A 43,330-nucleotide genomic window follows, 5' to 3' on the forward strand; every position below is an offset into this window, starting at 1 on the left:
CACCAGGCGGTGACCGCCGCCGCAGCCGAACACGCCACCTTCATCGAGATCAGCCCACACCCGGTGCTGACCTACGCGCTGACCGAAACCCTGACCGACACCCTCGGATCGGACGCGACCGTGCTCGCGACCCTGCTGCGCGACGAACCGGAGAGCCTGACCTTCCACGCCCACAGGGCGAGAGCGGGGGCCGCCGCCGAGACCGCCGCCGAGCCCGCCGGCCGGATCATCGACCTCCCGCCGACGCCGTGGCTGCACACCGACTACTGGGTCGACGCCCCCGTGGCCACGCCGTCCGGCGAGCATCCGCTGCTCGGGGCGCACGTCGAGATGCCCTCCGGGCACGCCTGGCAAGCCGATGTGGGCACCGCGTCCCTGGGCTGGATGGCCGACCACCGCGTCCACGGACAGCCGGTGCTCCCGGCCGCCGCCTTCGCCGAGATGGCGCTCGCCGCCGGACGTGCCGCACTGGGCGATCCCGGGCCGGGGCTGGCCCACCTGGAAGTCGAGCAGATGCTGGCGCTCGGCGAGCACACCTGGGTGACAACCCAATTGAGCCTAGAGGACAACCGGGTGCAGATCGCATCCCGCAGCGCCGAAGGCACCTGGACCCGGCACGCGGTGGCCCACCTCGACACCGAGAGCGCGCTCCCCGGGCCACCGGCCGGCGACGACTCCGCCACCGCCGACGGCATCGCTGTGACACCAGCGGACTTCTACAGCGCTCTGCGCCGCACCGGCGCCTATCACGGGCCGGCGTTCGCTGCGCTCACCCGGATCGTGCGGCGCGGCGACGGTCGCGCCGACACCGAGATCGTGCTGCCCGAGGAGGCGACCCCCCACCGCGGCTACCGGCTGCACCCGGTGTTGCTCGACGCGGTCCTGCAGAGCGTGGCCGCCGCGGTCACCGAACCCTCCGCCGGCGAGGCCGACACCACCTACCTGCCGGTCTCGGTGGAATCGCTGCGGGTGTTCACCGCAACGATCGGTCGCCGTGCCCGCTGCCACGCCGAGTTGACCGACCTCGACACCGACGGCAAGCTCGGCCGCGCTCTGCTCACCGACGACACCGGCGCCCCACTCGCCGAACTCACCGGCATCTACCTGCGGCGTGTTCAACGCCGGGCGGTGCCGCTGCCGTTGAGCCAGAAGCTGTTCCACGCAATCTGGGAGCAGGCCGATGTGCCGCCACCGGCCGACGACGCCGTCGCGGGCGGCTGGCTGGTCCTGTCGGCGCAGACCGGCGCGGACACCGGCATCGCCGGGGAATTCACCGACCGGTTCGCTGCCGCGCACCGTCGCGTGCACCGGGCGCCGCTGGGTGATGAACCCGCGGTGCGCGAAGCGTTCGCCGCCCTCGCCGGAGACCCCGACCACCCGCCGGCCGGGGTGATCGTCGTCGTCGACGCCGCTGGCTTCGACACCAATCGCTTCGACACCGCTGGCTTCGACACCGCTGGCGTCGACACCGGAACCGACGGCGTGGAGGACACCGTCGGCCAAGCCCGGGATCTGATCTGGGATCTCGCGACCACCGTGCGGGCCGTCGTCAACGGCTGGCACGGCGCGGCGCCGCGGCTCTGGTTGGTCAGCAACGGCGGTCTGGGGGCCGGTGGAGGGGAACACAATCCGACGATCGGCGCACTGAGGGGTCTGATCCGGGTGCTCGGCTACGAGCACCCGGATCTGCGCGCCACCATGATCGACGTGGATGACGTCGCTGATCCGGTCGCCACCGTGATCAGCGAGGTGCAGACCGGCGGCACCGACGACGTCATCGCCTGGCACGGAGCCGACCGTTACGTGGAGCGCCTCGCGCGGGCCCGCCTCGACGCCGACCGTCGGGGCGCGCCCATCCGCGATGACGGTGCCTACCTGATCACCGGTGGGCTGGGGGGCCTGGGGTTGGTGATCGCCGGGTGGCTCGCCGAACGGGGGGCCGGGCGGATCGTGCTCAACAGCCGGTCCGCGCCGGCAGGCGAACAGGCCACCGCGCTGTCGGAGCTGCAGGAACGCGCCGACGTCACGGTGGTCACCGGCGACATCGCCGAACCCGGTGTCGCCGACCGGTTGGTGGCCGCCGCCGAGCAGACCGGTCTGGCGCTGCGCGGGGTCATCCACGCAGCGGCGGTCATCGACGACCGCATCGTGGCCACCCTGGACGAGGAGAGTCTGCAGAGGGTGTGGCGCCCCAAGGCAGTCGGCGCGCTGCGACTGCATCACGCCACCGCCGGGCGTGAGATGGACTGGTGGGTGGGATTCTCCTCGATGGCCGCATTGCTGGGCTCGCCCGGCCAGGGCGCCTACGCCGCCGCCAACGCCTGGCTGGACACCTTGATCGGGTGGCGTCGCGCGGCCGGGCTGCCCGGCACGGCGATCGACTGGGGCCAGTGGGCCGACGTCGGGGCGGCCCGCGCCCTCACACTCGGTGTGCTCGATCCGCTGGACCCCACAGAGGGGCTCGCCGCGTTGGACGCGGTGCTCGCGGCCCAGCCCGAACGGATCGGTGTCGCGCGGCTACGCCTGGACCGGGCCGCCGCGGCCTTCCCGGAGTTGGCCCACCGCGGTTACTTCTCCGATCTCGCCGGTGAACTCGACTTCGACTCCGCCGACGACGACTGGTCCGGGCCCGACGCGTTGCGAGACCTGGAGCCCGACGCCGTCACCGCCGCGGTGCGCGCCCGGCTGCGTTCCCGGATCACCGCGATCATGGGATTTTCGACTCCGGATGCCCTCGAGGACAGCGCACCGCTGACCACCCTCGGTATGGATTCGCTGATGGCGGTGCGAATCCGGAACACCGTGCGCGGTGACTTCGGAGTCGAACCCCCGGTGGCGCTGCTGCTGCAGGGGGCGACCCTGCCGGACCTGGCCACCGATCTGATCCGTCAACTCGACCTCACCGGCCCCGCCGATCCGGGTGGGGCGACCGGCGCCGCCACCCCCACCGGCGGGGTGGCCGGGCGCGCCCAACAGCGAGCCGCGGCACGTCGACGCGCCGCCGCCCGCAGGAAGGTAGGACACCGCGCGTGAGTACTCCCACTGACACCGAACTACCCACCACCGCAATCGCCGTGATCGGCATGGCCGGCCGGTTCCCCGGTGCGGACTCGCTTGCCACGTTCTGGGCGAACCTGCGCGGCGGCGTCGAATCGATCGTCGACCTCAGTGCCGATGAGCTGCGGGCCGCCGGGATCGCCGAGGCCACCCTGGACAACCACTCCTACGTGCGCCGCGCCGCTCTGCTCGACGGCATCGAGGAATTCGACGCGGAATTCTTCGGGTTCACCCCGCACACCGCGGCCACCCTGGACCCGCAACATCGACTGTTTCTGCAGACCGCCTGGCATGCCTTCGAAGACGCCGGGGTCAACCCGGCGACCCTGCAGGCCTCGGTCGGGGTGTTCGGAACCAGCTCGGCCAGCGGTTACCTGCTGCACAACTTGATGTCACACCACCGGCCGAGCACCGTGATCGGCGAAGGCGCCACCTTCGAGATGGTCAACCTGTCGTTGCACAACGACAAAGACCACCTGGCCACCCGCGTCGCCCACCAGTTCAACCTGCGCGGCCCCGCCCTGTCGGTACAGACCGCGTGCTCGTCGTCGCTGGTGGCGGTGCACCTGGCGTGCCAGGCGCTGCTCAACGGGGAATGCGAGATGGCCCTGGCCGGCGGCTCCTCGATCCGGGTGCCGCACCGCGTGGGCTACTGGCATGAGGCCGGATCGATGGTGTCGGGCACCGGTCACTGCCGGCCGTTCGACGTCCGCAGCGACGGAACCATCTTCGGCAGCGGTGTCGGGGCGGTGCTGCTCAAACCACTGGCCGACGCCATCGCCGACGGGGACCGCGTTCACGCGGTCATCCGCGGCTCGGCGATCAACAACGACGGCGCAACCAAAATGAACTACGCCGCCCCCAACGCCGTCGGGCAGGCGGAGGTGATCGCCGAGGCGCACGCAGTGGCCGAGATCGACCCCGCCTCCGTCGGCTACATCGAGACCCACGGCACCGGAACGCCGTTGGGTGACCCGATCGAACTCGACGGGTTGCGCCAAGCGTTCGCGATCTCCGAGGAGGAACGCCCCGGCCCGTGCTACCTCGGATCGGTCAAATCCAACATCGGCCACCTCGAGGTCGCCTCCGGGATCGCGGGGCTGATCAAAGCTATTCTCTGCCTAGAGCATCGCGAGATCCCGGCCACCTTGCACTACACCGCCCCCAACCCTGAGCTGCACCTGGACCGCGGCCCGTTCGAAGTGCGCGACCAGCACGGCGCGTGGGAATGGCCGGGGGTGCGCCGCGCCGGGGTGTCCTCCTTCGGGGTCGGCGGCACCAACGCCCACGTGGTCCTCGAGGAAGCGCCCGACCGCCCGGCTCCCTCGGAGAACACCAGCGGTGCACAGGTGTTGGTGATGTCGGCGCGCACACCGGAGAGCCTCCAGGATTACCGTGGGGCGCTGGCCGCCGAACTGTCCGCCGACGCACCGGATCTGGTCGATGTGGCAGCCACCCTTGCCGGCCGGCGCACCGAAAAGGTCCGCGGCGTCGTCGTCGCCCACGACCCGGTGCAGGCGGCGAGCGTGCTCGTTGCCGACGACCACGACAACGCCCTGGTCGCCGACGCGCCCGATCCCGGTGTCACCGGCCTCGACGAGCGGGTTGTGTTCATGTTCCCCGGCCAGGGTGCACAACACATCGGAATGGCACGCGGGCTCTACGACGCCGAACCGGTGTTCGCCGAACACTTCGACGCCTGCGCCGCCGCCTTCGGCGACGAACTCGACATCGACCTGCGCGCGGAGATCTTCGACGGCACCGCCCGCAGCCTGGAACGCACCGACCGGACACAGCCCGCACTGTTCACCGTGCAATACGCCCTGGCCCGGTTGCTCCAGTCCTACGGCGTGCAACCGGCGGCGATGGCGGGCCACAGCATCGGTGAATACACCGCCGCAACCCTCGCCGGGGTGTTCGACCTGTCCACCGCGGTACAGGCGGTGGCGATGCGGGCACGGCTGATGCACGCCGCGCCCCGCGGGGTGATGGTCGCCGTGCCCTGCAGCGCCGATCAGATCACCGAGGACCTCGCGGCCACCGCGGTGGACCTGGCGACCGTCAACGATCCGGGCAGCTGCGTGGTCGCCGGCACCGCGGAGACCATCGCGGCGTTCACCGAACGGCTCGCCGAACGGGGGATCACCGCACGGCGGGTTCGCACCTCCCACGGCTTCCACTCACGGCTGATGGACCCGGTGGTGCCGGAGTTCGCCACCTACCTCTCGCAACTCGCCCTGCACGAACCGCGGATCCCGTTGCTGTCCAACATCACCGGCACCTGGTTGACAGCCGACGCGGCGACCGATCCGCAGACCTGGGCCAAACAGATCCGCTCCACGGTTCGCTTCGCCGACGAGCTCGACGTGCTGCTCGGCCATCCGGGCCGGGTGCTGATCGAGGTCGGCCCGGGCGGAAGCCTCACCGGATCGGCAATGCGCCACCCCGCCTTCTCCGGTGACCACCGTGCGGTTCGGATGATGCGGCACCACGCCCAGAACCGCGACGACCACGACACCTTCCTGCTGGGTCTCGGTGCGCTGTGGGCCGCCGGCGTCGACGTCGACTGGCGGCCCCGTCACGGCGGTCGCACCCCGACCCGGGTGACCGTGCCGGGCTACCCGTTCGATCGTCAGCGGCATTGGATCGACTACGCCGGCGGCCACGGCCAGGCGCCGCTGCCCGTGGCCGCCCGTGCGGCGATGACCGCCGGCAACGGCTCGGGCGGCGACGTGGACCCGACCGCGCAGATGGAGGCCACGGTGCAACGCATCTGGGGTCAATGCCTGGGCATCAACGACATCGGGCGCGGCGCGAACTTCTTCGACATCGGCGGCGACTCGCTGATCGCGATCAGCGTGGCCATGACGGCCACCCATGAAGGCCTGGATCTGACACCACAGGACCTCTACGAACACCCGACGGTGAGCGCCCTGGCCCGTGCCCTGGTCGCGCGCTACAGCGAGGGCGGACTGGCGCGCGACCCCGGCACCGCCGCCGCCCCGCCGCTACCCCCCAACCTGGAGCGGTTCATCGACGCCGGGTTGGCCGACCGCGGCCGCTGGCGCATCCCACTGCTGCTGCGACTGCGCCCCGACGTCGACGCCGACGACATCCATGCGGCGCTGACCGCGGTCATCAACCATCACGAGGCGCTGCGGCTGCAACTGGTGCAGCGCGGCGGCACCTGGGTCCAAGAGATCGGCGAACCGCAGGAGTTCACCGACTTCACCACCCGGGAACTGCCCGACCACGGCGACGAACACCAGGCGGTTCTTACGCTGCTGGCCGAGCAGATCGGCGCGGAGGACCTGGCGCCGCTCACCGCGACCCACATACGGGGCCGCACCGGTGGGCCGTGCTACCTGGCGTTGAGCCTGCACGCCATGGTCGCCGACCCGGCCTCCCGCGACATCGTGCTCGCCGACGTGCTCACCGCGCTCGGTCAGCGCATCGGCGGCCAGGACATCACCCTGCCCACGGTGCCCGTGTCGTGGCGGCAGTGGGCGACGCGGTGCGCTGCGTTGAGCACACATCCGTCGGTGCTCGACACCGCCGACTACTGGCTGCGGGCCGGCACGTCGGCGACCCTGCAGATCGGTGAGCCCACGGTCGACACCGCCCCGCACGTCGGGGATTTGAACCGCCACTCGAGCGTGTTGAGCGTGGCCGATACCACCGAACTCGACGATGCGCGCCGCCGCTGCAAGGTGTCGGTCGACGACATCGTGCTGGCCGCGCTCGCCGAGACGATCGCAACCTGCAGCGGCGAGGGCACCCTCGCGGTCGACCTCGGCGGTCTGGGCCGCTCGGTGCTCAAACCCGACGTGGACCTCCACCGCACGGTCGGCTGGTTCACCACCGTGTACCCGGTGGTGCTGGAGTGCTCGGCCAACCCGGCGAGGAGCGCCGCAGAGCGCATCGACGCCGTTCACGAGACGGTATCGACGGTGCCGCACTACGGGATCGGCTACGGCCTGCTGCGGTATGTCTACGCCCCGACAGCACGCACATTGGCGGCTCAGCCCACCGCACAGATCTACCTGCACAACGCCGGCACGATCCCCGAGTTGCCGAGCCTGTCGACCGACGACGCGCCGGTGCAGTTCGATCCCGACACCGCGCTGCCGGTGCGCGACACGGTACCGGGGCTCGGGCACGCGATCGAACTACGGTTGTACCGCCTCGCCGGGCAGCTGCACCTGGACTGGTGGCACGACACCCGCCGCATCGACGCCGACGCCACGCAGCGGTTGGCCGTCACGCTCGCCGAGGCGGTGATGAGGTTGGCGCGCACGGTGATCGACGAAGATTCCGGCGATGCTTCCGACGATCGTTCCGACGGTGACGCCGATCTCGCCGACGGCGACCTGACACTGGTCGACCTGTCGTCGCAGACCTGACCGACCACCAGATCCCGGCACCCGTCCGAGATTGCGAACCCCGAGATTGCGAACAAGGAGAACCATGACCGACACACCCGCGGTTGTCGTCGACGGCATAGGCAAGACGTTCGGATCGGTGACGGCGTTGCGTGACATTAGTTTCGAGGTCCACCACGGTGAGGTGGTGGGACTGCTCGGGCCCAACGGTGCGGGCAAGACCACCACCGTCGACATCCTGTCGACCCTGACCCGCCCCGATCGTGGCCGAGCAGTCGTCGCCGGACACGATGTGCTCAGCGACCCGGCCGGGGTGCGGCGCTCGATCATGCTGACCGGGCAACAGGTGGCGCTCGACGACATCTTGACCGGGCGGGAGAACCTCGTCATGTTCGGCCGGCTGCAGGGACTGACCAAATCGCAGGCCCGCACCCGGGCCGCCGAGCTTGTGGCGCAATTCGACCTCGATCACGCCGCCGACCGGGCCGTGAGCACCTACTCCGGTGGGATGCGCCGGCGTATCGACATCGCCTGCGGCCTCGTTGTCCGCCCCGATGTGGTGTTTCTCGATGAGCCCACCACCGGTCTGGATCCGCGCAGCCGGCAAGCCATCTGGGACCTGGTGGCCGACTTCAAAGCCGCCGGGATCGCCACACTGTTGACCACCCAGTACCTCGAGGAGGCCGACGCGCTCTCCGACCGGATCGTGGTCGTCGACCACGGCGCGGTCATCGCCTCGGGCACCGCGGATGATCTCAAGCAACGCATCGGCTCCACGTACTGCGACATCGTGCCGCGCCACCGCGACGATCTGCCCATGATCGCCGGGGTACTCGGTGACCTCGCCGGCGAGCAGAATCACGCGGCGCTGAGTGCTGAGGCCGACCGGATCGCCATCGCCGCACCGGACGGTCCCGACACCCTTCTCGAGGCGGTACGCCGATTGGCCGCCGCCGAGATCGAATTGAGCGACATCGGATTGCGGCGCCCCTCCCTCGACGAGGTGTTCTTCGCGCTCACCGGCGATCCCACCGAGACCTCGGCACCCGACGACGCGGAGGTCCCTGCATGAGTGTGGCCGCCGTCGACCTGCGCGCGACACGCCCGCCGGTCTCGACCCGCCAGCAATGGTGGGTGTTGACGGTCCGCACCATCGCCCCGACGCTGCGCAACGGGGAGTTGGTCACCCAGGTGGCCGCCTCGATCATGTTCACCGTCGGCTTCTACATTCCGCTCAAACAGATGATGAGCGTGTTCGCCGCCGACATGAGCAGCTACGCCCAGTATCTGATGCCGCTGATCGGGTTGCAGGCGATCGCCTTCGCGTCGGTGTCGGCGGCGTTCCGTTCGGCGACCGACGCGGTGCAAGGCATCAACCGCCGGTTTCGGGCCATGCCGATCGCCCCGCTGACGCCGTTGGCGGCCCGCATGTCGGCCAGCATGTACCGCTGCGCGATCGCGCTGGCGGTTTCACTGGCCTGCGGCCACGTGATCGGATTCCGGTTCTACGGCGGCCTGGTTCACACCGTCGGGTTCTGTGCGCTGCTGCTGCTGATCGGGGTGGCCCTGTCGCTGCTGGGGGACTGGATCGGAACCGCCACCGAGAACCCCGAAGCCACCATGCCGATGATGCTGTTGCCGCAGCTGATCTTCGGGTTGCTGTCGGTCGGCATCCAGCCGGTCGAACGGTTCCCGGACTGGATTCGCGGGTTCGTGCGCAACCAGCCGATATCCCAGTTCGTCTACGCGTTGCGTGCTCTCGCCGGGGACAGCACCCCGGGCGCCGGAGTGGTCACCTGGTCGACGTTGGGGCCGACGCTGCTGTGGGTGGTTGCGGTGATCGTGGCACTGATCCCCCTGCACGTCGTCGTCTCGGGAAGGAGACGGTAGATGACACTGACCGCACCCGAACCCACCGCCACCGTGACCGGAGCGGCGCCGCCCCCGCCGCAGCGATCGGTACCCAGCCACCCGTTGAGCGTCGAGACCGCCGTCTTGACCACGCGGGTGCTGCGCCGTTGGCTGCGCGACCCCGGCACGCTGGCTGAGTCGCTGATCATGCCGGTCGTTTTGCTGGTCACCCTCAATATCGTGCTGGGCGACGGGATTACCCAAGTCGCCGGAGAGAACGCGCTTCACCGCAGCGTCCCGCTGATCGCGATGGTCGGCGCCATGTCGGGAGCGATGGTCGGCGGCATCGGAGTGATGCGCGAACGCGACAGCGGACTGCTCGCGCGACTGTGGGTGCTGCCGGTGCACCGCGGATCCGGATTGGTGTCGCGACTGGTCGCCGAGGTGGTCCGCATCGTGGTGACCACGCTGGCTATCCTGGCCGCCGGCCTGGTACTGGGATTCCGGTTCGAACAGGGTGTGGCCGCAGGGTTGGCCTGGGTTCTGGTGCCCACCGCGTTCGGTGTGGCGTTCTCCATGGCGGTGATCACCCTGGCGTTGTACTCGGCGAACACACTCATGGTCGAGGCAACGGAGATCGTCTGGGGACTGCTGATGTTCTTCTCCACCGGCTTCGTTCCCCTGGACCAGTACCCGGACTGGATTCAACCGGTGGTGCAGCACCAACCCGTCAGCTACGCCATCGAAGCCATGCACGGCCTGTCCGCGGGAGGCCCGATCGCCCAACCGCTCGCCGCATTGTTGGCCTGGTCGGTGGTGCTGGTCGCGCTCTGCGCGCTGCCGATGGCACTGGGCTTCCGGCGGGCCAGCATGCGCAACTGACGCTCCTCGCACCCGACCCCAACACGCGAAAGGACACCAGTGTTCACCTCCTCGGTAATCCGCAAGCTGTCGCGCAGCGAAGAGATGTTCGCCCAGACGCACAGTTTCGTGGGACTCGCAGCGGAGGTGCGTGGACCGATCGACATCGACGCGCTGTCCACCGCGTTCGACGCACTGATGGAGAACCGTCCCGTGCTCGGCGGTCACCTCGAATGCGACGACGCCGGCCGCTACCAAATCGCCGTCGACGACCTGGAACACCCCGGCGTCGACGTCATAGAACTCTCCGATCCCCACGCGGCCGACCCTCCGGTGCTGCTGGATCAACGGGAGTCGCTGATCGCGCTACGGGTCGTGATCCGCGACGGCCAACCGCAGCCGACCCTCTACATCCATCACAGCCTCGCCGACGGGCATCACGAATTCGCGTTGATCGAAGAACTCTTCTCCGCCTATACCGGGCTGGTCACCACCGGACGACTCACCCCCGGTGAGCCCGCCCCGGCCCCGGATTCGTTGGAGACCATCCTGGCCGAGCGCAACATCACCAAACAGCAGCGCTCCGGGCTGGAACGTTTCATGCCCGCCATGTACGCCTACGACCTGCCGCCGTCCCGGCGGACCGCCGGTGGCGAAGTGAGTACAGAGCGCACGCAACGGGTTCCGATGAGTTATTGCCGGCTCAGCGAGACGGAGACCCGGGGGGTGGTCAACTTCGGCCGTGCCCACAAGCTGAGCCTCAACGCGATGATGGCGTCGGTGATCCTGCTTGCCGAATGGGAGCTCCGCGGACGCACCAGTATTCCGGTGCCGTACCTCTACCCGGTCGACCTGCGCTACGTGCTCACCCCGCCGGTCTCGGCGACAGCCTGCACCAACCCGGTGGGCGTGGCCACCTATCTGGCCCACATCGACGAGTCCACCGGAGTGGTCGGCTTGGCCCGCGACATCGCCGCGACCTTCAAAGCGGACCTGGCCGAGGGGGTGATCCAACAGTCGCTGCTGCACTTCAGTCCGCAGTACGTCGGCAACCCGCCAGGTCTTCCCGATGTCGTGATGGTGACCGACAACGGCCCCGTTCCGCCGTTGCCGACACCCCCGGAGCTGGAGGTGGTCGCCACCCACGGCGAACTGTTCTTCGCCGTCAACGCCGGGATCGACATGTACTCCACGAAGATCTTCAACGATCAGCTCATGATCGAATACCACACCCACGCAGCCGATCCGCAGCGCGCCACAACGGCTATCGCCGCGCTGCTCCGCGGTCTCGCCGACCAACAGGGCACACCCGACGGACAGTAAAGGAGCGTCTATGGCCGTCATCAACACCCCGCAGTACCTGCTGGATCGCGCGCGTCGTCGGCTCACACCGACCCTCAACAACCTCCCCGGCATGGGAGCGCTGGAAAAGCGACTGCTGGCCCACCGGTGGAAGCCCAAGACCCTGGCCGACCCGCCGGACGGCAGTGGCCTGGCCCCGATCGTCGGCGACTCCGGTCTGCCGCTGATCGCACATATGGTGGAGTTGTTCCGCGGCGGGCCGGACTACCCGCTGCACCTGTACCGGACCCACGGCCCGTTGTTCTACAACGCGCCGGTGATCCTGCCCGGGGTGATCGCCGTCGGGACCGAAGCCACCCAGGCGGTGTTGGCCAACCGCAACAAGGACTTCTCCCAGAAGGGCTGGCACCCGATCATCGGGCCGTTCTTCAACCGCGGCCTGATGCTGCTCGACTTCGAAGATCACCTCGCGCACAAGCGGATCATGCAAGAGGCATTCACCCGCAGCCGGCTGGCCAGCTACGTCGAGCACATCGACCGAGTGGTCAGTGCGGTGGTGTCGGAATGGCCGGTCAACGACGCCCGCTTCCTGTGCTACCCGGCCACCAAGGAACTCACCCTCGATGTGGCCTCGCTGGTGTTCATGGGCCACGAGTTGGGAGCCGACCGCGCCCTGGTCACGCGGGTCAACCGCGCGTTCACCGCCACGACCCGCGCCGGCAGCGCCATGCTGCGGTTTCCCGCGCCCCCGTTCAAATGGTGGCGTGGCCTGCGCGGGCGCAAGCTCTTGGAAAAGTACTTCTACGAACGCGTCGCAGAACGCCGCCATGGCGACGGCACCGATCTGCTCACCGTGTTGTGCCACGCGGTCGACAGCGACGGCAACCGGTTCAGTGACGACGACATCGTCAGCCACATGATCTTTTTGATGATGGCGGCCCACGACACGTCCACTTCGGCGATCAGCACCATGATCTACCAACTGGCAGCGCACCCGGAGTGGCAGCAGCGCTGCCGCGACGAGTCCGCCCGCCTCGGGGACGGCCCCCTGGACATCGGCGGGCTGGAAAAGTTGGAGTCCTTGGACTTGGTGATGAAAGAGTCGCTGAGAATGGTGACGCCGCTGCACTTCGTGATGCGTCAGAGCGTGCGCGACACCGAGTTGCTGGGCCACTACCTGCCGGCCGGGACCAACGTGATGTTGTGGCCGTCGGCCAATCACCGCATACCGGAGCTGTGGACCGATCCGGAGACGTTCGACCCGGATCGGTTCGCCGAGCCGCGCTCCGAACACAAACGGCACCGCTACGCCTACGCACCGTTCGGTGGTGGTGCACACAAATGTATCGGGATGGTGTTCGCCCAGTTGGAAGTCAAGACCGTGCTGCACCGCCTGTTACAGCGCTATCAGTTGGAGTTGCCACGGCCCGGCTACCGCCCGCACTGGGACTACGCCGCCATGCCGGTCCCGATCGACGGCATGCCGATCGTGCTACGGCCCCGAGACGAAACCCGAAAGGAACGGACCATGCAGAACACCACCACCGTCAGCCGTCGCGAGGAGGAGACCCGCGGGAAGCGAATGAAACGCTGGGCCGGGGAGTGCGGTGCAGCCGCCCGTGTCCTCGCGTCGCGCTCCGAGGGGAAAACCGGCCGGATCTACGACATCATCGGAACCCAGAACCTGTTCGGCGAGGAGTCGCTGTTCATCAACTTCGGGTACTGGAAGAACGCCCCGTCGACATTGGACGAGGCCAGCCGGGACCTGGCGCGGCTGGTGGCGCGCGCCGCCGACTTCACCGGAACCGACACCGTCGTCGACTGCGGCCCCGGCTACGGCGATCAGGACATCCTGTGGTCCAACGAATTCGGCGTCTCCCAGATCACCGGCGTCAACGTCGCCACCGAACAGATCGCGATCGCCGAAAGCCGGGTCGCTGAGGCCGGTCTCGCCGACCGCATCGCCTACGTCAACGCCTCGGCCACCGCGTTGCCGTTCGACGATGAATCCTGCACCAAGGTGGTGGCGTTGGAGTCCGCGTTCCACTTCCCGTCCCGCGTCGACTTCTTCGCCGAGGCGATGCGGGTACTCAAGCCCGGTGGGCGCCTGGTCACCGCCGACATCGTTCCCAAACGGACCGTGCTCAACGCCCGCTTCCGGCGTCAGGTCGACCAACTCGGCTGGCGTGGCGCGTCGCCCAAGGCGGTACGCAAGGCCGCAAACGTGACCGCCTATCGCGATCTACTGGCGGACGCGGGCTTCAGCGAGGTCCACACGGAGTCGATCGCCCCCGACGTGTTCCGCCCGCTGGCCCGGTTCTTGTGGAAGCGGTTGTGGCAACCGGACATGAAGGCGGTCAACCCGGTGCTGCGGTGGACCGTACGTCCCGACAACTTCTGGATCCACGAAACCCACGTGGACTACATCCTGGCCGTCGGGGTGAAGGCGGGGTGATCGTCAGATGACCGGACCGAAGGCGTACCGGTGATATTGCAGCGCGTCGCGCACCGGCGGAACCGCCCGGGTCAGCCGCGCCAGTGTCCGTGGCCCCAGCGAGGCTCGACGCAGGGTCACCGCCCCGCTCAACGTGGTGGCGATCAACAGTCGCAGTTCCGGAACGGCACGCAGCACCGAGGCGGGGGAGTTGACCGCCCAGTGCAGCGTCGATCCCGTGGCACGCACCAACGCTTGGCGGCTCTGGCTTTTCACGCCCAGCCAGTTGTAGAAGTCGATCTGCACCTCGCCGGTGCCGAAACGGTCCACCACTGCGCGCAGCAACGCCGCGCCGTCCTCGGCGGTGAGGTACATGCTGATGCCCTCGGCGAGCAGCAACGTGGGACGACCGGTCGGGATCCGCTGCAGCCACGACAGATCGGTGGCCGCGGTGCCGAGCAGTTCATAACTCGGGCGGGCGGGGTAGACCCGCTCGCGCAACGCCACCACATCGGGGTAGTCGACGTCATACCAGTGCACGTGCGGTCCAGGGTTGAGGCGAAACACCCGGGCGTCCATGCCGCAGCCCAGATGGATGACGGTGCAGTCGGGGTGGGCGGCGAGGAACTGGCGGGCCCACACGTCATACAACGCGGTGCGAACCGTGATCAACGGTGCCCACGCGGCGCCCACACCGATCGTGGGGAAATCGTAGTCGAGGCGTTCCACCGCTTGCTTGGCGAACTGGTCGCCGAGCACCGGGTGGGAGAAGTCTGCGTCGAGCGCCTTCAGGTACAGGGTGGCCAGCATCGTCTGGGCAGCACCACTGAGATCCACGGCAACCTTGTCCGTCACGTCGCTAACACTAATGGCCATAACGGTTTTAGGAAACCCGCGCAGAAGGGTGAAGGCGATGACCGCTGAGGGCTCCACCGGAGGTGCGCCGCGGGTGCTGCTGCTGTATTACAGCTACACCGGGCAGTCGAAGAAGGTGTTGGCCGCCGCCGGGGAAGTGTTCGCCCAACGCGGCTGGGAAGTCCATGAGGCAGCGATCGAATTCACCGATGAGCGCTACGCCGAGCCGTTCACCCGTTTCCCGATGCGCGGGGTGTGGCCGGAGATGCTCAGTGTCTTCGCTGCCCAGACGAAGAAGGAGACCGGAGCGATCACCACGCCGGAGTCGGTGCGCACCAACAGCTATGACCTGGTGTGCATAGGATCGCCGACATGGTGGAGAACCGTCAGCATGCCTCTGCGGTCGTTTCTCCAGAGTGGTGAGGCCCGCGATCTGCTCAACGGCACACCGTTCGCGGTCTTCGTCGTGTGCCGGCGCTACTGGCGCGAGAACCTCGACGGGGTACGTGAACTCGCCGAGTCGGCCGGTGGTCGTTACGTCGACGCCGTGCACTTCCAATACCCCGGGGATCAAATACGCTCGATGCTGTCGTTGACGAGTTATCTGGGCAGCGGCGAGTATCGCCGTAAATACCTCGGGGTGCCGATCCCCACCACCAACGTCACCCCCGACCAACTCGACGAGACCCGCGTGTTTGCCGGCACCCTGGCCGACCGGGTTCTTTAGGTAAGGAGAGTGTGTGCCCCGTTCGGTGGACGTTTCGGTGCGATCACCGGTGACGGTGCCCCAGGTTCATGCCGCGTTCAGCGCCGAAGACTACTGGCGTGAGCGGTTCGCGGCATTCGAGACCGACACCAGCCTCGATGCGTTGCGCGTCGATGACGACGGGGCGGTCCATGTGGCCATGACCGTGCACCTGGTGCGGTCAGTGCTGCCCGCGGCTCTGGTGAAGCTCATCCCGGGCGGGTTGACCATGACCCACCGTGAGGTGTGGCGACCGGTCGATGAGCAGCGGGTCTGTGGCGAGATCAGCATCGACGCGCCGGCGGCGCGCGGAGCCGGCCACGGCGAGGCCTGGCTGACTCCGGCAGGCGCGGGATCGCAGCTGGCGTTCGCGGCCACCGTGCGGGTCAAGATGCCGGTGGTGGGTGGCACGGTGGAGCGGTTCATCGGCGGCCAGTTGGCCGAGAACATCCCGGCGATCCAGCGATTCACCACCGAATGGATCGCCGGGCGGTCGTGTTGAACCGCACCGCGATGTCGCTTCTGCGACACTTGTCGGGCTATGACGCTGCGGATTCTCATGGCCCCGTGGTGGGTGCGCTGGGTGCTGGTCACGGCCCTCATCGCGGTGCTCGTCGGTGGGTTCTATCTGGTGGTCGCCCCGAACACGGCGGCAGCCGTCGGCCCGCTCTGGGGGCCGCTGGCGCTCGGTGTCTTCAGCATGGCCTTCGGTGCTGCCTTACTGGCTCTGAGGGAGCCGGAGCGCAGGCACACCCTGGCGATCATGGATGGACTCGACCACGACCAACGCCGGCGCGCGGTTGCGGCGCTGCGTCACGGCTCGGTGCCCGAGGACCCGGTGGTGGTCACCGCGGCGCTGCGGCTCGGCGTGATGGCCGAATACCAGCGTCGGCGGCTGCGCTGGCCACGTGCCGGGTTGTTAGCCCTCGCGACCGGGTGTGTGGCGATCGGCGTCGCCGCAGTGAGCGGGGCCGTCGCGATCGATGTCCGGACCGGATGGGCCGATCTGGTCCTCGGGGCGGGGGTGCTGGCAGTCGGATTGTGGAGCCGGAGGCGGTGGCGGCGTCTCGAGCAGCACTTGGCGTTACTGCGAGTCGCGGCGGCACCGGCGGCGACGAGTCGACCCGAGAACGCCGAGGCCCCGACGCGTTCGGTGCGGTGGTCGCTGCTCACCCTGCTGGTCGGGGCTGGGGTGGTCGTGGCGCCGTTGATCGTGTGGCCGGCCCCGGCACCGTCGGCGCAGTGCCGCACCGCGCATGCGGTGGTGAGCTTGATCTATGAGCAGCGCGATCTGCTCACCGCGCCGCAACACCATTCGGTCGCGGAGTTTCGCCGATGGTCGGCACAGCTTCAGCAGTACGCGGCCGCGGTCGACGACACCGAGATCGCCCCGCGGGTGCGCCGCATCGCCGAACTGGCCGACCATCTGGTGGGCGGCATCGAGCATGACGGCGTGGCCGACGCGGCGACGCTCACCGCGATCGTCGACGAAGACCAACAGCTGAACCGGGCCTGTCGCTGGTGACTGCAGACGCGTTGGAGGTCATCGAGACCGGCGAGAGCACCCGCGAGCACCTGGTCCCGCTGCTGTTCGTCCACGGCGCCTGGAACGGCGCCTGGGTCTGGCAGGAGCATTTCTTGTCGTTCTTCGCCGGCTGTGGCTATCGCGCGGTGGCGCTGAGTCTGCGCGGGCACGGGGCGAGCCCGGCCCCGCGGGGTTTGCACCGGTGCACCATCGGTGACTACGTCACCGACGTGCGTGCCGTCGCCGACGGTCTACCAGCCGCGCCGGTGGTGATCGGGCATTCGATGGGCGGGCTGGTGGTGCAGAAGTATCTCGAGCACCGTGACGCGCCCGCGGCGGTGCTGATGGGCTCGATGCCTCCGGCCGGGGCACTCGGGTCCGGGCTGCGCTGGCTGCGCCAACACCCTTGGCACTTCACCAAAATCGGTCTCACCGGACGGTCCCTGCCGTATGTCAGCACCCCGGCACTGGCGCGGGAGCGGTTCTTCTCACCGAACACGCCGGAAGACCGGGTATGCGCCTTCGCCGCACGCCTGCAGGAGGAGAGCCGGCGCGCCGGGCCGAGCAGCATCGCCGGCCGTGCCCGGCCGCAGCGGGTGCGCAGCCCGATCCTGGTGTTGGGCGCGGAGTTCGACGGCGCCACCAGCCGTGGGGAGGTGCTCGCCACCGCCCGCGCATACCGCACCACGGCGGAGTTCTTTCCCACGGGCCACGCCATGATGCTCGACGACGGCTGGCAGGCCGTCGCCGAACGCATCCATGGCTGGCTGGGGGAGCGCGGGGTGTAGGCGTTCCCGTTCCGGCTCAGAAGAGCAGGGACAGGAACGTCATCGGGTCGATCGCTCCGGCCATGTTCGCCGCGAAGTCGGGGCCGAGCATCGTGGCCAGGTCGGGAAGTAGCGAACTGAAATCGAACGCCGTCAGGATGTTGCTCAGATCCAACCCAGTGAACAGGTTGCTGAGATCCAGACCGGAGAACAGGTTCGGGATATCGAGTCCGGACAGCATATTGGCGGGATCGAACCCCTCGAAGAGGTTCGTGGGAGCCAGATCAGCAAGGATTGTGCTGATCGTCGGTGCATTGTCACCGACGAATCCGGGCACTCCGTTTCCGCCGGTCGCCAGCTCGATCTCGTTGACCATTGCCATGAAGAGATTGTTGATCCCGACGACCCCGTTGGCGATCTCGCTGTTCGGCCCGATCAGCCAGTTCAACGGACCACCAAGGGCTTCCGTCAGCTGGGTTGGGATCACGTTGGGGAAATTGGGCCCGAAGATTCCGCCATTGTCGCCGTTGAAAATCCCGTTGATGATGTTCGGCACTCCGTACAAGTACTTCGCACCCTGGATCAACATGGTGTCGGTACCCGGGATGAGCTCACCGGTTTGCGGATCCGCACCCAAGTAGAAGGGGCTGAAATCGGTGTTGAACGAGTTGTACAGGTTCCACAGCGTCGGAACCGCGTTCTGCAGGTCGGGCAGGTGAATCTTGTCCGGCGACCACGGCTCGGTCAGGCTTTGCAAAAAGTTCGTGCTGCCGCCCCAGTCCTGGGTTTCACCGAAGCCCAAACCCAGGGTCGGATCGAGGTGCGGTTTCACCCCCGACCAGATTTCCGGATACGTGACACCATCCGGGTTGAACCCCAGCGGGCCAGCGCCGACACCGACCGGGTTGGTGGAGGGATCAGGGAAGGTCCATCCGCTTCCGCCTGCCAAATCGGACAGCGGCACCCGGAACAGGGTCTGAAGCTCACCGAGCAGATCGTTGAAGAAGAACTTGTTCGCCGACTCCGCAATGGGGAATTCAGCCGCCATAATGGTATTCAGGTTCTGGCCCAACGGTTCCGACAGGGGTTGGATCGGAATCAGTGTGTTGAGCAGCGCACTGAAATTCCACGGGTTAGCGGTGTCCCACCCCCACACGTTGGTCGCCGAGGACTGCCACCAACTTCCGGTGTAGAGCAGCGCGTTCGCCAGATTGTTCAAAGCACCGGTAGACGTGCCGGTGGCGTCGACCGGGTCGCTCGTCACAAGGGCACCGGGCAGTCCCGGATAGTCAAAGCCCTCCAAGACTGTCTGGCCGTCCGCAGCAAACTGAGGAACCAATCCATCGACGCCGTACGGTGCGTTGAACAGGTAGTACGGAATATTGACGACGTCAGTGAGAAAATTCAGGGGAACATTCTGAATCCCATCCAAACCGCCCAGCAGATCGCCCACCGCATCGGTCAAGCGCACCTCGGCGCGCACTAGTGGTGACTCCGGTAGCGAGATCACCGGAGCGACCGCGGTCGCGGCGACCAACCCCGCGCCGACGAGCGCGACTCTGGCGGCGTGCTGCGTGCGATATGACTGTGCTGCTGACGACATGACGTCCCCCTGCCCCCCTAGGCATCAATCAGTGACCGCCTGAACGTACCCCTAACAAACCTGTGACGTCTATGGGGGTACACACAGTCACAGGCGTCAATTTCTGTTCTGCGCCAAGGATTATTTCGTGCATACGCTGGGAAAGCGCTGGTAGCACAGGAGAATCAGCGGAATCGCCCCTGTTTTCCCGGTAGGATCAAGGCATCCCGAAGCTGGGAGCGTGCTGTCAAAGCCGAACGGGGGGCGGGGCGGCGGAGGATGCAGGGGGGAGCTGACCATGGGCGGTTTTCGGTTCGGACTGGTCGACGGGCTGGTGAATGCGCGACCTACACCGACATCGTTGCCGAGGGCGAACTATCTGAGTGCGGCGGTGACCGGAGCCGACTCGTTCTGGGTGGGCGATCACCTCAATTCCCTTGTACCGCGTGCTATCGCCACCCCTGAGCACCTCGGTGTCGGAGCCAGACTGGTTCCCGACGTGGACGCCATCTTGGAGCCGTGGACCATGCTCGGGCACCTGGCCGCCCGACGCCGGCCGCGGCGGCTTCGCCTGGGTGTGGCGGTCACCGACGCGGTGCGCCGCCACCCGGCCGTCACCGCCCAGGCCGCCGCCAGCCTGCATCTGCTCACCGGCGGGCGCGCCATCCTCGGCGTCGGGGTCGGGGAGCGGGAAGGCACCGAGCCCTACGGGGTGGACTGGACGAAGCCGGTGTCGCGTCTGGAGGAAGCGATCGCGACCATCCGCGCCCTGTGGGATTCCGGCGGACGCCTGGTCTCCCGCGATTCGCCCTATTTCCCTCTGCGCGACGCCATCTTCGCCCTCCCGGGCCACCGGGGCACCCGTCCCCCGATCTGGGTGGCCGCGCACGGCCCCCGGATGCTCGGCATCACCGGCCGCCACGGCGACGGTTGGCTGCCGTTCGTGCTCGTGCGTCCCGACGACTACGGCGCGGCATGGCAGACCGTGCGCAACGCAGCCAGCGACGCCGGACGTGACCCTCACGCGATCACCCCGGCGGCGGTGCGCGCCGTGGTCACCGGACGGCACCGCGACGACGTCGACGAAGCCCTGGACTCGGTGCTGATGAAAACCTCCGCACTCTCGGCACCGGCGGCGGCCTGGGCGCGCCACGGCGTGACCCACCCCCTCGGCGAGGAGTTCGCCGGGGTCCACGACCTGGTACCCCAGACCCTCGACGCGCAAACCGTGCTGGACTACACCGCGCGGGTGCCGGCGTCGCTGATGCGCGAGATCACCTTCAACGGCACCCCCACCGAGGTGCTCGACCAGGTCGCTGACTGGCGTGACCACGGGTTGCGCTACCTGCTGGTGATCAATGGCAGTGTGCTCAACCCCCGGCTGCGCAAGGGAGCCGCCGCCGTGCGCCCGTTCCTGAGCGTGCTGCGCGGACTGAGAAAACTATGAACGGACAAGCCATGAACATTCCCGCGGAGAACACCGGCACCGACGACGTGCTGGCGCGCCTGGACATGCCGCTGCTGGAGGCGATGATGACCCAGCGTGCGGTGCGCCGCGTGCTGCCGGACCCGGTGGACGACGCCGTGGTGCTCAAATGCCTCGAGTTGGCGTTGCGCGCCCCCACCGGCGCCAACGGCCAGAACTGGGAGTTCGTCGTCGTCAAAGACCCGCGCATCAAGGAGCGGTTCGCCCGGCGCTACCGGCAGGCCTGGTGGCCCTACTACCGCGCGGTCATCCGCCGGCAGGCCGCGCGCGACGAGTCGATGGCCAAGACCGCTCGGGCGGTGCAGTGGCAGGTCGACCACTTCACCGAGATCCCGGTGCTGGTGGTGGCCTGCCTGCGGTTGGGTGTCCGGGACGGCAAAATGCTCGGGATCCCGCTGCCGCACGCGGCGAAATCCGGTTACTTCGGCTCCATCTACCCCAGCGTGCAGAACCTGCTGTTGGCGGCCCGCGCGATGGGGCTGGGGGCGTCGCTGATCACCCTGCCGCTGTGGAGTGTGGCCTCCGCACGACGCATCCTCGGGTTGCCGCACGCGGTGACCCCGTTGTGCATGGTGCCGCTGGGCTGGCCGCGGGGACGCTACGGGCCGACCACACGCCGCCCGGTCGGTGAAGTCGTCCACCTCGACGGCTACGGCAACCGGGCGTGGCTGCAGCCGCCGACCGACGGGTGAGACCAGCGCGGTGAAAACGCTCCGCAATGCTCTGCGCGCCGGTAGCCTGCGGAAATGCCATCGACGATGACAACCGTCGACGGGTTCCCCATACCGGTGGAGGTGGCCGGACCGCAGGGGAGTCCGGTTGTCGTCGTGCTCAGCGCCGCGCAGCGCACCACCGCCGCCTACGACGCCGTCTGCCAACGACTGCACACCGCCCATCTGCGCACCGTCGTCATCGGCCCCGACGAACGCCTCAGCGCCAAATCGGTGGTCGGGATCATGGACGCCCTCGACATCCAGTGGGGAGTGGTGGTCGGCGACCGGATGGGCGGCGGTGAGTTGGCCTGGGACCTCGCCGCCACCCGCCTGGACCGGTTCACCGGGCTGGTCGCCATCGACCGGGGCCACCCCCGGGTGCCCGACCACAACGGCGTCATCCTCGACGACCACTGCCCTCCGGTGGAGATCAACACCACCGTGTTGACCAGCAACCCGACCGCGCTGCGGGTGGCCCGGGCCAGCCAGCAGTACGTCTACGGCGACCTGCGGGTGGTCGAGCTGTCCGGGCGGCGCAGCGCCGCGGAGACCACCGCGCAGTTGGCCGGGGAGATCGTGCTGCGCTCCAGCACTTGGTGACGTGGGTGCGGTGACTGCTGAGGCTGCTGAAACCGGTGCTGCCTTGGTAACCGGGGGTTTTTGACTGTCCGACGCAGGACGGCGCGGCGCTGTTCGTCGTCGGCAGTTCTGTCCGTCTCGGCGGCTAGCCTGCGTTCATGTCCGCGCGTTTCGTCCTCGATCCAGCCGATCTCAGCGGCATCTTCACCGCCGCCACGATCGCCCGCGGAGCCGGCTACGCCCACGGAGGCCGGATCCACGACGTGACCTTCAACCCGGACACCAGAGTGCTCGGCGGGCTGTGCCGAGGATCGGGTGCTCGGGTTTACCGCGTCGAGGTCGCCCTCGAAGACATTCGCGGCGACCTCTACATCGCGTGGGCAAGCTGCTCCTGCCCGGTCGGCTCGTTCTGCAAGCATGCCGTCGCGTTGCTGCTGGCCGCCTCGAACACGCCGGCGTCGGCCTCGCCCGTCGTGCCCGATCGGTGGCGGGCGGTGGTCACCGCGCTGCTCGACGACATCACCCCGCCGGATGGCGACGGCGGAGGCGCCCCCATAGGACTGGAGTTCTCCCTGGTGCCGGCCGGTTATCGACTCGCGCCCGCGCTGGCGTTGCGCCCACTGACCGTCGGTAAGCGCGGCACCTGGATCAAACGCGGGGTGACCTGGCGGGACGTGCGCTATCAGCGTGCGCCGGGGGCATTCAACCGTCGCCAGTTGCGTGCCCTCCAAACACTGGCCGCCGAACTGGACCACCCGGGGCCGATCATGGTCGGGGATTACCTGATGACGAGCTGGGCCTCACCGGCGCTGTGGCCGGCGTTGAGGGACGCCGACGACGCCGGGATCGCGATGGTCCCGGACCAGTCCAGTGGCCTGCGGGCGGTCGAATTCATCAAAAACGCCCAGCTCACCATCGACCTGGTGGCCGACGGCACGGGTGGAGCGACGATGTCGTCGGCCCTGATGGTCGACGGTCAACGCTGCGATTCCAGCGAGACGGGATTGATCGGGCAGCGCGCCCCGCACGGGATGTACCAGGTGGTCGACGGGGTCTTGCGCCTCGGCGCCTTCAACCCGCTTCCCGGCGCGGCCCTCCTGGGCCTGCTCGGCGATGACGAGCGAGTCTCCATACCCGCCGAGAGCGTCGAGGAGTTCACCGTGGAGGTGTTGCCGCGGCTCAGCGCCGCGGTGACGGTGTACGCCGACGACGAGGTGTTCACCCCTCCGACGATCGAGGGGCCGTACGCGGTGTTGACCTTTGCGGTGGCCGACCGGGGTATTCGGGCATTCTGGAGCACCCGCTATCACGTCAACGGTAAGAACCATGATTTCGCCCCGGATTCCGCTTCCGGGGTGACCGCATACCGCGATCCCAGCGCCGAGACGGCAGTCTGGCAACAGGTGTCGTCGGCGCTGGCGGCCGCGGGCAGCCCGATCGCGGACCTGGACTCCACCGTCGCCCTCACCGAGGTGGAGTTCGCCGTGTTGCACGCCGAGGTTCTGCCGCGGCTGGCCGACAACCAGTGGCTGATCGTGGAGGTTGACGGGCAGCTTCCCGACCTTCGTGCCGCGCGCCGCGACCCGTACCTGGAGTTCGCCGCCACCGAGGTGGTGCACACCGACTGGTTCGACCTCGACGTAACCGTGAACGTCGACGACACCCGTGTCGCGTTGTCCGACGTGATCGCGGAAATCGCTGCCGGGGCAACGCACATGCTGCTGCCCAACGGCGTTTACTTCCCGCTCGACACCGTCGAGTTGAACCGCTTGCGCACCCTCCTCGATGAGGCGCGCGCACTCGGCGAGATCGACGGCGGACGCGTCAACCGCCAGTCGCTGAACGTCACCCTGTGGGAGGACCTTCTCGACCTGGGGGTCGTCGACACACAACTGGCGCGCTGGCGCCGAACTCTGGGTCGGTTGGCCGCCGCACGGCCACCGACCCCGGTGGAGAACCCGGCCGGGCTGCGGGCCACATTGCGTGACTACCAGCGTGACGGCCTGAACTGGCTGGCGTTTCTGTGGGACAACGGGCTCGGCGGGGTGCTCGCCGACGACATGGGGCTGGGTAAGACCGTGCAGACGTTGGCGTTGATCGCTCGCGCCGTGGCGACCGGCGCCGAACGGTTCCTGGTCGTCGCGCCGACCAGCGTGGTATCGAACTGGGTAGCTGAAGCCGCGAAGTTCACCCCCGAGTTGAAGGTGGTCGCCGTCACCGCGACCGAGGCCCGCTCCGGCGGTCGGCTCGCGAGTATCGTGGCTGAGGCCCACATTGTGGTGACCTCATATGCGTTGGTGCGGCTCGATTTTGACGCCTACGACGAGATCGAATGGGCGGGGATGATTCTTGACGAAGCGCAGTTCGTCAAGAACCGCAACAGCAAGACCCACCAGGCCGTTCGGCGACTCAGCACCGCCTTCAAGGTCGCGATCACCGGCACCCCGATGGAGAACAACCTGATGGAACTGTGGTCGCTGCTGTCGATCACGGTGCCGGGGCTCTTCCCTTCCCCGACGGCCTTCGGCGCCTACTTCGGCAAACCGATCGAATCGGGTGGCCACCGTGAGCGGCTGACGGTGCTGCGGCGGCGGATCAAACCGGTCCTGCTGCGCCGGACGAAATCCCAGGTGATTGCCGAGCTGCCGCCGAAACACGAGCAGGTGATCGCCGTGGAGTTGGGAACCAAGCACCGCAAGATCTATGACACGCGGTTGGCCCGGGAGCGGCAGAAGGTGCTGGGTCTGCTGGGGGGCTGGGAGAAGAACAAGTTTCAGATCTTCCGGTCGCTGACCGTGCTGCGGCAACTGAGCCTGCACCCGGGCCTGGTGGACCAAACCGACATGACCGTCGGCTCGGCGAAAATCGATTTCCTCGTCGACCAATTACCGCAACTGGTGGCCGAGGGCCACAAAGCGCTGGTGTTCAGTCAGTTCACCGGGTTCCTCGGTCTCCTGCGGGCACGGCTGGACGCCATCGGGGTGGAGTACAGCTACCTCGACGGCGCGGTGAACGCCCGCGGCCGTGCGGCGGCGCTGGAAACGTTCCGGGCCGGCGGTACCGCGGTGTTTCTGATCAGCCTCAAAGCCGGCGGGTTCGGGCTCAACCTGACCGAGGCTGACTACTGTTTCCTGTGCGACCCGTGGTGGAGCCCCGCCGCGGAGGCCCAGGCGGTCGACCGGACGCACCGCATCGGCCAGACCCGGCCGGTCACCGTCTATCGTCTGGTGTCGACGGGCACCATCGAAGAGAAGGTGGTCGCTCTGCAGGTGCGCAAACGCGAACTGTTCCGCGCCGTCATGGACGACGGTGATCTGTTCAGTTCGGCACTGACCGCCGCGGATGTGCGCGAACTGCTCGGATAGCGCGGCGGCGCGACCTGTGGCGCCCGCGACCACCGGACGTGCCGGTGCGAAAGGGGTGCGATGGTGGGCGAACAGAACCCGATCCTCGGCGTCACCACCTACTTGGAGCGCGCCCGGTGCGGCATCTGGGATGTGCCGGCCAGTTTCCTGCCCGCCAGCTACCTGGCCGGGATCACCGCCGCCGGTGGTACGCCCGTGCTGCTGGCGCCGACGGCGCCCGAGGCCGCCGAAGCTGTTGTCGACCGGCTCGACGCCCTGGTGATCACCGGCGGCCGCGACCTGGACCCTGCCGGCTATGACCAGTCACCGCACCCGGCCGCCGAGGAACCCGGCGCCGACCGGGACCACTGGGAGTTCGCGCTGCTGGCCGCCGCGCTGCGCCGCAAGTTGCCGGTGCTGGGGATCTGTCGCGGGGCCCAGGTGCTCAACGTCGCACTCGGCGGAACGCTGCACCAGCATCTGCCCGACGTGGTCGGCCACGACGGCCATCAGGTCGGGGGAGCGGTGTTCGCCACCCGCACCGCGCACACCGTTTCGGGCACCCGCGTCGCGGCACTGCTCGGGCCGACACCACAGGTGCCGTGTTATCACCATCAGGCCATCGCCGAACTCGGCGCGGGCTTGATCGTGGCCGCTCGCGGCGACGACGGCGTGATCGAGGCGGTCGAGCTCCCCGATGCGGGGTTCGTCGTGGCGGTGCAGTGGCACCCCGAGGAGGACCTGGATGATCTGCGCTTGTTCAGCGCGGTGGTTGGGGCCGCCGGTCGGTATGCCGCCGATCGTGATGGCGGGGGTGATCCGCGCCAGGTCGCGGGCCGCTGAACCACCGTCCCGGCGAAGATTCGGCAAACCTCAACACCAGTGGCGAAACGGAAAACCGCAGCGACGTCGCCGTGTAGGCGGTGGCGGTGACGGTGGTGGTGGCGGGGACGGTGGCGACGTGCACGGTGGATTCCCCGGGGCGGCACCGCAATCGGGCATCGGGTCGTGGGCCGCGGCGATGTTCGCGCCCCCGAAGTCGGGCCCGGCGTCAGAGACGCTGGACGCATCGGTGACCGGAAGGGGGCCGGGAAGACCGACCAGTGCCGCAACGACGGCGATGCTCGCCGCACCGCGCAACTTTTCCCGCCACACCTGTCACGCCCCTCACCTCGGGCACCTGGTGCATCGAGACTATCGGCCGGTCAGGTGCCGCGTCAGGGATCGTCGTCATCCTCATCCTCCCCACCGGTCTCGTGCAGCAGCTTCTCCGGATGGTGATAGCGATTGACCCGCGGCTGGCCGCGGTCGAGGTGCGCCGGCGGGATGGTCTCGGTCTCCCCGGCCTCGTTTTTGCGGGTGACCCAGCCGTCGTCGAGGATCCGGTGATGAGGCCCGCAGCGCAGGGTGAGTTCGTCGGCGTGGGTGCGCGGACGCTCAGCGTAGGGGGTGACGTGGTGCACCTCGGTGAGGTTGGCCGGCACGGAGCAGTTGGGGTGCGAACACCCGCGTTCGGTGGCGTAGAGCAGCAACCGTTGTGCGGGGTTGGCCAGGCGTTTGGCGTGATAGAGCGCCAGCGGTTTGGCGCCGTCGAAGACGGCCAGGTAGTGGTGGGCCGCGGCGGCAAGTTTGAGAACATCGCTCATCGGCAGCCAGGTGCCCCCGGCGGTGTGGGCCTTGGCACCACCGCTGTGCTCGGTGCGCGGCGCGGCCTCCAACTCCGCGAGCGTGGTCGATACGACGATCGAGGCCGGTAGCCCGTTGTGCTGCCCGAGCTGTCCGGAGGCGAGCATGGAACGCCCCAGCGCCTCCAGCGCGTCGTGATTGCGTTGACCGGCGCTACGGGCGTCGTTGTCGATGGCCTGCTGGCTGGGGGTGCCGTCCAGACACGGGGTCTCGTCGGCGGGGTTGCACATGCCGGGTGCGGCCCAGCGCGCCAGCACCGCATCGAGGGTGGCCCGCGCCGTGGGGGACAGCGTGCCGGTCAGCGCGCTCATGCCGTCGGCGTCCTGTTTGCCGAGGGTGAGGGTGCGCCGGCGGGCTCGGTCGACGTCGGAGAACAACCCGTCGGGGTTGAGGCAGTCGGCGAGGTGGTCGGCGAGTTTGGCCAGTTCATCGGGTCGGTACTGGGTAGCGAGTTTGGCGAGATGTTTCTCGGCATTGGCGGCCAAATCGGGATGCAGATCGTGGGGAAGGTGATGCCAGAACTCGCGGATGATCTGAATGTGCGCGCGGCTGATGAGCCCGGCGCGGGCGGCGGCGGCGGTGTGGGGCAGCACCGGGTCCAGCGGCTGGCCGTCAAGAGCGCGCCGTTCGCCGAGGTCGGCGGTCTCGGCGATGCGGCGCCGCGCATCGGCGCGGGTGATGCGCATCCGGTCGGCCAATGCCCACGGCAGTTTCCCGCCGAGCTCGTTGAGATCGGCATGGGTGAGCTCACCGATCAGAGGTTGCTCGAGGGCGGTCAATCGCCGGCACACGGTCTCGATGCGTTCGAGCAAGCTGAGCCGATCGGAGGTGGTCAGCACATCGAACGACAACGCGAGTGCGCGGTCGACGTCGGCGGTGATGGCGTCGAAGGCCGCGGCGACATCTTCCCGTGTGTTCGAAAGCATGTTCGAATTATAGCGCGGGTGGCCGACAACGGGTCGGACGATTTGCAGAGCAAATCCCCTGTGGCGCATGGGAATTCTGTGTCAGAAGCGGTTTGTGGGACGTGCGGAGCGGGTGGGGTGCAGGAGGTGCGCGCAGCCGCGGGTGGCGCAGTCCCTACTGCAGGCCCAGCAGCGCGTTCTCGACGACCTCGGCCAACGCGGGGTGAATCCAGTACTGCCCGCGGGCCATCTCGTGGGCGGTCAGCCCGAAACTCATCGCCTGGATCAGCGGTTGAATCAACGACGATGCCTCATGGCCGAGCAGGTGGGCGCCGAGCAGCCGTCCGGTGCCTCGCTCGGCCACCAGCTTCACGATGCCGGCGGTGTCCTCCATCGCCCACCCGTAGGCGACGTCACCATAGTTCTGCACCTTCACCGAGACCGTGAAGCCCTGCGCGCGGGCCTGGTTCTCCGTCAACCCGACACTGGCGATCTGCGGGTGGGTGAACACCGCCGCAGGCACGAAACGGTGGTCGGTGGCGGTCATCGCCGCGGTCTCGTCCCAGTCGCAGAGCACATTGTCGGCCACCACCCGGGCCTCGTGGTTGGCGACGTGTTTGAGCTCATACGGCGAGGACACGTCGCCGAGGGCGAAGACACCACGCGCCGTGGTGCGCTGGTACTCGTCGACGATCACCCGCCCGTCGTCGCCGACGGCGATCCCGGCCTTCTCGGCGTCGAGCCGGTCACCGTTGGGAGTGCGCCCGGTGGCCACCAGCAGCAGATCGGCCTCCAGCACCGACCCGTCGTCGAGGGTCAGTGCCACCCCGTCGTCGGTGTCGCGGGCGTCGACCACCGTGCGATGGGTGAGCACCTCCCACTGCCGGGCGGCAATCCGCGTGAACTCTTCGACCAGGGTGTCGTCGAGGTGGCGCAGCATCGCTCCGCTGCGGATCACCAGCGTCACCCGCACCCCCAGTGCGGAGAAGATGTGGGCGAACTCGGCGGCGACGAACCCGCCACCGATGATCACCAGGTGCCCGGGCAGCTCCGCGATGCGCATGATGGTGTCGCTGGTGTGGAAGCTCACCCCGCTGTCGGCGATCGCCGGGGGCACCACGGCGCGGGCCCCGGCGGCGATCACCACCTGCGCGGCGCGGAACTGCGCGCCGTCGTCGGTGCGCAGCAGATAGCCGTCGCCGTCGTCGGGTCCGGCGAAGCGGGTGGGGCGGTCGTAGACGTCGATGTCGGGTGCGCTGCGCCGGTAATCCTCGCCACCGGCCGCGATCGGGTCGATGCGGCCGAACACCCGGGAGACGATGTCGGACCAGCGCACGTCGGCGAGGTGCGCATCGACGCCGTAGCGGGCGGCGTCGCGCACCGTATTGGCCACCTCGGCGGCGTAGACGAACATTTTGGTGGGAATGCAACCGACGTTGAGGCAGGTGCCCCCGAAGGTGCCCTGCTCGCAGATCGCCACCCGTTTGCCGGCGTAGCGGTCGTCGAGAATCGAGTTCCCCGACCCGGTTCCGATAATCGCGAGATCATAGGTGTCCATCGCCCGGTCAGCTTAAGCCCGCAACACCACCGTCGGCCGGGTGGGCCCGACCCGCTCGGGATAATCTGAGGTCGGTACCCGACCGCCCAACCGCGAAGGACACTGGTGTCAGACCCGAAGGTAGCCCGAACCGACAAGACCGACGTCGTGCTGGTCGGCGCGGGAATCATGAGCGCCACCCTGGGTGTGCTGCTGCGCCGGCTGCAGCCGGACTGGTCGATCACGCTGATCGAACGACTCGACGGTGCAGCCGCCGAGAGCAGCGACCCGTGGAACAACGCCGGCACCGGCCACTCGGCGCTGTGTGAACTCAACTACACCCCTGAGCAGCCGGACGGCTCGATCGACATCACCAAGGCGGTGAAGGTCAACGAACAGTTCCAGGTCACCCGCCAGTTCTGGTCGTACGCGGTGGAGAACGACATCCTCACCGACGTGCGGGGCTTCCTCAACCCGATTCCGCACGTCAGCTTCGTGCACGGTGCGGAACGGGTCGACTACCTGCGCCGCCGCCAGCAGGCCCTGGCCGCCAACCCGCTGTTCGCCGCGACGGAGTTCATCGACGACCCCGACGAGTTCGCCCGCCGGCTGCCGCTGATGGCCGCCGGGCGCGACATGTCCGAGCCGGTCGCGCTGAACTGGACCACCAACGGCACCGACGTGGACTTCGGCGCACTGTCTCGCCAGCTCACCGCCTACGCGGTGAAAAGCGGTGCCACCGCGCTGTTCGGCCACGAGGTGCGCAACCTCACCCGCCAGTCCGACGGCAGCTGGGCGGTGAAGGTCCGCAACCGTCGCACCGGCACCAAGCGCACCCTCAACGCCAAGTTCGTGTTCGTCGGCGCCGGCGGGCAGGCGCTACCGTTGCTGCAGAAGGCCGGCATCAAAGCCGCCCGGGGCTTCGCCGGGTTCCCGGTCGGCGGGAAGTTCCTGCGTACCGCCAACCCGGAGCTGGCGGCGGCCCACCAGGCGAAGGTGTACGGCTTCCCGCCGCTGGGCGCGCCGCCGATGTCGGCGCCACACCTGGACACCCGGGTGATCGCCGGCAAGGAATTCCTGCTGTTCGGCCCGTTCGCCGGCTGGACCCCGAAGTTTTTGAAGCAGGGCCACTTCAGCGATCTGCCCAAGTCGGTGAAACCGAACAACCTGATCCAGATGGCCAGCATCGGCGTCAGCGAGCTCAGCTTGGTCAACTACCTCGTCGGGCAACTACTGCTCAACGACGCCGACCGGGTGGAGGCGCTGCGCGAGTTTGCCCCGACCGCCCGTGACTCCGACTGGGAGACCATCGAGGCCGGCCAGCGGGTGCAGGTCATCCGTCCCGACGGGCTCAAGGGTGTGCTCGAGTTCGGCACCACCGTGCTCGCCGACGACGACGGCAGCATCGCCGGGCTGCTCGGCGCCTCCCCGGGAGCCTCGACGGCGGTGCCGGCGATGATCGACGTGCTGCAACGCTGCTTCCCGGGCCGCTACCAGTCGTGGTTGCCGACGCTGACCGAGATGGTGCCGTCGCTGGGCGTCCAACTCTCGGAGGACCCGAAACTCTTCGACGAGGTGTGGTCGTGGGGGACGAAGGTGTTGGGACTGCAGGTCGATACCCAGTGAGTGGCACCGCCGGCGCCCACGCGGGTCCGCAGCCGTACCCGTTCTCCGCGATCGTCGGCCACGAGCAGCTTCGCCTGGCGTTGATCCTGTGCGCGGTGCGCCCGGAGATCGGCGGAGTGCTGATCCGCGGGGAGAAGGGCACCGCCAAGTCGACCGCGGTGCGTGGGCTGGCCGCGCTGCTGGCCGCACTGCCCGGCACCGCGGGGGCGTCCGCACGGCTGGTGGAGCTGCCGATCGGCGCCACCGAGGACCGGGTGGTCGGGTCGCTGGATCTGCAGAAGGTGCTCACCGACGGCGAACACGCTTTTCAGCCGGGGCTGTTGGCCCGCGCCCATGGCGGGGTGCTCTACGTCGACGAGGTCAACCTGCTGCACGACCACCTGGTCGACGTGCTGCTCGACGCCGCCGCGATGGGTCGCGTGCACGTCGAACGTGACGGCATCTCGCACTCCCACGAGGCGCGGTTCGTGCTCATCGGCACGATGAACCCCGAAGAGGGCGAGTTGCGCCCCCAACTGCTCGACCGGTTCGGGCTCACCGTCGACGTGGCCGCGTCCCGCGACGTGGCGGTGCGCACCGAGGTGGTGCGCCAACGCATGGCCTACGAAGCCGACCCGGACGCGTTCGCCGAGCGGTATGCGGCCGCCGACGTGGAGCTGGCCCGGCGCATCGACGCCGCCCGCGGACGCGTCGACGCGGTGGCGCTGCCCGACACCGAACTGCGCCGCATCGCCGCGCTGTGTGCCGCGTTCGACGTCGACGGGATGCGCGCTGACCTGGTGGTGGCCCGAACCGCGGTGGCCCACGCCGCCTGGCGCGGCGGGGATGAGGTCACCGAAGACGACATCCGGGTCGCCGCCACGCTGGCACTGCCGCACCGGCGCCGCCGCGACCCCTTCGACGATCCGGGCATCGACCCGCAGGCACTCGATGACGCCATGGAGCAGGCCGCCTCGGAGCAGGACAGCGGTGACCCCGAACCCGATCCCGACCCGCCCGGCGGCGGACAGGCCGGCGACCCGCAGCCTGATCCGGCACCGGGGCAAGGGAACTCGGATGGCTCCGGGAGGCCGCCGAGTCCTGCCGCGGCGCCGTCGGCATCGTTTCGTCCCCGTGCGCTGCGGGTGCCCGGCGTGGGCGAGGGGGCGCCGGGACGGCGTTCCCGCGCCCGCAACGCCACCGGGCTGAAAGTCGGCGCCGCCCCCGAGGGGACCGGGCACGGCCTGCACCTGTTCGCCACCGTCCTGGCCGCCGCCGAGCACACCACCGGACCGGGCCGGCTGCGGCTGGCCGCCACCGACGTGCGGCGCGCCGCCCGTGAGGGCCGCGAAGGCAACCTGGTGATCTTCTTGGTCGACGCGTCGGGGTCGATGGCCGCGCGTGACCGGATGGCCGCGGTCAACGGCGCGGCACTGTCGCTGCTGCGCGACGCCTATCAGCGCCGCGACAAGGTCGCGGTCATCACCTTCCGCGGTCGACAGGCCACGGTGGTGTTGCCGCCGACATCCTCGGCGCACATCGCCAGCCGCCGGCTCACCCGGTTCGACACCGGCGGCAAAACCCCGCTCGCCGAGGGGCTGCTCAGCGCCCGCGATCTGGTCGCCCGCTCACGGGTGCGCGAACCGGACCGTCGCCCACTGGTCGTCGTGCTCACCGATGGGCGCGCCACCGGCGGTGCGGACCCGTTGGGGCGCACCAGGATTGCTGCGGCACGCCTGGTCTCCGAAGGGGCATCCGCGGTGGTTGTCGACTGCGAAAAGGGCTATGTGCGTCTCGGTTTGGCCCAACAGCTGGCGAACCAACTCGGTGCGCCGATGATCAGTCTCGACCAGTTGAACGCCGATCACCTGAGCAGCGCCGTACGTAGCGCCGCCTGAGCGTAAAGGAGTGCCATGCCCCAAGGGCAGCCACTGCAGGTTCCCGACGACGGGCTGAGCACCAAAGCCCGCCGCAGCGCACCGTTGTTCGCGGTGCACACCGGCGACGGCAAGGGAAAATCGACCGCCGCGTTCGGCATGGCGTTGCGGGCCTGGAACGCCGGGCTTAGCGTCGGGGTGTTCCAGTTCGTCAAGAGCGCCAAGTGGAAGGTCGGCGAGGAGGCGGTGTTCCACCGGCTCGCCGACCTGCACGACGAGCACGGAATCGGCGCGCCGGTGGAGTGGCACAAGATGGGATCGGGGTGGTCGTGGTCGCGTAAGCCCGGCAGCGAAGCCGACCATGCCGCGGCCGCCGCCGACGGCTGGGCCGAGGTGGCCCGCCGGCTCGCCGCACAGCAGCACGACTTCTATGTCCTCGACGAGTTCACCTATCCGCTCGGCTGGGGCTGGGTCGATGTGGCCGAGGTTGTCGACGTGCTCACCGCCCGGCCCGGCAAGCAGCACGTGGTGATCACCGGCCGGCGCGCACCGCAGGCGTTGATCGATGCCGCCGACCTGGTGACCGAGATGACCAAGATCAAGCACCCGATGGATGCCGGCCGCAAGGGCCAGAAGGGTATCGAGTGGTGAGAGCGCGGTGAGCGCGCCACCGGCACTGGTGGTCGCCGCTCCCGCCTCCGGGTGCGGAAAGACCACCGTCGCCACCGGCCTGATCGGGGCGCTGCGACGCGCCGGGCACCGCGTTGCCCCCTTCAAGGTGGGTCCGGATTTCATCGACCCCGGCTATCACGGACTGGCCGCCGGGCGCCCCGGCCGCAACCTCGACTCGGTGCTCGTCGGCGAGGAACTGATCGCTCCGCTGTACCGGCACGGCGCTACCGGCGCCGATCTCGCCGTCGTCGAGGGTGTGATGGGGCTCTTCGACGGCCGGATCGACACGCGGCGCACCGGCCCGGCCAGCGGATCGACCGCGCAGATCGCCGCGCTGCTCGGCGCCCCGGTGGTGCTGGTCGTCGACGCCGGTGGACAGGGCCAGAGCCTCGCGGCGCTGCTGCACGGCTTCACCACCTTCGACCCGGACACCCGGGTGGCCGGGGTGATCCTCAACCGGGTCGGCTCGGCGCGCCACGAGCAGGTGCTGCGCGGCGCCTGCGAACAGGCCGGGGTGCCGGTGTTCGGCGCGATCCCCCGGACACCCCGACTGCAGGTGCCGTCGCGGCACCTCGGTCTGGTCACCGCTGCCGAGCACGGCCGAGCCGCCGGGGAGGCCGTCGCCGCGATGGCCGATGCGGTGCACGACCACGTCGACGTGGCGGCGTTGGCCGCCCGCGCCGCCAGTCGCGTCGACGCGCCGCCCTGGGATCCGCAGGAGGCCGTCGGGACGCCGGTGACCCGCCCGGTCACCGTGGCGCTGGCGGGCGGCACGGTGTTCAGCTTCGGTTACGCCGAGCATCGCGAGCTGCTCGCCGCGGCCGGTGCCGACGTCGTCACCTTCGACCCGCTGGTCGACACGCTGCCGCCGACGGCGGCAGCGCTGGTGCTGCCCGGCGGGTTCCCCGAGGAGCACACCGCGGCGCTCGGTGAGAACAACGCGTTGCGCCACCAGATCGCCGCACTGGCCGCCCGCGCCCCGGTGCACGCCGAATGCGCCGGGCTGACCTACCTCGCCGCCGAACTCGACGGCACGCCGATGTGCGGCGTGCTCACCGCGACCGCCCGGTTCACCGACACCCTCACCCTCGGCTACCGCGACGCCGTCGCCGCCACCGACTCGGTATCCCACCGTGCCGGTGAGCGGGTCACCGGACACGAATTTCACCGCACCGCAATCAGTTTCACCGACACTCCGCAGCCGGCGTGGATGTACCGCGGCGCCGGGCAGGCCGTCGTGCACGACGGGGTCGCCGGCAACCTCCTGCATGCGGCGTACCTGCACACCCACCCGGCGGCGCACCCGCAGGCGGTGGCGCGCTTTGTTGCCCACGCCGATATGTTGAGCAGGTGAGCGAGAACCCCTACCTCGTCGGGTTGCGGCTGGCCGGACGCAAGGTCGTCGTGGTCGGCGGCGGCAGCGTCGCCCAACGCCGGCTCGGGCTGCTGGTCGACAGCGGCGCCGACGTCCACGTCGTCACCCGCAGTGCGACCCCGGCCGTGGAGGCCATGCCCGGCATCACCCTGGTTCTGCGCGACTACCGCGACGGTGACCTCGACGGCGCCTGGTACGTGCTGGCCGCCACCAGCGACCCGGAGGTCAACGCCGCCGTCGTCGCCGAGGCCGACCGCCGGCGCATCTTCTGTGTGCGCGCCGACGTCGCGGTCGAGGGCAGCGCGGTCACCCCGGCCACCCTCGACCACGCCGGGCTGACCGTCGGGGTGCTCGCCGGCGGGGAGCACCGGCGGTCGGCGGCGATCCGCACGGCGATCGGTGAGGCCCTGCAGACCGGGGCGGTCAGCGCGCCGAGCGCCGACGCGGCCCCCGGCGGGGTGGCGCTGGTCGGCGCCGGACCCGGCGACCCCGAGCTGATCACGGTGCGGGGGCGACGGTTGCTCGCCCAGGCCGACGTGGTGATCGCCGACCGGCTCGCGCCGCCGCAGCTGCTCGGCGACCTGCCGCCGCACGTCGAGGTCATCGACGCCGCGAAGATCCCGTACGGGCGGGCGATGGCGCAGGAGGCGATCAACGCGCTGCTCATCGAACACGCCCGGGCCGGGAAATTCGTGGTCCGGCTCAAAGGCGGGGATCCGTTCGTGTTCGCCCGCGGCTACGAAGAGGTCCAGGCCTGCACCGAGGCGGGCATCCCGGTCACCGTCGTGCCCGGGGTGACCAGCGCAATCGCTGTTCCGGCGCTGGCCGGGGTACCGGTCACCCACCGCGGGCTCAACCACGAATTCGTCGTGGTCAGCGGGCATGTCGCTCCCGGACACCCCGAATCGTTAGTGAATTGGGACGCATTAGCGGCCATGGGCGGCACGATCGTGTTGCTGATGGCCGTCGAACGCATCGAACAGTTCTGCGATGTGCTCCTCAAAGGCGGTCGACCTGCGCAAACCCCGGTATTGGTGGTGCAGCACGGCACCACCGCCGCGCAGTACCTGTTACGAGCATCACTGGCCGACGCGCCGGAAAAGATCCGCGCCGAGGGGATCCGACCTCCTGCGATCGTCGTGATCGGGCCCGTCGCCGGCTTCGGCGCTTAAACTCTTCTTAATATTACTGTAGGGTAGCCCGCTATGACGGCTCTCAAGGATGCAGAGCGGGTATCACCAGTGAATGATCTGAGCAGGTTCTACCCGGCGTGGCTGCCTTCCTACCGGTTTGTCGCCGCGGTCATCGCCATCGGCGGGATGCAGCTGCTGGCGACCATGGACAGCACCGTCGCGATCGTGGCGCTGCCGCGGATCCAGGACGAGCTGAGCCTGTCCGACGCCGGTCGCAGCTGGGTGATCACCGCCTACGTGCTCACCTTCGGCGGGTTGATGCTGCTCGGTGGGCGCCTCGGCGACACCATCGGGCGCAAGCGCACCTTCATCGTCGGGGTCTCGCTGTTCACCATCGCCTCGGTGCTGTGCGGGGTGGCGTGGGATGCGCCCACGCTGGTCATCGCGCGGCTGCTGCAGGGGGTGGGCTCGGCCATCGCCTCACCGACCGGGTTGGCGCTGATCGCCACCACGTTCGCCAAGGGGCCCGCCCGCAACACCGCCACCGCGGTGTTCGGCGCGATGACCGCGATCGGATCGGTGATGGGCCTGGTGGTCGGCGGTGCGCTGACCGAGGTGTCCTGGCGGCTGGCGTTTCTGGTCAACGTCCCGATCGGGCTGATGATGATCTACCTGGCCCGCAAGGCGCTGCGGGAGACCGTGCGCGAACGGATGAAGCTCGACGCCTCCGGCGCCCTGCTGGCCACCATGGGCTGCACCGCCGCGGTGTTCGCGTTCACCCAGGGCCCGGCCAGCGGTTGGCTCTCGCCGATCACGTTGGGTTCGGGGGCCGCTGCCGCCGCCTGCGGGCTGGCGTTCTTCCTCGCCGAGCGTCGCGCGGAGAACCCGGTGGTGCCGTTCGACCTGTTCTACGACCGCAACCGGCTGGCCACCTTCCTGGCGATCTTCCTGGCCGGCGGGGTGCTGTTCACCCTCACCGTGCTCATCGGGCTCTACGTGCAGGACATCCTGGGCTATTCGGCGCTGCGCGCCGGGGTCGGCTTCATCCCGTTCGTCATCGGTATGGGTATCGGGTTGGGTGCCTCCTCGCAGCTGGTGCGGTTCTTCTCGCCGCGGGTGCTGGTGATCGTCGGTGGCATCCTGGTGCTCGGCGCCATGCTGTACGGCTCGACCCTGCATGCCGGCATTCCGTACTTCCCGGACCTGGTGATACCGATCACCGTCGGCGGGATCGGCATCGGCACGATCGTGGTGCCGTTGACCCTCTCGGCGATCGCCGGGGTCGGCTTCGACCAGATCGGCCCGGTCTCGGCGATCGCGCTGATGCTGCAGAACCTGGGCGGCCCGCTGGTGCTGGCCGTCATCCAGGCGGTCATCACCTCCCGCACTCTCTACCTCGGCGGCATCACCGGGCCGGTCAAGGACATGAACCCCGTCCAGCTGCACGCATTGGACCAGGGCTACACCTACGGGTTGCTGTGGGTGGCCGCGGTCGCTGTGCTCGTCGGCGGGGCGGCGCTGTTGATCGGCTACACCTCCCAGCAGGTCGCCCACGCCCAGGAGATCAAGGACGCCTTCGACGCCGGCGACCTGTAGATCCTGTAGATCCGGGACCGCTCGGGCTGTAGATCGGCGACCGCTCGGGTACCCGACCGCCGTCACTCGCACGTTTGCGTGCGTTTCGGTGCGCTCAGCGCACCGAAACGTGCGGCTGGGTGAGTTGCCCCGCCGCAGCTCCCATTAGGCTCTGCGGCTGTGATCACCCGGATGTCCCATTTGTTCCTGCGCACCCTGCGCGACGACCCGGCCGACGCCGAGGTCCCCAGCCACAAGCTGCTGATCCGGGCCGGCTACATCCGGCCGGTGGCGCCGGGGCTCTACAGCTGGCTGCCGCTGGGGCTCCGCGTGCTGCGCCGCATCGAAGAGGTGATCCGCGAGGAGATGGACGCCATCGGCGGCCAGGAGATCCTGCTGCCGGCGCTGCTGCCGCGCGCACCCTATGAGACCACCAACCGGTGGAGTGAGTACGGCGAGACCATGTTCCGGCTGCGCGACCGCCGCGACAACGACTACCTGCTCGGGCCCACCCACGAGGAACTGTTCACGCTCACCGTCAAAGGGGAGTACGGCTCCTACAAGGACTTCCCGGTCCTGCTGTATCAGATCCAGACCAAATACCGCGACGAGGCGCGCCCGCGCGCCGGGATCCTGCGCGGGCGGGAGTTCGTGATGAAGGACTCCTACTCCTTCGACGTCGACGACGCCGGGCTGTCGGCGGCCTACGCCGCTCACCGCGAGGCCTACCAGCGCATCTTCGATCGCCTCGCGGTGCGCTACGTGATCGTCGCGGCGCTGTCGGGGGCCATGGGCGGATCGGCCTCCGAGGAATTTCTCGCCGAGAGCGAGGTCGGTGAGGACACCTTCGTGCGTTGCGCGCAATCGGACTACGCCGCCAACGTCGAAGCGGTCGTCACCGCGCGGCCCGCCCCGGTGGCCGCGGAGGTCGTGGCCGAGATACCGCCTGCCACCGTGCACGACACCGGTGACACCCCGACGATCGCCACGCTGGTCGACTGGGCCAACGCCAGCCTAGACCGCCGCGTCGGCGCCGAGGACACGTTGAAGAACGTCATGGTGAAGGTGCGCCAACCCGGCGGGGAGTGGGAACTGCTGGGCATCGGGGTGCCCGGCGACCGCGAAATCGACGACAAGCGGCTCGGTGCGGCGCTCGAACCCGCCGAGTACGCACTGCTCGACGACGCCGATTTCGCCGCGCATCCCTTCCTGGTGAAGGGCTATATCGGTCCGAAGGCGCTGCGCGACAATGGTGTTCGCTACCTCGTCGACCCGCGCGTGGTCGACGGAACCCGCTGGATCACCGGCGCCGATCAGCCGGGCCGCCACGCGGTCGACCTGGTGGCCGGGCGCGACTTCACCGCCGACGGCACCATCGAGGCCGCCGAGGTGCGCGACGGCGACCTGGCGCCGGACGGGGCCGGCACCCTGGTCAGCGCCCGCGGCATCGAGATCGGCCACATCTTCCAGCTGGGACGCAAATACACCGACGCATTCGGCGCCGACGTGCTCGGCGAGGACGGCAAACCGGTGCGGCTGACGATGGGCTCCTACGGAATCGGGGTGTCGCGGCTGGTGGCGGTGATCGCCGAGCAGCACCACGACCAACTCGGGCTGCGGTGGCCGGCGGCCGTCGCGCCCTTCGATGTGCACCTGGTGATCGCCAACAAGGACCAGGCCGCCCGCGACGGCGCGGAGACCCTGGCCGCCGATCTGGACCGGCTCGGGGTGCAGGTGCTCCTCGACGACCGGGGCGCCTCGCCGGGGGTGAAGTTCAAAGACGCGGAACTGCTCGGCATGCCGCAGGTCGTGGTCGTCGGACGTGGCTGGTCCAACGGTGTCGTCGAGGTGCGGGACCGGTTCAGCGGGCAGACCATCGAGGTGCCCGTCGATGCCGACCTGGCCGCGACGATCGCTACTCGCTGCCGCCCGGAAACGCCTCACTGACCGGGCGGACGTTCAGCACGGCGTTCCATCGGGCGGCGGTGACCGCGCAGGCGCTGAGCGCGTTGAGCGCGAACGCGCGATCGGCATCGGTGTCGGCCTGCTCGAGCGCCGCCCGCCAGGCCACCGCGGCGTCACGTTCCATGCGCACCGCCAATTCGGCGGCGTCGGTGGGGGTGCTCACCGTGATCGGCAACTGGTAGCCGGGCGCGGCGACCGGTGCGTCGACCCCGCGCCCGCGCAGCATGTCGGTGAGTTCGTCACGACGGTCACGGTGTTCCCGCAGCGCCGCGGCCACCAGGTCGTTGACGTCGAGCCGCGAATGCGCCGAGACCATGCCGTATCCGTAGATGACGCCGTGCTCGACGGCCAGTGCGTCGCTCAACGCCTGGTCGGCGGGGCTCATCGGGGTGCCTCCTGGTCGCCGAGGGTCACGCTGTGATCGGCGGTGCAGCAGGCCGCGATCGAGCCGAGCAACCCGGCCCGGTACCCCGCGACGGTGGTGGCGAGTTTCCCGGCGCTCTGCGCGGCGGTGCGCAGCGCCGCCACCACGTCGTCGACCGACGCCGCCGCGGCAGCAGCCGTGGTCGTGGTGGCGCTGACCGACGGTGACGCCGTGCCGGCGGCCAACCGGTCGATCTCGGTGGCCAACGCCGCGGCGTGGGCCTGGCGGTGCTCGGCGACCACGCTCAGTGCGGCCGCGGTCGCTCCGGTGGCCGCCGCGGCTGCGGCGGTGGCCAGCGCGGCGTCACCGCGGGCCAGGTCCAGTTGGGCGATCAGCACGTCCGGCTCGGGCGGGGCGGAGGGGGCGCACGCCGAGCCGGCAGCCCCGACCGCGGCGAGGGTCGCGGCTGCGGCCAGCACCCGGCGGCGGCTGACCAGAGGTGGGGTGTCGAACACAGCGGTCATCCTGCCACTGCCGGCGGGCGATCGTGGCCGCACCCGCGGCTCGGGGGTGACCCGGTTCGTGACCGCGGTGGTGGTTTCTCGCGTATCGTGGGGGACTGGCGTGCACGCCGGCTGTCGTGTCGGTGCGCGCCGAGAACGACCGGACAACTCAAGATGAGGAGCTCGCCGTGGCCACCGGGCTACCTTCGCAGACGCAGGTGATCGAGCTACTCGATGCGGAGTTCACGCGGGCCGGGTATGAGATCGACGACGTCGTCATCGACGCGCGCGCCCGGCCACCCCGCATCACCGTGATCGCCGACGGGGACACCGCCTTGGATCTGGACACCGCCGCCGCGCTGTCCCGGTCGGCCGCCGCGCTGCTCGACGAGGCCGCCCCCGCTGCCGGCGCCTACCACCTGGAGGTCAGCTCGCCCGGGGTGGACCGGCCGTTGACCGCAGCGAAACACTTCCGCCGCGCCCGAGGCCGCAAGGCCGAGGTGACGCTGAGCGATCACAGTGTGCTCACCGGACGGGTCGGGGCCACCCACGCCGACGGGTTCGACCTGGTGGTCAAGACCGGCAAGGCCGACTGGTCGGTGCGGCGGATCCCGCTGGCGCAGGTGCAGCAGGCGATCGTGCAGATCGAGTTCGCCGCGCCGGCCCGCCGCGAATTGGAACTGGCGGGCGTCAGCGACCCCGCCGGCAACGTCGACACCGAGGAGGCCGGGGCGTGAACATCGACATGGCCACGTTGCACGCGATCGAGGCGGAAAAAGGCATCTCGGCGGAGGTGGTGGTCGAGACCATCAAATCGGCGCTGTTGACCGCCTACCGGCACACCGACGGTCACCAGCCCGATGCGCGGATCGAGATCGACCGCAAAACCGGCGCGGTGCAGGTGATCGCCCGGGAGAGCGACGAGGACGGCAACGTCATCAGCGAATGGGACGACACCCCGGAAGGGTTCGGCCGGATCGCGGCGACCACCGCCCGCCAAGTGATCCTGCAGCGGTTGCGCGACGCGGAGAACGAGCGCACCTACGGCGAGTTCTCCGCCCGGGAGGGCGACATCGTCGCCGGGGTGATCCAGCGCGACGCCCGCCAGAACGCCCGCGGCATGGTGGTGGTGCGCATCGGCAGCGAAACCACCGGCGCGGAAGGGGTGATCCCGGTCGCCGAGCAGGTGCCGGGGGAGACCTACGAGCACGGCGACCGCGTGCGCTGCTATGTGGTGGGGGTCAGCAGGGGGCCCCGGGAACCGTTGGTCACCCTTTCGCGCACTCACCCCAACCTGGTGCGCAAACTGTTCGCGCTGGAGGTCCCCGAGATCGCCGACGGGTCGGTCGACATCGTCGCGGTGGCCCGCGAGGCCGGTCACCGCTCCAAGATCGCGGTCGCCTCCCAGATCGCCGGTCTCAACGCCAAGGGCGCCTGCATCGGCCCGATGGGCCAGCGGGTGCGCAACGTGATGAGCGAGCTGTCGGGGGAGAAGATCGACATCATCGACTACGACCCGGACCCGGCGCGGTTCGTGGCCAACGCGCTGTCCCCGGCGAAGGTGGTGTCGGTCACCGTCATCGACCTCGCCGCGCGCGCCGCGCGGGTCGTCGTTCCCGATTTCCAGTTGTCGTTGGCCATCGGCAAGGAAGGCCAAAACGCCCGGCTGGCGGCCCGGCTCACCGGTTGGCGCATCGATATCCGCAGCGACACCGGCGAGTCCACAGCCGACGAGGTGGCGCCGGCAGCGGGCACGCGACCCACCGAGCAGGTCGGCGAGCACTGAAGTGCCGCGGGTGGTGCGAAGCACCCCCGCGGTAAAGGTAGACTGACCCGTGATCCAGCGCAGGTCTCCGACTTCTGAGACACAATCGCATCGCAGCCCGCACGGGCCGGTACGCACGTGTGTCGGATGCCGGAGACGTGAGCTGGCCGCCGAACTGCTTCGGACAGTCGCAGTGTCGCGCGGAAACGGCAGCTATGCCGTGACCGTCGACGCAGCGGGTAACCTACCGGGGCGGGGTGCCTGGCTGCACCCCACCAGGCAGTGTCTGGATGCAGCGGTTCGACGGCGAGCTTTCAGCAGGGCACTACGGATCGCCGGTTCGCCGGACACAGCCCCGGTGGCTGAGCACCTCGGTGTCGCCGAGATGTCCAGCTCCCCGGAGCCCCTGACTACAGAACAGGCAATGAAGAACATGAGCACACCGTGAAGACCCGATGACCATGCGTCATAGCTAAACCGAGGCGCGGCCCACCACCGCTGTCGCCTCATGGACAGGAGAAGTAGTGGCAAAGGCCCGCGTACACCAGTTGGCTAAAGAACTCGGTGTTACCAGCAAGGAAGTGCTCGCCCGACTGAGTGAACAGGGCGAATTCGTCAAATCGGCCTCATCGACAGTGGAGGCGCCGGTCGCCCGGCGGCTGCTGGAGTCGTTCGGCGGTCCGAAGCCCGACTCCGGCAAGGACGCCGCCAAGGCGCCCGCCAAAACACCGGGCAAACCCGCCCCGAAACCCGCCGACACCGCGGCCGCGGCACCCGCGGCCGAAGCGCCCGCCAAGCCCGCCGATGACCCGGCGCCGGCTTGGGCGCGCCGGAGGCCGCCGGTGACGGCGGCGCGGCCGGCGGTGGCGGGGTGGCCGCCGGGGG

The 43,330-nt window shown here is 69.1% G+C and carries 33 protein-coding genes and 1 pseudogene; 28 read left to right on the top strand and 6 right to left on the bottom strand.

Features of this window, described 5'->3' with window-relative positions:
• From B8W67_RS15255 to B8W67_RS21395, 8 genes and pseudogenes are all read left to right on the top strand, one after another.
• On the top strand, positions 1-3,033 hold a 3,033-nt coding region (locus B8W67_RS15255), incomplete at its 5' end, for an SDR family NAD(P)-dependent oxidoreductase (protein WP_133056128.1).
• Positions 3,030-7,460, top strand: coding sequence for a type I polyketide synthase (locus B8W67_RS15260; RefSeq protein ID WP_085304821.1), 4,431 nt, complete (start codon positions 3,030-3,032; stop codon positions 7,458-7,460). The genes B8W67_RS15255 and B8W67_RS15260, both read left to right, overlap by 4 nt.
• Positions 7,461-7,524: 64 nt before the next feature.
• Positions 7,525-8,511: an efflux ABC transporter ATPase subunit, DrrA-related gene (locus B8W67_RS15265; protein ID WP_085304823.1), complete on the top strand. Its 987-nt coding sequence runs from the start codon at positions 7,525-7,527 to the stop codon at positions 8,509-8,511.
• Positions 8,508-9,329 (top strand): ABC transporter permease, encoded by an 822-nt coding sequence (locus B8W67_RS15270; RefSeq protein WP_085304825.1) that lies wholly within the window; start codon positions 8,508-8,510, stop codon positions 9,327-9,329. Before B8W67_RS15265 ends, B8W67_RS15270 begins: the two co-directional genes overlap by 4 nt.
• Entirely contained in the window at positions 9,330-10,172 is an 843-nt protein-coding gene (locus tag B8W67_RS15275) for an ABC transporter permease (RefSeq protein ID WP_085304826.1), read from the top strand.
• 39 nt (positions 10,173-10,211) lie between these two features.
• Positions 10,212-11,474, top strand: coding sequence for a phthiocerol/phthiodiolone dimycocerosyl transferase family protein (locus B8W67_RS15280; protein ID WP_085304828.1), 1,263 nt, complete (start codon positions 10,212-10,214; stop codon positions 11,472-11,474).
• 10 nt (positions 11,475-11,484) lie between these two features.
• Positions 11,485-12,954, top strand: a pseudogene (locus B8W67_RS21390) (cytochrome P450); the annotation flags it as partial.
• Positions 12,955-13,035: 81 nt separating this feature from the next.
• A complete protein-coding gene (locus B8W67_RS21395; protein ID WP_234793935.1) occupies positions 13,036-13,908 on the top strand; it encodes an SAM-dependent methyltransferase in 873 nt (290 codons plus the stop codon).
• 3 nt (positions 13,909-13,911) lie between these two features.
• Here the strand turns inward: B8W67_RS21395 and B8W67_RS15290 are convergent, their stop codons facing one another.
• Entirely contained in the window at positions 13,912-14,742 is an 831-nt protein-coding gene (locus B8W67_RS15290) for a class I SAM-dependent methyltransferase (protein WP_085304830.1), read from the bottom strand.
• 58 nt (positions 14,743-14,800) lie between these two features.
• On the opposite strand from B8W67_RS15290, the gene B8W67_RS15295 reads away from it, so the two are divergent.
• From B8W67_RS15295 to B8W67_RS15310, 4 genes are read left to right on the top strand one after another with little or no spacing between them, the layout of a single operon-like run.
• Entirely contained in the window at positions 14,801-15,469 is a 669-nt protein-coding gene (locus B8W67_RS15295; protein WP_085304832.1) for a flavodoxin family protein, read from the top strand.
• Positions 15,470-15,482: 13 nt separating this feature from the next.
• The gene (locus tag B8W67_RS15300; RefSeq protein WP_085304834.1) at positions 15,483-15,989 is read left to right on the top strand and encodes a DUF2505 domain-containing protein; all 507 of its coding nucleotides are present in this window, start codon (positions 15,483-15,485) and stop codon (positions 15,987-15,989) included.
• 39 nt (positions 15,990-16,028) lie between these two features.
• The gene (locus tag B8W67_RS15305; protein ID WP_085304836.1) at positions 16,029-17,012 is read left to right on the top strand and encodes a hypothetical protein; all 984 of its coding nucleotides are present in this window, start codon (positions 16,029-16,031) and stop codon (positions 17,010-17,012) included.
• Positions 17,009-17,800, top strand: coding sequence for an alpha/beta hydrolase (locus tag B8W67_RS15310; protein WP_085304838.1), 792 nt, complete (start codon positions 17,009-17,011; stop codon positions 17,798-17,800). Before B8W67_RS15305 ends, B8W67_RS15310 begins: the two co-directional genes overlap by 4 nt.
• 16 nt (positions 17,801-17,816) lie before the next feature.
• Here the strand turns inward: B8W67_RS15310 and B8W67_RS15315 are convergent, their stop codons facing one another.
• Complete coding sequence (locus B8W67_RS15315; protein WP_133056129.1) at positions 17,817-19,382, bottom strand: hypothetical protein; 1,566 nt, start codon at positions 19,380-19,382, stop codon at positions 17,817-17,819.
• A gap of 277 nt (positions 19,383-19,659) precedes the next feature.
• On the opposite strand from B8W67_RS15315, the gene B8W67_RS15320 reads away from it, so the two are divergent.
• The 5 genes from B8W67_RS15320 to B8W67_RS15340 all read left to right on the top strand — a co-directional run bounded on the left by B8W67_RS15320 (position 19,660) and on the right by B8W67_RS15340 (position 26,326).
• On the top strand, positions 19,660-20,808 hold the full coding sequence (locus tag B8W67_RS15320; protein WP_085304842.1) for an LLM class flavin-dependent oxidoreductase: 1,149 nt from the start codon (positions 19,660-19,662) through the stop codon (positions 20,806-20,808).
• Complete coding sequence (locus B8W67_RS15325; protein ID WP_234806779.1) at positions 20,805-21,539, top strand: nitroreductase family protein; 735 nt, start codon at positions 20,805-20,807, stop codon at positions 21,537-21,539. Before B8W67_RS15320 ends, B8W67_RS15325 begins: the two co-directional genes overlap by 4 nt.
• Positions 21,540-21,593: 54 nt before the next feature.
• The gene (locus B8W67_RS15330; RefSeq protein WP_069392713.1) at positions 21,594-22,160 is read left to right on the top strand and encodes an alpha/beta fold hydrolase; all 567 of its coding nucleotides are present in this window, start codon (positions 21,594-21,596) and stop codon (positions 22,158-22,160) included.
• A gap of 137 nt (positions 22,161-22,297) precedes the next feature.
• Positions 22,298-25,504 (top strand): DEAD/DEAH box helicase, encoded by a 3,207-nt coding sequence (locus tag B8W67_RS15335; RefSeq protein WP_085304844.1) that lies wholly within the window; start codon positions 22,298-22,300, stop codon positions 25,502-25,504.
• 63 nt (positions 25,505-25,567) lie between these two features.
• On the top strand, positions 25,568-26,326 hold the full coding sequence (locus tag B8W67_RS15340; protein WP_234806780.1) for a gamma-glutamyl-gamma-aminobutyrate hydrolase family protein: 759 nt from the start codon (positions 25,568-25,570) through the stop codon (positions 26,324-26,326).
• 374 nt (positions 26,327-26,700) lie between these two features.
• Here B8W67_RS15340 and B8W67_RS15345 read toward each other — a convergent pair whose 3' ends face one another.
• Both B8W67_RS15345 and mtr read right to left on the bottom strand, forming a co-directional pair.
• The gene (locus B8W67_RS15345) at positions 26,701-28,095 is read right to left on the bottom strand and encodes an HNH endonuclease signature motif containing protein (protein ID WP_085304848.1); all 1,395 of its coding nucleotides are present in this window, start codon (positions 28,093-28,095) and stop codon (positions 26,701-26,703) included.
• Between the two features lie 154 nt (positions 28,096-28,249).
• Positions 28,250-29,632 carry a mycothione reductase gene (gene mtr, locus B8W67_RS15350; protein ID WP_085304850.1) on the bottom strand — a complete coding sequence of 461 codons (1,383 nt, stop codon included), beginning with the start codon at positions 29,630-29,632 and terminating at the stop codon, positions 28,250-28,252.
• 105 nt (positions 29,633-29,737) lie between these two features.
• Between mtr and mqo the strand changes: the two genes are divergently transcribed.
• The 7 genes from mqo to B8W67_RS15385 all read left to right on the top strand — a co-directional run bounded on the left by mqo (position 29,738) and on the right by B8W67_RS15385 (position 39,795).
• Positions 29,738-31,237: a malate dehydrogenase (quinone) gene (gene mqo / locus B8W67_RS15355; RefSeq protein ID WP_085304851.1), complete on the top strand. Its 1,500-nt coding sequence runs from the start codon at positions 29,738-29,740 to the stop codon at positions 31,235-31,237.
• Entirely contained in the window at positions 31,234-33,114 is a 1,881-nt protein-coding gene (locus B8W67_RS15360) for a magnesium chelatase subunit D family protein (protein WP_085304853.1), read from the top strand. The genes mqo and B8W67_RS15360 overlap by 4 nt, the downstream gene beginning before the upstream one ends.
• Before the next feature lie 15 nt (positions 33,115-33,129).
• Positions 33,130-33,744 (top strand): cob(I)yrinic acid a,c-diamide adenosyltransferase, encoded by a 615-nt coding sequence (cobO, locus tag B8W67_RS15365; protein WP_085304855.1) that lies wholly within the window; start codon positions 33,130-33,132, stop codon positions 33,742-33,744.
• Entirely contained in the window at positions 33,707-35,119 is a 1,413-nt protein-coding gene (locus B8W67_RS15370) for a cobyrinic acid a,c-diamide synthase CobB (protein WP_085304857.1), read from the top strand. The genes cobO and B8W67_RS15370 overlap by 38 nt, the downstream gene beginning before the upstream one ends.
• A complete protein-coding gene (cobA, locus tag B8W67_RS15375) occupies positions 35,116-36,312 on the top strand; it encodes a uroporphyrinogen-III C-methyltransferase (RefSeq protein WP_085304859.1) in 1,197 nt (398 codons plus the stop codon). Before B8W67_RS15370 ends, cobA begins: the two co-directional genes overlap by 4 nt.
• A gap of 33 nt (positions 36,313-36,345) precedes the next feature.
• Positions 36,346-37,869, top strand: coding sequence for an MFS transporter (locus B8W67_RS15380; RefSeq protein WP_085304861.1), 1,524 nt, complete (start codon positions 36,346-36,348; stop codon positions 37,867-37,869).
• Positions 37,870-38,028: 159 nt separating this feature from the next.
• Positions 38,029-39,795: a proline--tRNA ligase gene (locus B8W67_RS15385; protein WP_069392724.1), complete on the top strand. Its 1,767-nt coding sequence runs from the start codon at positions 38,029-38,031 to the stop codon at positions 39,793-39,795.
• Here the strand turns inward: B8W67_RS15385 and B8W67_RS15390 are convergent.
• Together B8W67_RS15390 and B8W67_RS15395 are read right to left on the bottom strand one after the other, a co-directional pair.
• Entirely contained in the window at positions 39,764-40,198 is a 435-nt protein-coding gene (locus tag B8W67_RS15390) for a ferritin-like domain-containing protein (protein ID WP_069392725.1), read from the bottom strand. The genes B8W67_RS15385 and B8W67_RS15390 overlap by 32 nt on opposite strands.
• Entirely contained in the window at positions 40,195-40,701 is a 507-nt protein-coding gene (locus tag B8W67_RS15395; protein ID WP_069392726.1) for a hypothetical protein, read from the bottom strand. The genes B8W67_RS15390 and B8W67_RS15395 overlap by 4 nt, the downstream gene beginning before the upstream one ends.
• Positions 40,702-40,868: 167 nt before the next feature.
• Here B8W67_RS15395 and rimP point away from each other — a divergent pair, with 167 nt between their 5' ends.
• The 4 genes from rimP to B8W67_RS21400 form a co-directional block, all read left to right on the top strand.
• The gene (gene rimP, locus B8W67_RS15400; protein WP_085304869.1) at positions 40,869-41,417 is read left to right on the top strand and encodes a ribosome maturation factor RimP; all 549 of its coding nucleotides are present in this window, start codon (positions 40,869-40,871) and stop codon (positions 41,415-41,417) included.
• Positions 41,414-42,466, top strand: coding sequence for a transcription termination factor NusA (gene nusA, locus B8W67_RS15405; protein ID WP_085304863.1), 1,053 nt, complete (start codon positions 41,414-41,416; stop codon positions 42,464-42,466). Before rimP ends, nusA begins: the two co-directional genes overlap by 4 nt.
• Positions 42,467-42,638: 172 nt before the next feature.
• Complete coding sequence (locus B8W67_RS15410) at positions 42,639-42,893, top strand: YlxR family protein (protein WP_234806782.1); 255 nt, start codon at positions 42,639-42,641, stop codon at positions 42,891-42,893.
• Between the two features lie 76 nt (positions 42,894-42,969).
• Positions 42,970-43,330, top strand: a 361-nt coding sequence (locus tag B8W67_RS21400) for a translation initiation factor IF-2 N-terminal domain-containing protein (protein WP_234806783.1), incomplete at its 3' end; no start/stop codon positions are given.

Source organism: Mycolicibacillus koreensis (assembly GCF_002104795.1).
GTDB lineage: Bacteria > Actinomycetota > Actinomycetes > Mycobacteriales > Mycobacteriaceae > Mycobacterium > Mycobacterium koreense.

Coding starts and splice junctions, on each gene's coding strand:
- B8W67_RS15320 (WP_085304842.1), top strand. CDS start 19,660: ATGGGCGGTTTTCGGTTCGGACTGGTCGACGGGCTGGTGAATGCGCGA.
- B8W67_RS15370 (WP_085304857.1), top strand. CDS start 33,707: ATGCCGGCCGCAAGGGCCAGAAGGGTATCGAGTGGTGAGAGCGCGGTG.
- mtr (WP_085304850.1), bottom strand. CDS start 29,632: ATGGACACCTATGATCTCGCGATTATCGGAACCGGGTCGGGGAACTCG.
- B8W67_RS15390 (WP_069392725.1), bottom strand. CDS start 40,198: ATGAGCCCCGCCGACCAGGCGTTGAGCGACGCACTGGCCGTCGAGCAC.
- B8W67_RS15315 (WP_133056129.1), bottom strand. CDS start 19,382: ATGTCGTCAGCAGCACAGTCATATCGCACGCAGCACGCCGCCAGAGTC.
- B8W67_RS15325 (WP_234806779.1), top strand. CDS start 20,805: ATGAACGGACAAGCCATGAACATTCCCGCGGAGAACACCGGCACCGAC.
- B8W67_RS21395 (WP_234793935.1), top strand. CDS start 13,036: ATGAAACGCTGGGCCGGGGAGTGCGGTGCAGCCGCCCGTGTCCTCGCG.
- B8W67_RS15305 (WP_085304836.1), top strand. CDS start 16,029: ATGACGCTGCGGATTCTCATGGCCCCGTGGTGGGTGCGCTGGGTGCTG.
- B8W67_RS15345 (WP_085304848.1), bottom strand. CDS start 28,095: ATGCTTTCGAACACACGGGAAGATGTCGCCGCGGCCTTCGACGCCATC.
- B8W67_RS15295 (WP_085304832.1), top strand. CDS start 14,801: ATGACCGCTGAGGGCTCCACCGGAGGTGCGCCGCGGGTGCTGCTGCTG.
- B8W67_RS15265 (WP_085304823.1), top strand. CDS start 7,525: ATGACCGACACACCCGCGGTTGTCGTCGACGGCATAGGCAAGACGTTC.
- B8W67_RS15275 (WP_085304826.1), top strand. CDS start 9,330: ATGACACTGACCGCACCCGAACCCACCGCCACCGTGACCGGAGCGGCG.
- B8W67_RS15380 (WP_085304861.1), top strand. CDS start 36,346: ATGACGGCTCTCAAGGATGCAGAGCGGGTATCACCAGTGAATGATCTG.
- B8W67_RS15335 (WP_085304844.1), top strand. CDS start 22,298: ATGTCCGCGCGTTTCGTCCTCGATCCAGCCGATCTCAGCGGCATCTTC.
- B8W67_RS15330 (WP_069392713.1), top strand. CDS start 21,594: ATGCCATCGACGATGACAACCGTCGACGGGTTCCCCATACCGGTGGAG.
- B8W67_RS15270 (WP_085304825.1), top strand. CDS start 8,508: ATGAGTGTGGCCGCCGTCGACCTGCGCGCGACACGCCCGCCGGTCTCG.
- cobO (WP_085304855.1), top strand. CDS start 33,130: ATGCCCCAAGGGCAGCCACTGCAGGTTCCCGACGACGGGCTGAGCACC.
- B8W67_RS15395 (WP_069392726.1), bottom strand. CDS start 40,701: ATGACCGCTGTGTTCGACACCCCACCTCTGGTCAGCCGCCGCCGGGTG.